The following is a 56,952-nucleotide window of genomic DNA, read 5'->3' as shown; positions in this document are numbered from 1 at the left end:
TGCCGGACGACCTGCTGGCCCTGGCCCGGGCGGCCAAGGGCTTCATGCCCGACGGCGAGGGTCTCGAGCTCTTCCACATGGGCGTGAGCGCCGCGGGTTCCGGGCTTGGCCCCCTGCTGGAGGTCGGTGCCTACTGCGGTAAGTCGAGCATCTATCTGGGCGCCGCCGCCCGCCAAGGGGCGAGCGTGCTGTTCAGCCTCGACCACCACCGCGGCTCGGAGGAGAACCAGGCCGGTTGGGAGCATCACGATCCCACGCTGGTCGACCCCGTTACGGGGCGCATGGACACCCTCCCGACCTGGCGCAGGACACTGGCGGAGGCCGCCCTCGAGCATGAGGTCGTCGCCCTGGTCGGGGACTCCCCGACGATCGCGGCCCACTGGCGCACCCCGCTCTCGCTCGTCTTCATCGACGGCGGCCACGGCGAGGAACCGGCATGGGCCGACTACCGAGGCTGGGTCCCCCACGTGGCCAAAGGCGGCCTGCTCGCCATCCACGACGTGTTCCCGGACCCAGCCGACGGGGGCCGTCCGCCGTTCGAGCTGTGGTCTCGGGCTCTGGCGTCCGGCGCCTTCGCCCAGGAGAGCGAGTGCGGCAGCCTACGGGTTGCGCGTCGGGTCGCCGACGGGATCTGAGAGGTCCAAGCCGGCGGGCAGTCCCTCCCCCCGGAACAGCCCGGCCGTAGAACCCGTCCCCGCCAGCGTGTCGGCCGCCAGCACCACGGCCGCCGACGTGTAGGTGCTGCGCTCCCCGCCCGGAAAGTGCACGTCCTCCGGATAGACGCAGCCAGTCCAGTAGGAGCCGTCGTCGTGGCGGAAGGCCTGCACACAGTCGAACAACCGCAGGGCGTCGTCCCGCAGACCCGATGCATCGAGGGCCATGACGCACTCGGCCGTCTCGGCGGCTGTGACCCAGGGCCGGTCAGAGACACAGCGAACTCCGCGTCCGTCCATCACGAACTGCGCCCACCGCTCGGCCATGCGGGCCCGGGCAGGCCCGCCCACCAGGGCGCCGGAGAGGACCGGGTAGTACCAGTCCATCGCCCAGCGGTCCTTGGGCTCGAAGGCCTCGGGGCAGAAGGCCACGGCGTGCGCGAGTCGCCCGGCCGCCAGCTCCCAGTCCGGCCGCTCCAGACCGAGCTGCTCGGCGGCAGCGACGGCGCACCGAAGGCTGAAGTACACCGATGACGAGCCGGTCAGGAGGGCGTACCGCCCCCGCGTGCCGTCGGGCTCCACCGACCACAGGACCTCCCCGCCCGGCTGCTGGAAACCCAGCACGAACTCGAGGGCGCGCGTCACCACGGGCCAGAGGGACTCGAGGAACCCCCGGTCGCCGGTCTGAAGGAAGTGGTGCCAGGCGCCGACGGCGAGGTAGCTGCAGACGTTGGTATCGCGCCGGGGCTGCTCCACGCCCGCCTCGAGGTAGTACATGCACCACGAGCCGTCGGGATGCTGGGTATCCATCAGCCACTGATAGGCGCGCTCGGCCTCGGCCGTCAGTCCGCCGATCGACAGGGCCATCGCCGCCTCGACGTGGTTCCAGGGGTCGGCGTGGCCGCCGGGAAACCACGGGATCATGCCGTTGGCGAGCTGGACGGCCGCGATGGACTCCGCCGTGGCCACCACGTCTGGCGCGCTCAGGACCCCTGGGACCTCTGGAACCGAGACCGCCCTCATGCCGGGCGGTCCAGGTAGAGGACCAGGCTCTTGCCGAGGAAGGGGTTGAGGAGACGGTCGGCGGCCCTGGTGAGAACGGGCGCCTGCACGATGTCCCACACGAGCAGGCGGTGGTAGGCGCGCACCAGCGGGTGCTGGTCGCGGTCGACACCGACAGCGCACCGGAGCCACCAGTAGGGCGAGTGCAGAGCGTGGGCGTGGTGGGAAGCGCGGAGCTTGAGCCCGACCCGGCGCAGGCGACTGAGCAGGGACGAGCGACGGTAGATGCGCACGTGGCCGCCCTCGACCGAGTGGTACGCCTCCGACAGGACCCAGTTCACGGCCTCGGGGCCGAACCTCGGGACGGTCACAGCGAGCGAACCGCCGGGACGCAGTACCCGGGCGAGCTCGGTCATGGCGACCTGGTCGGCGGGGACGTGCTCGAGCACCTCGGCGGCGATCACGCGGTCGAAGCTGCCGTCGCGAAACGGAATCGCCAGACCGTCGGCACACACCACGGCGCCGCTGCCGTCCGTTCCCACGTCGCCCTGGCCGGTCATCTCGCTCACAAAGGAGGACACGTCCTTCAGCTCGGCCTCGCTGGCGTCGAGCGCCGTGACCCGCGCCCCCCGTCGCATCGCCTCGTAGGCATGGCGGCCGCCGCCGCAGCCGAGGTCGAGCAGCCGCTCGCCCGCGCGCAGGCCCAGCCGGTCGTAGTCGACGGAGAGCACTCAGATGCCGCCGATGCCGTCTCGGGCCGGCCCGGGAGGCCGGCCGGAGAGATCATCCGCAGGCGCGTTCGCGCCCAGGACGGCCCGATACTGCTCGACCGTCGCCCGGGCGGCGGCGGCCCAGGTGAAGCGCTCGAGCACGCGGGCCCGGCCGGCGGCACCGATCCGGGCCCGCAGCCCGGGTTGGTCCAGCGCGGTGCCGATAGCCATGGCCAGCGCGCCGGGATCGCCCGGCGGCACCAGCAGGCCGGTGACACCGTCAGCACCTACCACCTCGGGCAGCGCCCCGCCGGTCGTGGCCACGACCGGCACACCGCACGCCATGGCCTCGATGGCGGGCAGCGAGAAGCCCTCGTAGAGCGAGGGCACGACGGCCACCTCGGCTTCGGCGTACAGCTGCACGAGGCGCTCGTCGCTCACCTTGCTCACGAAGCGCACCGCGTCCTCGAGCCCGAGGCGCTTGATCGTGGCGCCGACCCTGCTGGCGGAGCGGGGCTCGCCGATGACGACCAGATCGGCAGACCGCTCGGTGCGGACCTTGGCCAGGGCCTCGAGCAGGGGGACGAGGCCCTTCAGGGGTACGTCGGCGCTGGCGGTGGTCATCAGGCGGCCGGGCACCCGGGCGACGCCGGGCAGGGGGCGGAAGAGCTCGTCGTCCACGCCGACCGGCACCACGGACACCCGGGACGGCTCGGCACCCATGTGCTCGACGATGTCGGACTTCGACGACGCCGAGACGGTGACGACCCGGGGAAGCTGGCGGGTGACCTCGAGCTGCATCCCGACGAACCCGTACCAGCGCCTCAGGATCAGCCGGCGGCGGAGGCTGTGGGCATGGGCCAGCTCCAGGTCGCGGTCCACCGTGATCGGGTGGTGCACGGTGGCGACGATGGGCCAGCCGTCCTCGATCATCCCCAGCAGGCCCCGGCCCAGGCACTGGTTGTCGTGGACGATGTCGAAGTCGTCCCGACGCCCGGCCAGGACCTTCCGCGCCCGCAAGCTGAAGGTGAGCGGCTCGGGGAACCCGGCGGTGCACATGAGGGCGAACTCGAGCACGTCGATGCGGCTGCGCACCTCGCGGGGATGGGGGATCCGAAAAGGGTCGGGCTGACGGTACAGGTCGAGGCTGGGCACCTCGACGAGCGGCACGCCGTCGTCGAGGATCGGGTACGGGGGCCCGGCGAGCACCTCGACATGGTGGCCGAGGGCGGTCAATTCCCTGGTGAGATACCGGGTGTACACACCTTGGCCCCCCGAATGCGGGTTGCCCCGATAGGCGAGGAACGCGATCCGAAGCCGTCGGGGAGACTCATGCATGACGGGAGAGCCTCTCCTGAGGTGGGGCAACAGCGCAAACAGGGCCGGCGCGTCTCAGTGTCCGAGGCCGAGCTGGATCGTCTTCACCAGCAGGAGGATGACGGCCAGGGCAAGGTAGACCCAGAGCGCGATCATCGCCGCCCGCCGCCCGCGCGACCACACCGGCCGGCCGAGCAGGGCCAGCGGCGGCATGCGCCACGTCTCCCGCCTGGGCGCCTCGGCCGCGGGGGGCGCCGGGCGGCTGGCGCGAGTCCAGAGCGCCGCCAGCCCGCCGGCAGCCAGGCCGACCACCAGCACGGCGCCGAGCACCAGCACCAGCAGGGGCACGTCGATGCCCGGGAAGACCGTGGTCGTCATCAGGGTCAGCGACAGCATCAGGAGCACCGACACGATGACAGTGGCGACGGCGTTGAGCCAAGGGCGATTGACCCACGGCCCCAGGACGTCGCGGTCGTTGCAGAGCAGCAGCAGAAAGACGGTGGCCGACGGAAGCAGCACCCCGGCCAGGGCCTGGACCGACGTGGTGATGAGCCCCAGCGGAGCACCGGGGATGAGCACGATGCTGGCCGCCAACACCACGATGAGGGCGAAGCTGGCGTAGAAGGACTTGGCCTCACGGATGCCGCGGTGGAGCGAGTGGCGCGTGCCGAAGGCGTCGCCGAAGGCGTAGGACGTCGACAGCGTGACCGCCGCCGCGCCGATGATCGAGGCGTTGAGAAGGATGATGGCGAACAGGTCGCCGGCGGTGCGACCGAGCTGTCGGGCCAGGCCGTCGGCCACCCCCAAGGCGTCGCTGAAATGACCAGCGAGAGACGTGTGCTGGAAGGCGAAGGCCGTGGTCACCACCAGGGCCCCGGCGCCGATCACCGTCACGAACGAGCCGATGACCGTGTCGGCCCGCTCGTAGTTGATCCACCGCGGAGTGATGCGCTTGTCGATGATGTTGGACTGCTGGAAGAACAGCTGCCAGGGGGCCACCGTCGTGCCCACGATGGCGATGATGAGCAGCACGGCTCCCGAGCTGATGCCGCCCTGGATCCCCGGGACGAAGGTATCCCGGACAATGGGTCCCGCCTGCGGATGGCTCATCACCAGCAGCGGGATGACGAGGAAGTTCACGAGGACGAACAGCAGCATGAACCGCTCCCAGCGCCGGAAGCTGCCGCTGGCGGTGATGGCGATGAGTGCGACGGCGGCGACAGGCACGGCCGCGTACTTGCTCACCCCGAAGTAGCTGAAAGCCAGGCTGACGCCGATGAACTCGGTCGTGATGGTGAGGAAGTTGAGGAGGAAGAGGTCGCCCACGGAGAAGGCGCCCCAGAACCGGCCGAAGCGCTCGATGATGAGCCGGGCGTGGCCGACGCCAGTGACGGCCCCGAGCCGCACCACCATCTCCTGGTTGACGATCAGGACCGGGATCAACAGCAGGAGCGTCCACAGCAGGCTGGTCCCGTAGTTCTGCCCGGCCTGGGAGTAGGTGGCCACGCCGCCGGCGTCGTTGTCGCCCACCATGACGATGAGGCCGGGTCCGACGATCGCAGCCAGGGTCAGCAGTCGCGCCCGCAGCGACCGGCGTGGCGCGAGGTCCTGCTCTCCGATGGTGCCGAGGGCGCCACGGATCTGACCGGTGTGGGCCTCGTCGAGGACCGGCGAGGCCGTGTGCACCCTTGGGGCGCGGATCTCCTCAGCCATGGCGCAGGTGACCTCCTCCGTCAGGACACGTCGGGCGAACCTCGACGCGCCCACCCTCAGGCCACCCGGCTACGTAGCCGAGCCCTCGCGACCTACGTCAGGTAGCGCGCGCCAAGGCGGTTCGTAACCAACTGTCGGCGTACAGCGCTTGCTCCTCGTCCGGCCCACGACCCAGCGCACCCCACAGGAGTGACGTCCGGTGGGCGCCGGACTCGCCGCGGCCCGAGAGGCCCCGGTGCACCCCTACTCGTCAGAGCTTTGGCACTGCCCAGCGTAAGCCCCAGAAGGGCCAGCCACTTTGGGTCACCCCTTGAGCCGGAGTGACCTGGTCTGACCCGGAGTGTCTCTCGACAGGTGGGGTCAGTGGCCTGTGTCTGAGCAGCCACCTCACCGAACGAGGCGCGACTGGCTTGCTCGTCGAGGATAGCAGCCGCTGCCGCCGAGTCGGCAGGCTCAGTCCGCCGCCGAGAGCCCGAAATCGCCCTTCCAGCCGCTGGGTTGGAGCAGCTCGAGGACGTCGTCCACGGTGATCTGTCCGATCATGTGGCACGAATCGTCGACGACCGGCAACACGCTGAGGTTGTAGTCGGTCATCTTGCGCACGACCTCGTGGACGTCGGCGTCGGGCCGGATCATGACCGGCTCGTGCTCGGCCAGGGCGTCGAGAGGGAGGGACGGGTCCGCTCTCACCAGAGCCGCCAGCGGCGCCAGACCGCAGAGGCACCCCTCGTCGTCGGTGACGTAGACCACCTCGAGAGCGTCGGGTGGGATGTCGGTGGTGCGAACACGATCGAGGGCGACGCCGACCGGTGTCGCGTGGGACACGGCGAGGAAGTCGGGGCTCATGAGGCCGCCGGCGGTCTCGGGGTTGTAGCTGAGCAGTGAGCGCACCTTGCGCTGCAGGTCGGACGGCAGGAGCTCGAGGACCGGCAATCGGCGCTCCTGGTCGAGATTGGTGATGAAGTCGGCGACGTCGTCAGGCGCCATCTTGGCCAGGAGCTCGGCAACCTCGGCGTTCGAGCGGGCCTTCACGAACTCCTGCTGGTGCTCGGGGTCGAGCTCCTCGAAGACGTCCGCCTCCAGCTCCCGGTCCTGCCCGACGGCCTCGATGATCTCCTCGCCCTCGTCGTGAGAGGCCGCCTCGACCAGGTCGGCGATCTGCGCGGGATGAAGGCGGGCCAGCTTGCGATGGGTCAGCCGCAGACGAGCCGTCGGCACGTGACTCACGAAGGGCTCGATGCTGGACCAGTCGAGGATTGGACCGGGCTCGACCCGGCGGCGAAGTGGACGAGGCAGCAGTCGCCTCAGCACGGGTCGGGCGCTGGTGTCGACGCCGACGACGGCCCACCTGCCGTCGATGCAGGCCAGCTCGATCTCGTTGGCCCTGACCAGCCGAGCGCCCACCACGTTGATGAGGTGGCGAGCGGCGAGGTCACGGTTCAGCAGCACCTCACCTGGCCGCCGCTCGAAACGCCGCAGGCTCAGCCGGTCTCCCTGGAGCTGGACCCGGCCCGACTCGATCCCGGCGATCTGGTCGATGGGCACGAACAGCTCCCGGCCACCGATCCTGGCCAGCGCCCCGGTGATCGGTGGGTATCCTCCGTCCTCGCCGAGACGCACGATGAGGTCCTCGATCCGGCCCAGCTTCTCGCCGGCCCGATCCAGTAGTGGGCTCTTCACCACCGTCGACAGGTGGAGAACCTGCGTGGCCACTACGGGCAGCGTACTACCGGGGCACTACATTCGGACCATGGAGCTGACCTACCCGCCCGAGGCCGAGGAGTTCCGCGCCGAGATCCGCGCCTGGCTCCAGTCGAACCTTCCGGCCGGCTGGGGCGACCCCGACTTCGCCATGTCCAGCGAGGAGCGCCGGGCGTTCAACGAGCAGTGGCCCGACAAGCTCCGCCAGGGCGGTTGGATCTGCGCCTCCTGGCCGGAGGAGTACGGCGGCAAGGGCCTGACGACGATGCAGCAGGTCGTGCTGAACGAGGAGTTCGACCGTGCTGGAGCCCCGATGCGGGCCGATTTCTTCGGGGACACGCTGGTGGGTCCCACCATCCTGCAGTGGGGAACCGACGAGCTGCGCAAGGAGTTCCTCCCCAAGATCCTGTCCGGGGAGATCTCCTGGTGCCAGGGGTTCTCCGAGCCGGATGCGGGGTCGGACCTGGCCTCGCTCAAGACCAGAGCCGAGCTGGACGGCGACGAGTGGGTCGTGAACGGCCAGAAGGTGTGGACCACCCAGGCCCAGTACGCCGACTACATCTTCCTGCTGGCACGCACCGATCCCGACGTGGACAAGCACGCCGGGATCTCGTACCTGCTCGTGCCCATGCGCCAAGAAGGCGTCGAGGTCCGACCCATCAAGCAGATCGACGGGTCGGCCGAGTTCAACGAGGTGTTCTTCTCCAACGCGCGAGCACCGCGCGACAACGTGGTGGGCGGGGTGAACAACGGCTGGAAGGTGGCGATGACCACGCTCGGGTTCGAGCGGGGCACGTCCGCCACGACCAGCCACCGCCGGTTCCAGAAGGAGCTCGAGCACATCGTCGGCCTGGCCCAGGAGAACGGGCGGGCCGCCGATCCCCTGGTGCGCCAGGACCTGGCCCGGGCGTGGAGCAAGGTCAAGATCATGCAGATCAACGGCCTGCGGACGCTGACGTCGGTTCTCAAGGGCGACAGCTCCACCGCGGCCTTGGGCGCGACCAACAAGATGTTCTGGTCCGAGTACCACCAGGAGGCGATGCAGCTGGCCATCGACATCCTGGGCATGCACGGGCAGATCCTCACCGGGTCGACCGACGACGAGTTCGTCCCGGGCGTCGGCCGGCGCCGAGGCACCCCGGGCTATCCCGTCAGCCCGCTCCAGGCCTCATTCTTCTTCTCCCGTTCGGAGAGCATCTGGGGCGGCTCGGCCGAGATCCAGCGCAACATCGTGGGCGAGCGGGTGCTCGGTCTGCCCAAGGAGCCGAAGGCGACCGGGGCCAGCAGAGAGCCGAAGGCGACCGGGGCCGGCAGAGAGCCGAAGGCTCCCACGGGGCCCGGCGGAGCGTCGAAGGCGACGGCAGGGTCCGGCACGGGCGCCGCGTGACCAGCGCAGTCCTCCTCGTGCTGGCCGTGGCCGCGGCCAGCGCCGTCGAGATGGTCGAGGCCCTGACGATCGTGCTGGCTGCGGGGGTGAGCCGCGGGTGGCGATCGGCGCTCGAGGGTGCGGGCGCAGCCCTCCTGGCGTTGGCCGTGGTCGTGGCCGCCTTCGGGCCCGCCCTCGTGCGCTACGTGCCGCTCGACGTGCTGCGCGTCGTCGTCGGCGGGCTGCTGCTGATGCTGGGCCTTCAGTGGTTGCGCAAGGCGATCCTGCGGGCCAGCGGTCTCAAGGCCCTCCACGACGAGGACGCCATCTACCGCCGGCAGGTCGAGGAGCTGTCCGGGATCCCCAGGGCGACGGGCCGGCGGCGCGACGCCACCGCGTTCACGGTCGCCTTCAAGGGGGTCCTCCTCGAAGGACTCGAGGTGGTCATGATCGTGCTCACGCTGGGAACGACGTCCGGGCGCCTGGGCCTGGCGGCAGCCGGTGCCGCGGCGGCGGCCCTGGCGGTGGGACTGGCGGGCCTGGTGCTGGCCCGCCGGCTGGTCGAGGTGCCCGAGAACACCCTGAAGATGGTGGTGGGGATCATGCTCGTCAGCTTCGGGACCTTCTGGACCGGGGAGGGGATGGGTGTGGACTGGCCGGGGACCGACCTCTCGATCCTCGCACTCATAGCCCTCTACGGCGCCGTCACGTTCGGTCTCGTGGCGTGGCTGCGCCGATCCCGGCTGGCGACGGGCCCGGAAGCCCGGCTCGGAGCAACGGCCGAGGTGCGGTCACCGTGACCGCTGGTCGCGCCCTCCAGGCCTTCGGCCGGTTCTGGTGGGACTTCCTCGTCGGCGACACTCCCGAGCTGGCGGTCGGGGCTCTGGTCGTCATCGGCCTGGCTGCCGCCCTCGCCGGCCTCGGAGTCGCGGCCGCGGTGCTCCTGCCACTGGCCGTGGTCGCCGTGCTCGCCGCGAGCGTCCGCCGCGGCGCGCGACACGACCGCCCGTAGTGGGCGACCGGCGGTGACCAGCGCCGCCGCCAGGGCTGCGACACCGCCGATGGCGATAGCGGCCCGCGGCCCCCAGGCCTGCGCCACGGCGCCGACCACGGGGGCGCCGATAGGAGTGCTCCCCAGGAACGCGACGGCGAACAGAGCCATCACGCGGCCGCGCATGGCCGGGTCGGCGCGCAGCTGCAGCGTGGAGTTCGACATGGCGATGAACGCGATGCTGGCCCCGCCCATGAGGACGAGGACCACGACCTCGACGGCGAGGGTGGGCGCGGCGGCGACGCCGAGGATCAGCAGGCCGAAGGCCAGCGCCGCCCTCGTCAGGCCCATCGACGTGGGACGCTCCCGGCTGGCCACGGCCAGCCCCCCGACCACGGCTCCGGCGGCCATGCACGAGGTCATCAGCCCATAGGCGCCGGCACCACCGTGGAAGGTGAACTTCGCCAGCAGCGGCAGCGTGACCTGGAACTCGTAGGCCAGCGTGCCGATGACCACCATCAGGAGCAACGGGTTCCGCAGCTCGGGCGTGGACCAGGCGTAGTGGAGGCCCGCCCGCAGCTGCCCCTTGGCTCTGGCGACGGTGCCCGTGCCGAGGAGGTCTTCGCGACGCATCAAGGCGAGCCCGACGATGACCGCGACGTATGAGGCGGCGTTGATGAGGAAGCAGGGGGCGATGCCCACGGTGACGATCAAGACGGCCGCCAGGGCGGGACCGATGACCCGCGCCGCGTTCATCAGCACGCTGTTGAGACTCACCGCGTTGGGCAGGTCGGCCCGACCGACGAGCTCGTGCACGAAGGCCTGGCGGCTCGGGTTGTCCACGGCATTGACGCAACCGAGGGCGGCGGCCAGCACGTACACCATCCAGAGCTGGATGTCGCCGCTCAGGGTGAGCAGGCCCAGGACCAGCGCCAGCAGTCCCGCCGTCGCCTGGGTCCCGAACAGCACTCGGCGCTTGTCGAAGCGGTCGGCGATGACCACACCCCACGCGCCACCGAGCAACACGGGAAGGAACTGCAGCGCCGTGACCGTCCCCAGAGCGACCCCGCTGTTGGTGAGCCGCAGCACCAACCAGGCCTGCGCCACCTGCTGCATCCAGGTGCCGCTCACGGACACGACCTGCCCGGCGAAGTACAGCCGGTAGTTGCGCACGCCCAGCGAGCGGAAGGTCCGAACCGTCGTCTCCTTGACGCTCATCATTCGCCGCGCTCCAGGATCCGCTCGAGGACGGCGACAGCCTCCCCCATCAGGGCCCGATCGGCGGCGTCGAGGGTCTGCAGCCGGCGGGCCAGGTAAGCGTCCTTGCGCGTCCGGCTGCGCTGGAGCAGCTGCCGGCCGGCCGCGGTCACCCGCACCCGGGCGACTCGACGATCCTGCTCGGATGCCTGGCGGTCGACGAGGCCGCCCCCCTCGAGGCGGGACACGATCCTCGTCATGCTCGGGGGCCGGACCTGCTCGACGGCGGCGAGGTCCCCCAGGGTCATCGGTCCCGACCGGTCGACGGTGGCCAGGGCGGACAGCTGTGAGGGGCTGATGCCGGTCTCCCCCTGGTGGCGCAGGCGCCGCGCCAGCCTGTTGACGGCGAGACGCAGGCGCGCCGCCAGCTCGGCATCGCCATCGACCGTCGTGACCGGGTGCGCTGTCTTCATCACCAGCCAGTTTAATTAGCAAAGCAAACTATCCCGGTCCCCTTCTTCCAGCCGGGTGCCCTATGTCCGAAAAGGGGCTCTCGGCAGGGGAGCCGCTCGTCACCGGCGTAGTTCACAGTCGGTGAACGGTGCCGACGCACGGCGGGTGGTGCCCCGAGGAGGACCGCTCCGGCGGATGCTCCCGCTGCTGGCCGGCCTGGCCGTGCTGCAAGCCGCTGCCGCCTCGGGATGGATCTACCTGCATTCGGGCTCCGAGCCGGTGGCTCGAGCTGGGGTGCGGAGCCGGGCCATCACCGCCCTCGGGGCCGCCGCGGTGCCGGGCGTGGCCGCCCCCGCCACCACTACGCCCCTGCCCCCGCCGCCGACGCCGGCCGCGATCCGTTTGCAGAGCCAGCTGGCGGCGGCCCTCGGAGGGACACCGGGCTGCGCCGTCGCCAGCGACGGCGCCACCCGAGTGGCCGACCTCCAGGGCGCCACCCCGTTCGCGCCGGCCTCAACCCAGAAGCTTCTCGTGGCCGCAGCGGCGCTCGCCGTGCTCGGTCCCGACTACCGCTTCCAGACCACGGCGCTCGGCCCTGGGCCCCCGAGCGACGGCGCCGTGAGCCAGCTCTGGTTGGTCGGGTCGGGCGACCCGGTTCTGGCCACCGCGGACTACGCCGCCACGTGGACAAAGGATCGCCGCTACGCGGGCCAGCCCACGACCCCATTCGAGTCCCTCGCCGACCAGCTGGCGGCGGCGGGCGTGCGCAGCGTGCCGGGAGGCATCCACGGCGACGACTCACGCCTGTCGGGTGTGCGACTGCTTCCACAGTGGACCCCGGCCGATGTGGCCGACGGCAACGCCAGCCCCCTGAGCGCGCTCGACCTGAACCAGGGCTGGCAGGGCTTCACGACCAGGTACGTCCCCGCGGCCGACCCACCCGCCGTTGCCGCTGGCGAGCTGACCCACCTCCTCGCCCTGAGGGGCGTCGCCGCTCCACCGGTGCCGGCGCCTGACGCCGTCGCCCCACAGGGATCGGTGCTGGCCAGCGTCCAGTCGCCACCCCTGGGCCAGATCGTGGCGGCCATGCTCCGAGCGAGCGACAACCACACCGCCGAGATGCTGACCCTGGAGCTCGGTCGCCGGCTCGAGGGTGACGGAAGCACGGCGGCCGGGCTGCGGGCCGTGACCCAGGTCGATCGGGGCCTCGGCATCCCCACCGTGGGCACGAGCCTGGTCGACGGGTCGGGACTCAGCCACGACAACCGGGCCACCTGCGACGCCCTCCTGGCGTCCATCGACCGGGGCACGTCGCCGCCGGCCGCGGAGGCCGGCCCGAGCACGGGGCCGCAGCTGAACGCCATCGCCCTCGGTCTGCCCGTCGCCGGGCTGTCGGGCACGCTCGTCAACCGGTGGGCCGGCACGCCGCTCCAGGGCCACCTCGCAGCCAAGACCGGCTCCATAGCTGGCGTGGCGGCCATGGCCGGGGTGCTCGACCTGGGCCACCCGATCCATTTCGCCCTGATCCTCAACGGGCCCGGCAACCTGGCCGACGTGGAGCAGCGCGTCGTGGCCGCCCTCGCCGCCTTTCCCGGCGGCTGACTCGCACGGCGGCGCCCGCCGGTTTCGCCGGCCCGGCCCGGCCCGGATTGGGACCGGATGCCCCCGGGTATTTCTATCGATGCTGCGGTCGATGACGTAGACCAGGAGGGCCACGCCGCCGACCCTGGAGGTGACGATGTCGGACCCGAGTCGTGACGTCACCAGCACCATCGAAGCGCTGCTGAGCGAGCGACGCGAGTTTCCTCCACCCGAGGAGTTCGTCCGCCGTGCGCTGGTCTCTTCTCCTTCCATCTACGAGGAAGCGGAGAGGTTCGAGGACTTCTGGGCCCGCCAGGCAGAGCAGTTCGCGTGGCGCCGGCCGCATCGTCAGGTGTTGGACTGGTCCAACCCCCCCTTCGCCCGCTGGTTCGTCGACGCCAAGCTCAACATCACCGAGAGCTGCCTCGATCGCCATCTCGAGTCGGCCGGGGACAAGGTCGCCTACTACTGGGAGGGTGAGCCCGGCGACCGAAGGGTCATCACCTACGCCGAGCTCCACGCCGAGGTGTGCCGGCTCGCCAACGCGTTGGCCGACCGGGGCGTGACCAAGGGCGACCGGGTCGCCATCTACATGGGCATGGTCCCCGAGCTGCCGGTGGCCCTGCTCGCCTGCGCTCGGCTGGGCGCGCCGCACTCGGTCGTGTTCGGCGGCTTCAGCTCCGAGGCCCTCAGGGACCGCATCCAGGACGCCGAGTGCAAGGCGCTCGTCACGTGCGACGGCTCGTGGCGCAACGGCGCGACCTTCCCGCTCAAGGAGTACGCCGACGCCGCCGTGGCGGACTGCCCGTCGATCGAGACGGTGGTCGTGCTGCGTCGCACCGGTCAGGACGTGGTCATGACCGAGGGTCGCGACGTCTGGTGGCACGACGTCGTCGCCGGACAGCCGGACAGCCGCGAAGCCACCGAGGTGGATAGCGAGGACATGCTGTACATCCTCTACACCTCGGGCACCACGGCCAGGCCCAAGGGCATCGTGCACACCACGGCCGGCTACCTGGTCGGCGCGGCGACGACGCACCGCCTTGTCTTCGACATCCACCCTGACACCGACGTCTACTGGTGCGCGGCCGATGTCGGATGGGTGACGGGGCACAGCTACATCGTCTACGGGCCCCTGGCCAACGGGTGCACGAGCGTGATGTACGAGGGCGTGCCGAACTACCCCGACAAGGACCGGTTCTGGGACATCGTCGAGCGCTACAAGGTGACGATCCTCTACACGGCGCCGACGACCATCCGCACCATGATCAGGTGGGGACCCGAGTACCCCGAGAAGCACGATCTGTCCAGCCTGCGCCTGCTGGGAACGGTGGGCGAGCCCATCAACCCTGAGGCCTGGATCTGGTACCACACCGTCATCGGCCGGGAGCGGTGCCCCATCGTCGACACCTGGTGGCAGACCGAGACGGGCATGATCATGATCACTCCGCTCCCGGGCGTGACCACCACCCGCCCCGGATCGGCGACCTTCCCCTTCCCGGGCGTCGGTGCCGACGTGGTGGACGATCAGGGAGCCAGCGTGCCGCTCGGCGGCGGTGGCTATTTGGTTCTCACCAGGCCGTGGCCGGCGATGCTGCGCACCCTCTACAAGGACCCCGACCGCTTCGTCGAGACCTACTGGAGCCGCTTCAGCGATCCGAAGGCCAACCGGTGGGTGTACTTCGCGGGCGACGGCGCCAAGCGGGACGAAGACGGCTACTTCTGGCTGCTCGGGCGGGTCGACGACGTCATGAACATCTCCGGGCACCGGATCTCCACCCTGGAGGTGGAGTCTGCCCTCGTCGACCACCCGATGGTCGCCGAGGCGGCGGTGATCGGCCGCATGGACGAGCGGACCGGGCAGGCCATCGCCGCATTCGTGAGCCTCAAGGGCGACGTCGAGGGTGACGAGCCGCTCATCGCCACCCTGCGGGAGCACGTGGCCACCAAGATCGGCAAGATCGCCCGCCCGGCCTCGATCGTGTTCACCCCGGAGCTGCCCAAGACCCGCTCGGGCAAGATCATGCGTCGCCTGCTCAAGGACGTGTCCGAGAGCCGTCATCTGGGCGACGTCACCACGCTCGCCAACGCGGCCGTCATCGACGACATCTCCCGACGGGCCACCGGCGCCAGCAAGGAGGACTGACCCGACCCGGAACCGAGTCCCATAGACAACCGAAAGAGGTGACGACCAATGGCGTACGTCTCGAGGAGACCCGACGAGGTCGGGCCCGAAACGCGTGAGGAGGAGCCGGCCGGACCCCGGCTGCTCTCCCATCGAGAGATAGCCGACCCCGCTCCACTCGGGCTGGCCGCCTTCGCCATGAGCACCGTGGTGCTCAGCGTGGTGAACGCCGATCTCATCCCCGCCGCGCTGGCTGCCGTGGTGCTTCCTTTGGCCCTCTTCTACGGCGGGCTGGCTCAGCTGCTCGCCGGCATGTGGGAGTTCGTGAGGAACAACACGTTCGGAGCAGTGGCGTTCACCTCGTTCGGAGCGTTCTGGCTCGCCTACGCGGGCTATGCCAGGTTCGTCGTTCCGGGCCTGCCGAAGTCCACGGCCTTTCAGGCCACGGGGCTCTTCCTGGCTGTCTGGGGCTTCTTCACCTTGTACATGCTGGTCGCCTCGCTCAGGACGACCGCCGCGGTGGCGCTCGTCTTCCTCACCCTGTTCGTCACCTTCGCCATCCTGGCCAGCGGTGAGCTCGCCCAGAGCACCCAGATCGTGAAGATCGGAGGCTACGTCGGGATCCTCACCGGCGCCGTCGCCTGGTACGCGTCCTTCGCCGGGGTCACGAACGCGACCTGGAAGCGCACCGTGCTCCCAACGCGGCCGCTCGAGTTCAGCCACAACGGGACGGGGCGCAGAGGGAACGGCTCGACAGGCGAGGGCCTCGGCCTCGGCGAGACCCGCGGCGAGACCACCGCCCAAGGTCGGTAGAACCCTCAGGGCCGCCGACGTCGACCCCCCTTGCTTCGCGCCCCCGGGGTGGGATCGCTACCCGCCCGCGGAGCGGGGGCCAAGCCCAGGGCGGCGGAGCCGCTAGGAACCCAGCGTAGGCTCGCCGGGCGTGAACGCCGATGGTTGCGACGCCCTGCTGGTTGTGTCGTTCGGCGGGCCGGAGGGTCCCGATGACGTCCTCCCCTTCCTCGAGAGAGTGACCGCCGGGCGCGGCGTGCCCCGGCCGCGCCTGCTCGAGGTAGCCGAGCACTACCACCGCTTCGGCGGGGTGAGCCCGATCAACGCCCAGAACCGGGCCCTCGTGGCCGCCCTCGAAGCCGAGCTCGCGGCGCGGGGATGGCGGCTCCCGGTCTACTGGGGGAACCGCAACTGGCATCCGCTCCTCGCCGACACGCTCGGCCAAATGGCCCAAGACGGCATCGGCCGGGCGGTGGCCTTCGTCACCTCTGCCTTCAGCTCCTACCCCGGGTGCCGGCAGTACCTCGACGACATCGAGCGAGCCCGAGCCGAGGTGGGAGATCGTGCCCCGGAGGTGGGCAAGCTCCGGGCGTTCTACAACCATCCTGGTTTCGTCCAACCCATGGCGCGCGGAGTGGAAGCCACGCTCGCCGCCGTGCCCGAGGAACGACGGCGAAGTGCCCACCTGGTCTTCACCGCCCACAGCATCCCGGTGGCCATGGCCCGGTCGAGCGACTACGAGGCACAGCTGCAGGAGGCCTGCCGGCTGGTCTGTGGGCTGCTCGGCGAGCCCTATCGGTGGGACCTCGTCTACCAGAGCCGCAGCGGCCCGCCGGTCCAGCGGTGGCTGGAGCCCGATGTCGGCGACCACCTCGAGACGCTGGCCGCGGCGGGGGTCGACGACGTTGTCATCGTCCCCATCGGGTTCGTGTCGGACCACATGGAGGTCCGATTCGACCTGGACGTCGAGGCGGCGGCGAAGGCCGACGAGCTGGGCCTGCGGGCCCACCGGGCACCGACGGTCGGCACCGATCCCGAGCTCGTCGCCATGATCGTCGACCTCGTCGCCGAGCGAGGTCGACCGGAGCGCGAGCGGCGACGCTTGGGACGCGATCGGCCCCGACCGGACTCCTGCCCGGTCGGGTGTTGCCCACGGCCAGCGCAGCCAGCACAGCAAGCGCAGCTAGCGCAGGGCCGCCCGCACCCGTGAGGTGGCGTCCTCGACGCTCGCAGCCAGGTCCACGACCCGGTCGAAGGCGCTCACGACCAGCACCCTTCGCACCGGCGACTCCTCCGGGACCACGACGGCCAGGTGCTGGCGACGGCGCTGGAGCCGCTCGCTGACCTTGGACAACAGGCCGATCCCGGCGCTGTCGATGTAGTCCACGCCCGACAGGTCGACGACGAGCCCGGCGGCGGAGTTGGGCACCGCCTTGGCCACCTGGGCCCCGAGCCGGTCGGCGTTCGACAGGTCGATCTCCTCCTCGATGCGCACCACCACGACCTCGGCGCTGGAGGCGAGCCCCTCGGCGGGGTCGACGCCGGGCGCCGAGAACGACGGGTCCCGAGGTTGGGGCTGGGCACCGAGCCGGCGCCGGAGGTGCACCACCGTCCCATGAGGGCCGGGGATGACTTCCACCTCGTCGGTGAGCGAGCTCATCAGGTGAAAGCCCCGTCCTCCCGGGCGTTCGGCGCGAGGACGCCAGTGTCCCGAGTCGGTGACGGTGATCGTGACCTCGCCGCCATGCTCGACCGCCTCGATCCGCAGCATGCCGTCCTCGCCGGGCCCGTAGGCGTGCTCGAGGGCGTTGGCGGCAGCCTCGCCGCACGCGAGCACCAGATCCTCGACCTCTCCCCGTTCGGCGCCGGCTTGCGAGAGCCATTGCCGGAGGGCCCGACGGGCAGGAGCGAGCAGCCGGGGCTGGCCGGGGATGGTCAGCTCGAACCGCTCCCGCTCGGGTGGCGTGAGGCGCAGCGCCAGCAGGGCGACGTCATCCGGCGACCCCTCGGCGCCGAGGGTCTCGACCAGACGATCGCACAGCGACTCGATGTCCCCGTTCGATCCGGTGGCCGCTCGCAGCAGGTTCCCCAGGCCGTCGTCGATCGTCGCCCCCCGCCGCTCGACGAGCCCGTCGGTGTAGAGGATGACCGTCGAGCCGGGGAGCAGCACCTCGACCGTCTCCCGGGCGGTTCCCGGCTCGATGCCCAGCGGGGCGACAGGATGCAGGGAGAGGAAGCGTGCCGTGCCGTCGGGCTCCACGACGAGCGGTGGGGGATGGCCGGCGCTCGTCAGGCTCAGGGTCGCGCTGTCGGGCTCGACCACGCCGAAGATGAGCGTCGCCATCTGGGGCACGTCGAGGTTCTGGATCAGGTTGTTGACCCGGTTCACGACCGTCGCCGGCGACCCGCCCTCGAGGGCGCAGGCCCGCACCGCCAGCTGCAGCTGGCCCATGATGGCGGCGGCGGGTACGCCCCGCCCGACCACGTCGCCGATGACGACCCCGAGACGACCCGCTCCCAACGGGAAGACGTCGTACCAGTCCCCTCCGACGTCGAGGCCGGCGCCCCCGGGCAGGTAGCGGGCGCCGAGGACGAGGCCCGGCAGCTCGGGTAGGGCCTTGGGCAGGAGACTGTGCTGGAGGGTGACGGCGATGCGCCGCATCTCCTCGTAGACCTGGGCGTTGTGCAGCGCCTCGGAGGCCATCTGAGCGAACTGGGCGAGGATGGCCTCGTCCAGCGGGCCCAGGCCGTCACGACTCCCCCACACCGCGATGGCGCCAGGGGTGCTGGCGCGGGGACCGGTGATGGGTACAACGAGCCCGCTGGCGACGGTGCTGGGTCGGGCCTGGCCGCTGTCGACCACCTCGGCCATCGCCGCCGCCACGGCCGGCGGCACCTCCGACGTCGAGGACTGCAGGACGCCGTCCTCGGCGTGGAACAGGATCGCCGCCTCTCCACCTCCGGCGACCACCAGGGCCTGCTTGGCGATCTCCGGGAACCGGTCGGCGAGCGACGGACAGGCGATGACCGCGACCGACGCCTCGGCCAGAGTCTGGAGGCGAGCCACGTGGCCCTGCTCGACCCGGGTGCGCTCCTGGGCTTCCCAGAATCCCCGCTGGGCCATATCGAACGCGGCCATCCCCTGGAGCAGGAACTGGGTGCCGGCTTCGGCCCTGGCCTCGGAGTCCCCCGCGGCAGCGCCACCCCCCGGCGGGCCACCCGGTGAGCGGCCGGCGGCCGCCAGGTGGATGCTGGCGATCTCGAGCAGGCTGATCCCCTCGGACAATGCCCGCCGGCCCAGCTCGTAGGCGACGCTCAGCCCCGCCTCGCTCCGGGAGGCGAGATGCTCGCCCAGCGCCGCCTCGTAGTCGTGACGAAAGCGGTCGATGGCCGCGCTCACGACCGCTCCGTCCCGTAGCGGGCGACGAGCACCAGGGCGTCGTCGTTCGGCCGGGCCAGGTTCTCCAGGATGCGATCGGCGAGGCGGGTGGGTCCCGCCGCCACGTTCGCTTCCTCGGCGAACGTCCTGGCGATGCCGTCAGTCGCCATCAGAAGCATGTCGCCGGGCTGGAGGTCGACGACTCCTGGGCGCAGCGTCGGGAGCTGATGGCCGACGATGCCGCCGAGGAGCAGTGCCCACTCGGTGGACGAGCGGGGCGGGTTGCCGGACGGGACGCCCCGGAGCAGCACCGCCTCGACGTTGCCCACGCCCAACCAGCTCATCGACCCTTTGGTGGTGCTGATGCTGGCCACCGTGACCGCAGCGCCGCGCGTGCGGGCCAGCGCCGTGTGGCACAGCAGGAGGAGGACCTCCACGGGCTCGGCCGGGTTCTCCCGCAGCACGTCGACCGCCCGCTCAGCGGCGGCGGCTGCCTCTGGGCCGTGACCGAGCCCGTCGATCACCGCAAGGAGCGCCTCGGTGTCGGTGACCCGCACCACACAATGGTCTCCCGACACCGACTCGCCCGGGATGGGCCGGGCGGCAACGGCCCACTCGAGGAGCCCGGCGGCGCCGCACTCAGCCACGATTCGGCGCCCACTTGCACATGATCACCGTCGTCCCCAGGCCGGCCTCGGACCGCACCTCGAACTCATCCATGAGCCGACGGGCTCCGGGCAAGCCGAGACCCATTCCCTCAGCGGTGGAATAGCCGTCCTCGAGCGCCCGCTGCAAGTCGCCGATGCCGGGGCCCTCGTCGCGCGCCTCCATGCTGATGCCCAGTCGGCCGTCGCCGTTCACGATCCGGAAGAGGATCTCGCCTCGGCCCGCGTAGCTGGTGATGTTGCGCGCCACCTCGGAGATGGCGGTGGCGATGAAGGTCAGGTCGATGCGGGAGAATCCGAGCGGCTCGGCGAGCTCGCGCCCCTTCTGGCGAGCGACCACGATGTCGGTGTCGGTTGTGATCGGTATGACGAGATCATCCGCCACGGCCGTCGCCGCCCCAGTTCCGGGTCCGCTGGTCCAAGAAGGCGAGGCCCTCCTCGAGGTCCAGGGCCGTGTGGACGTCCTCGAGGCTCATCCCGAGCTGGACCATGGCGAACGCCACCTCGGCCTGGATCCCGACGATGACGGTGACCGCACCACGAAGGTCGGTCATGTGGGCGATCGTCCGCAGCGAGCGGGCGGCGAAGGAGTCCATCACGTCGAGCGCCGTGACGTCGACGATGATGCCCCTGGACCGGTACCGGCTGACCTGGTCCATGAGGTCGTCCTGCAACGAGAGCGCCTCGCTGTCGGTCATGGCCGACTGGATCGAGGCGATCAGGTACGTCCCTTGCTTGAGAATGGGGACGGACACCGGCGATGGTCCGATCCGCAGACCTAACGCATCTCGGCTACGGGCTCGGCGCTGCGGGTGACCTCGTAGCCGAGGAGCCGCTCGGCCTCCTCGATGCCGCCCTGGAGGTCGCCGACGGCGTTCATCTTGGAAAGGTCGACACCGATGGTCACCAGGGTGAGCGCGATCTCCGAGGACAGGCCGGTGATGATCACGCTCGCACCCATGAGCCGTGACGCCTCGACCGTCTGCACGAGGTGGTTGGCCACGGTCGAGTCGATCGCCGGCACACCAGTGATATCGATCACGACGACCTTGGCCCTATTTGTACGAATTCCCCGCAGCAATTGCTCGGTGACCTGGCGGGCACGCTGGCTGTCCAGCACGCCGATGATAGGCAGAATGAGCAGCCGTTCCCGGACCTGCAATACCGGGGTGGACAGCTCGCGGATCGCCTCTTGCTGCTGGCGGATGATCCGCTCCCGCTCCTGGACGAAGCTCACACCGACGGTGTTGGCGATGCGGTTGGCCGCCGGCTCGTAGGCGTCGAGCACGCGGTTCAGCAGCTCGAAGTCGCTCTGGTACTTCTCGAACAACGAGCGGGCCAGGACGTCGCGCAGCAGCAGGACGATCCCGAGGACCTCCTCGGTCTCGACTCCCCGGGGGATGATGCGCTCCGACAGGTTGCGGGCGTAGTCCTGCAGCGCTTCCACGCTCCCGGTCTCGAGCACCTCGACGTAGTTGTCGTAGACCGAGGTCGCCTCCGAGAAGAGCTCCTCCGGTGTCATCGCCGTGAGCAGGTTGGCGTTGGTGATCCGCCGAGCCCACTCCTCCCGCAACGGGGTGCGGTTCTCGCGAAGGTGGGCCACGAGCTCCGGCAGCAGCGCGTCGCTGGTGAGGGTCGCCTCCGTCGGCCGGTAAGAGTTGACCTCTTGAGCCATCGCGTCTCCTCCAATGAGAGCGGGAGCTGTGGCGGTCTGGGCGAAGGCGAGCAACGATGCTCCTCGACTGCTTGGGAACCATAGAGCCCACCTGCGTGGTGCGCAATCAGGGTGAAAAGCGCTCCCCCGTCACGGGGAGGAAGACGGCGAGGTGACGACGCGGGCTAGCCTCCCAGCCACGGATGTCGTCGAGCAGTTCCTCGATCGCATGGTTGCCCACGACTGGGCGGGCATCACCGACTGTCTGGCGCCCGACGTCGTGCGTATCGGGCCGTTCGGAGACACCTATTCACCGAGGGAACGGTACGTGGCCTTCCTCGCCGACCTCATGCCCCAGCTGCCCAACTACTCGATGAAGGTAGCCCGGGTGACCTACGGCGACGCGCGTGCCGTGGCGGAGCTGAGCGAGACCATGGACGTGGACGGCGCTCCCCTCGAGACGCCCGAGGCGCTGGTCTTCGACCTCGACGCCAGGGGCCAGATCGCCCGGATCGCGGTGTATATCCAGCGCGGGGACTAGGCGTCGACCTGCACGGAGCGGCCCGCCTGCCACCGGCGCAGGACCAGGTAGCTCCCCTTGAGCGCGGCGTGGTCCCAGGCGCCGAAGCCCATGACGGTGCCATCGAGGCCGCTCGCCGCGGGGAGGCGCTTCACCCGCTCCAGGCCGTCTTTCACGCCCGCCCTCGTCAGATTCGCCGATCGGGCCACGCCCTCGGCCACCAGGCGGCCCAGGTCGTAGGCGGCGAGGCCGATCGGACCGGCCGCGGCGCGCCTCGAACGCTCGCGCAGGGAGGCTCGAACCTGGTTGCCATCGGCCACGTTGTCGACGTAGACCCAGCCCTCCCACGCCTCGCGCCACTCGGGCCGGGCGTAGCCGAACATCAGCGAGGAGTTGGCCACGACCGGGACCTCCCAGCCCTGTTCGGCGCGCGCCAGTGCGACCGCCCGGGCTGCGACCCCGAGTCCGAGGTACACGAGGACCTCGGGGTCGCTCACGCGAAGACGGGCGACGGTCGAGCCGGCGTCCTCGCTCAAGGCTGAGATGGCGGCGGTGGCGGCGATCTCCACGTCCAGGCGGGCGCAGCTCTCGGCGAAGAACTCGGCGTAGCGCCGTCCGACCGGCGAGTGGTCGTGGACGACCGCTGCCGACCGGAGCGATCGATGCACGAGGTGCTCGGCGAGAACGGCGGGCTCCTCCTCGAGCGACCCCACCTGATAGTGGTAGACGAGCTCACTGCGCGTGATCTCCCCGCCCGTGTAGTTGATGCACGGCAGGCCGAAGGCGTCCGCCAGCGGCCGCACCACGAGGCCGTTGTCGCTGATGGACGGCCCGAGGGTGGCGAGCACGCCGGTGGACTCCAGCTCCCGGAACACCGCCTCCACCCCGTGCGCGGTCCCGGCGGGGAGCCCGGGAGCGTGTCGGGCCACGAGCTCCACCGGTCGGTCGAGCCGCCCGCCGGCGGCCACCTCGTCGATGCCGATCCGCGCCGCCTCCTCGAACCCCGCTCCCCCGTCGGCCTGGGGGAAGTCGTAGAGGATGCCGATCAGCACGGGGGCTGCCACGGCGGCGCAGCTTAGGGCGGACCCCGGGCGCCCGCCCCGGCTAGGGTGACGCCAGCGTCAGGTGGTGTGACCACGTGGGAGGGCACGGCCCATGCAGACCGAAGACCTGATCCTCGTGAGCGTCGACGATCACGTGGTGGAGCCGCCGACCATGTTCGAGGGCCGGCTCCCGGGGCGGCTGGCCGAGCTCGCGCCCCGGGTCGTGCGCAAGGACGATGGCGCCAATGCCTGGGTCTACGACGGCAAGGAAGCCACCAACATCGGGCTGAACGCGGTGGCAGGGCGGCCGCCCGAGGAGTACGGGGTCGAGCCCACGGCGTTCGAGGAGATCCGGCCCGGCTGCTACGACATCCACCGTCGGGTCCGCGACATGGACGCCAACGGGGTGCTCGGGTCGATGTGCTTTCCGTCCTTTCCCAACCTGTGCGGCCAGCTGTTCGCCCGGGCGAGCGATACCGACGTCTCCCTCGCTGTCCTGCGCGCCTACAACGACTGGCACATCGAGGAGTGGTGCGGCACGTACCCCGGCCGGTTCATCCCGCTCGCCATACCGCCGATCTGGGACCCCGAGGCCATGGCCGACGAGGTGCGTCGGGTCGACGCCATGGGCTGTCACGCCGTCTCCTTCTCCGAGAACCCGGCCAAGCTCAAGCTCCCCAGCCTGCACAGCGACCACTGGGACCCCTTCTGGTCGGCCTGCGCGGACGTGGGCACGATCGTGTGCCTGCACATCGGGTCCTCGTCGTCGCTGGTCATCACGGCGCCGGACGCCCCCATCGATGTGTTGATCAGCCTCCAGCCGATCAACATCGTGCAGGGCGCGGCCGACCTGCTGTGGTCGCCGGTCCTCCGAAAGTTCCCGTCCCTGCGCTTCGCCCTCTCCGAGGGCGGCATCGGCTGGATCCCGTACTTCCTCGAGCGCATGGACTGGATCTACCAGCGCCACCACGCCTGGACCGGTCAGGACTTCGGCGACCAGCTGCCGAGCCAGGTCTTCCGTGAGCGGGTCGTCACCTGCTTCATCGACGACCCGGCCGGCGTGGAGGCCAGGCACCGCGTCGGGGTCGACACCATCACCTGGGAGTGCGACTACCCGCACTCCGACTCGACCTGGCCCCAGTCGCCCGAGACGCTCATGAAGTCGCTGGCCGGTGTCGAGGACGACGACATCGACCGCATCACCTACCGCAACGCCATGCGACACTTTCGCTTCGACCCCTTCGCCCACCGACGCCGGGAGGAGTCCACTGTCGGAGCCCTCCGAGCCGGTGCGGCCGACGTGGACGTCACACCGAGGAGCACGGGGCAGGTGCGAGCGAACCGTATGACCAAGGCGACCGATCTGACCCGCCGCCGCTCCTAGTCGCTGGGCCGGCCTAGGCCGGGACGCCCTCGAACAGGTCGCGCTCGACCGTGCCGTCGGGGGTCGTGCCCCGCAGGATGAACCACTCCTGGCCGAAGGCGGCTGCGAAGGCATCAGCCGGCAGCGAGAGGAACCACGACGACTCCGGGATCTGGCTGGCGTGCACGGCCATGGCCTCGCGCTTCTTGTCCAGGTAGGCGGTCACGTCGACGACGGTGGTGATCTCTTCCTCCGGGACGCCCAGGTCAATGGCGTCGACGTCGGGCATGTCCTCCTCGGCGACGTCGGGCGGCCGCAGGGCCCCCAGCCGGCGCACGTGGTCACGGCTGATCGTGGCCTCGTAGACCTTGGGTACCCCGGCCATCTCCGCGGCCCGCACGCCGACCCGGTGCACCTGGATGTGGTCGGGATGGCCGTAGGTGCCGTGCTCGTCGTAGACGGTGAGCACGTCGGGCCGCTCCTCGGCCAGGATGGCAGCGAGCCTTCCAGCCGCCTCCTCGAGATCAGCCCGCCAGAAGGACCCCGGGTGATCGTTCTCCGGCGTGCCCATCATGCCCGAGTCGACGTAGCCCAGCACCTCGCAGCGGGCCGCGCCCAGCACGGCGGCGGCCTGCTCGAGCTCGACGGCGCGGCGATCGGCGAGTCGCTCACCCTCCCGGAGCACGCCCTCGACGACCTCGCCGTGCTCGCCCTTCGTCGCCGCCACGAGCACCACTCGGTGGCCTTCGGCCGCCGCCTTGGCCATGACCCCCGCGGTGGCGATGGCCTCGTCGTCGGGGTGGGCGTGGAAGGTGACCAGGGTGGACATGCAGGCATCCTCGCGCGACGGCGACGACGAGCCGCCGAACCCCCACAAAACGGTCGGAATCGGAAGGGCATCACGGGGCGCCCGTCGAACCAATCCGGGTCAAGTTCCTGACGCGTCGTCAGCCACGTCCGGCGGCGTGCGGGAGCCAGCCCGGTGCTCCGCCCTCCGACCTTCTCAAATCGGGCAAATGGTATCGTCGGTCGGATCGGGGGCTTGCCCCGGGAGGCGGGGAGCGGATGAGGATCACGAGGCCGTCGGGGCGGTCGAGCCGGGTGGCCGCCTGCCTCACCGCCGCCGCTGCGCTGCTGCTGACCAGCTGCGGCGCCCGGCTGAGCCCCCGCCAGCTGGCCGAGGCCATCGGGACGAACGGGGGGACGGGACTGAACGCGGGGGGCCAGGGGTCTGCCGGCGCAGGCGGCGTGGGTGGGGGCGCCGGCACCGCGTCCACCGGCGGTGGCCCGCTCGCCGGTGGGGTGGCGGGCGCGACCGGGGCCGGTGGCGCCGGCGGGGCCGGTGGCGCCGCGGGGGGCGCCGGCCTCAACACGTTGCCCCCCGGGGGGAACGGGGGCGCCACCGACATCGGCGTGACACCCAACTCGATCACGGTGGGCAACATCTCGACCCTCACCGGCCCGGTGCCGGGCCTCTTCGCCGGAGCGGTCAACGGCACCGATGCCTTCTTCGCCTACCAGAACAGCCAGGGTGGTGTCTTTGGGCGCCAGCTCAAGGTCAACGCCGGCGACGACCAGTTCGATTGCGGCCAGAACAAGGCCGTGACCCAGTCCGACGTCCCGAAGGCCTTCGCCTTCGTCGGCTCCTTCTCGCTCTACGACAACTGCGGCGCCCAGGTCATCGGCCAGAACCCGGGCATGTCCGACGTCCACGTCGCCCTCTCGAAGGACGCCCAGGTCGAGGCCAACGGCTTCTCGGCTTCGCCGCTCAAGTCGGGCGCCGCCACGGGACCCTTCCAATACGTCAAGGGGGCGCACCCGGGCTCTATCGGCTCGGTGGGATCTCTCGTCGGCGACGTGCAGTCAGCCAAGGACGCCTGGGTCGGCGAGAAGGCAACGATGCAGTCGCTCGGATACAACTTCACCTACGAGCGAAAGTACGAGCCGACCGAGACCGATTTCACGGCCGACATCGTCCAGATGAAGTCCAAGAACGTGAAGACGGTGGTGCTGATCGCCGCCGACGTGAAGGGCATCGCCCGCATCCAGCAGGCGGCCCAACAACAAGGGTGGCACCCCGACGTGTGGCTGCTCGGCGCGTCGGCCTACGACTCCACCTATATGCCCCTGGTCGGCAGCGCCGGCGAGGGCAGCCTGGTCTATCTGCCCACCGCCATGTACCTGGGCGAAGACTCGGGTGGGATCCCCGAGGTCGGCCTGTTCCAGACCTGGATGCGCCGCACCCACCCCGACGCCAATGCCGACCTGTTCGCGGCCTACGGCTGGTCGTCGGCCCGGCTCTTCGTGCAGGCCCTCCAGGCCGCCGGTCCCCGCGCCACGCGTCCATCGCTGCAGGCCGCCCTCAAGAGCATCCACCAGTTCAACGCCAACGGGTTCCTCGCCGCCGGCGACCCGGCCGGCAAGGGGCCGCCGACCTGCTACCTGATGGTCAAGGTCTCAGGTGGGCACTTCTCCCGGGTCGACGACCCGCCCAACGGCTACCGGTGTGATGGTTCGTACTTCGGCGGCTGAGCGCCCGTGACCACCTTCCTCTCCTTCACCATCGTCGGCATCGTGGTGGGCTGCATCTACGCCCTCACCTCCACGGGACTGGTCGTCACCTACATCAGCTCGGGAATCTTCAACTTCGCCCATGCCGGCATCGGGATGCTTGCCGCCTTCACCTACTGGGAGCTCACGGTCAAGGACGGCTGGCCCGTCCCGCTGGCCCTGCTGTTCGTCCTGTTCGTGCTCGCCCCCTTGACCGGCGTCCTCATCGACCGGCTGCTGATGCGCAACCTGCACGGCAAGCCGGAGGTGATCACGCTGGTCATCACGCTCGGCCTCATGCTGCTCCTGCTCGGCCTGGCGAACACGCGGTGGGATCCCGGGTTCCCCCGGACGATCCCCAAGTTCTTCGCCGGCCACCAGGTGAGCCTCTTCGGCGTGGTCGTGAGCTACCACCAGATCATCGTTGTGATAGTCGCCGCGGCCGTCGCTCTGGGCCTCCGGCTCTTTCTGTTCCGCACGCGCTCGGGCATCGCGCTCCGGGCGGTCGTCGACGACCCCGGGCTTGCTGCCCTCAACGGCGCCCCGCCCGCTCGGGTGCGGTCCATGGGGTGGGCCATCGGCGCCATGCTGGCATCGTTGGCTGGGATCCTCCTCGCCCCTCTGGTGACGCTCGACATCCTGCTGCTGACATTCCTCGTCATCAACGGCTTCGCCGCGGCGATCGTCGGCCGCCTTCGGAGCCTCCCCCTCACCTTCGGCGGGGGCCTGCTCCTCGGGCTGTTCGAGTCCTACGCCGTGGGCTACGTGCCCGGGAGCTTTCTCAGCCAGCTCCGCCCGACGTTGCCGATCATCTTCCTGTTCGTGATCCTGCTGCTCCAACCCCAGGACCGCCTGCGGGTGGGACGGGCGGCGGGTCGGCACAGGACGCGAGTGCCGACGCTGCGAACGACCCTGGTGGCGGCGGCGGTCTTCGCCGTGGCCGCCTGGATCGTGTCGGGGCAGCTGTCCCTGACGAACCTGATCACCGGCGGAGAGGGCCTGGTGCTGGCCCTGGTCCTGCTGTCGCTGTTGATGCTCACCGGCTACGGGGGACAGATCTCGGCCTGCCAGCTCACCTTCGTGGGCTTCGGGGCCTTCGCCATGGGCAAGCTTGGCCACGGGGGCTCGCTGCTCGGTGTGGTTGCCGCGGTGGGCCTGTCGGCCGCCGTCGGTGCGCTCGTGGCGCTGCCTGCCCTGCGACTGAAGGGCCTCTACCTGGCTCTGGCCACCTTCGCCTTCGCCCAAGCCATGGTCTATGTCTTCTTCGACAACAACAACGTGTTCGGCCAGGGCGGGGCCCTGCCCGTGGACCGCCTCCACCTGCCCGGGCTCTCGCTCCAGAGCGACCGGGCATTCTTCATGGCCTGCGCCGTCGTCTTCGCCGCCGCAGCCGTCGGGGTCCTGGCCGTGCGGCGGGCGTCGTTCGGCCGCCGGCTGGCGGCCATGTCCGACAGCCCCGCCGCATCGGCAACCCTCGGCATGAACATCACCTGGATGAAGCTGGCGGTGTTCACCATGTCGGCCGGGCTGGCGGGGCTCGCCGGCGTGCTCTACGGCGGCCTGCGCGGGTCGGTGGGCAGCAACGACTTCCAGACGCTCGCCAGCCTCTCCCTACTGTTGCTGCTGGCGATCTGGGGCCTCGACTCGGTGACAGGTGTGCTCCTCGCCGGGATCACCTATGCCCTGTTCCCGGTCATCCAGGCCCACGTCACGAGCATCCACAGCCTGCAGTTCCTTGCCGTCGGTCTCGGCGCCCTGAGCCTTGCCTGGAACCCCGACGGCACCATGAGCAAGCTGGCGCCCGCAGGCGCCGCGCTGCGGAGGTGGTGGTCGGCTCGCAGCGCGACACCGCTGCCGGCGGCTGACAAGGAAGATGCCGATCCGGAAGGCCAGCCCACCGAAGAGGAGGGGAGCCTTGCCGGCGTTGCAGGCTGAACGGGTCAGCGTGCGCTTCGGCGGGGTCGTCGCCGTGGACAGCGTCGACCTGTCGATCGAGGCCGCAGCCATCACCGGCCTGATCGGTCCCAACGGGGCGGGGAAGACGACGATCTTCAACGTCCTCGGCGGGCTCCAACAGCCGACGGAGGGCAAGGTCCTGCTCGACGGCAAGGACATCACCCGACTGAAGGCCCACGCCCGAGCCCGGCGGGGCATGGCGCGGACCTTCCAGCGCCTCGAGACATTCGGCTCGCTCAGCGTGCGGGACAACATCCAGGTGGCCGCCGAGATACGAAAGGGATGGGCTCGCGATCGCTCGAACCCGTCCGCCGTGGCCGACGAGCTCATCGGCCGCATCGGCCTGACCGGTGTGGCCGACGCCCGCGTCGACGCCCTACCGACCGGCACCGCCCGCCTGGTCGAGCTGGCGCGGGCGCTCGCCACCCGGCCGACGCTGCTCCTGCTCGACGAACCCGGCTCGGGCCTCGACCACCAGGAGACGGGTGTGCTCGGCAACCTGCTGCTCGACCTGGCCGCTGAGGGAATGGCCGTGCTGCTCGTGGAGCACGACGTGGAGCTCGTCATGCGGGTGTGCGACCGGGTGAACGTGCTCGACTTCGGCCGGCTCATCGCCGAAGGCACTCCGGCCGAGGTGCAGCGGGATCCTGCCGTCCAGGCGGCGTACCTCGGTGCAGGCGACGAGGCCACGGGCGAGCTCGACGACGTCGAGGAGGAGGTGGGAGCCAGATGACGGCCCCCGCCCTCGAGCTGCGCGATATCCGAGCCGCCTACGGCCGCATCGAGGTCGTGCACGGCGTGGACGTCGTGGTCCCTCGCTCGTCGGTGTTCGCCCTCCTCGGGCCCAACGGCGCAGGCAAGACCACCCTCCTCAAGGTGGCGGGCTGCCAGATGGAGCCCACCGCGGGCTGCGTGCACATCGCCGGGGTGCACGTGAACGGGGCGTCGCCGGAGGCCCTCGCCCGCCATGGCGTGTGCACCATCCCCGAGGGCCGCGGCGTGTTCGCCAACCTCACCGTGACCGAGAACCTGCGGATGATGACGTTCCGCAACGACCTGCGGCCCAAGGACGTCGAGGAGCGGGCCTTCTCACGCTTTCCCCGCCTCGGGGAACGCCGTCACCAGCTGGCAGGCACGCTGTCGGGAGGTGAGCAGCAGATGCTGGCCATGGCCCGGGCGGTCACGACCGACCCCGCACTCCTGCTGCTGGACGAGATCTCGATGGGCCTGGCGCCGCGCATCGTGGCCGAGCTGTACGACCTGGTCGGTCAGCTGGCGGCCGACGGGATCGCCATCCTGCTGGTCGAGCAGTTCGCCCGTACCGCCATGGCGGTGGCCGACTTCGCCGCCGTGATGGCCCAGGGGCGGATCACCCGTGTCGGGGAGCCGGCGGATGTGACCGACGCCGTCTCCGGCGCCTACTTCGGGGAGGTGGCATGAGGAGAGGCGGCATGAGCGGCGTGAGCGTGAAGGGGGCCCTCAGACGGCGGCGGGGGCGGTCGATGCTCGCAGCCGGTCTCGTCCTCGTCGCCACCGGCGGGGTGGGCCTGGCCACCACGCTCACGGCCCACGCCGACCAGTCGGGAACGTCCGCGTTCGGCGGGTACTCGATCACGGCCACGGCGCCGGGTGTCGAGGTCACCGAGGACGAGCCCAGCGCCCAGGCCCATCCGGAGGCCCAGGGGGCGGTCCCCGAGACCTCGTCGCTCCTGTCGTCGGGGCCGGTGGGCTACGCCTTGTCCACCGTGGCCTGGCCCGGCGCCACCGGCGCCAACGGAGGCCAGCTCGTGTCGCTGCTGTTCCCCGGTCCCGCGGGCGCCGTGGTCCCGGTGCCCGACGCCGTGACGGGGCTGGTCAAGGGCGAGGCCTCGCTCCTCGACTATCCGATCCGGGCCGAGGCCCGCACAGGCACGAGCCCCGACGCCAGCTACAACCAGGTGCCGGCGGCCGATCTCACGGCCCACGCCGACGCCAACCGGGTCGAGGGTCTGGCCCAGCTGAAGGGGGCGGACCAGCCCGGCGGAGCCACCTACGGCACCATGCGCTCCGACAGCGCCAGCACGCTGACCAACAACCAGGCCAAGGCCGTCGCCAGCAGCACGGTCGACAACATCGTTCTGGCCGGCGGGGCGGTGAAGATCGCCTCGGTCTCCAGCACGGCCCAGGCCGTCAGCGACGGCAGCAAGTCGACGACGAGCGGCGGCACGACGGTGGCGGACATGACCATCGGCGGCCAGCGGGCCTACTTCGACCAGACCGGCGTGCACGCCGGCGCGGCCGGCCAGCCGGCCAACGCGGCGGCCGACCAGATCCTCAACCAGGCGCTCGCCGGCTTCGGCATGAAGACCTTCGTCGGCGCGCCCCAGAGCCAGACAGGTGGGGCCACCGCGAGCTACACGGCGGGCTCGCTGGTGTTCACCTGGATCCCACCCAGCAATCCCAACCAGAACGTCTTCACCGTGACCCTCGGGGGCGCTCGGGTAGCGGTCAACGCCACGCCGACCTTCCAGAGCGGCGCCACGACCGACGCCGGCACGGCAGGGACCGACACCGGCGCAGGGACCGGAGCGGCGGCGGCGACAGGCAGCGACACCGGCGGAGCGGGCTCGTCGGACCTGGCCGGCTCCACCCCGCTCGCCGGCGCCGCGCCCGCGGCGGGCCCATCGGGCGGCAACGGCGGACAGACCCAGCCGACCGGGACCGTCGGCACCTCGCCGGTGGCGTTCTTCGGGGGCATCGGCAGCGCGTGGATCGTGCTGACCGTGGCCGGCGCGGCCTTGGTTGCACTGGGCGCGCGGCGCCTCGCTGACGACCTTCTCACCGGGCGCACCGCGACCAGCTGCCCTCTCGACGACTAGCAGGAGCCAGCCATGGCGACGACCATTCCTTCACCCTCGGCCCATCAGAGTGGGCGCGGCGCCCCCGAGCCCCGGACACCGGGCCCCGACCCCGCTCCATCCGGCCCTGCTGACCGGATCGACGGCCAGCAGGCCCGCCTGGCCGACAGCCTGGCCCGGCTGCGCCGGCGGACCAAGTTGGTGGCGACCGAGCGCTGGCTGCTCGTCGCCGGCAGCGTCATGGTTCCCCTAGGCGGCATCCTGGTCATCCTGGGATGGTTCGGCGCCTCCCACACGGGCCGGCTGTTCGAGCAGATCCCCTACATGATCTCGGGCGGGCTCTTCGGTCTGGTGCTCGTGGTCGCAGGGGGGTTCTCCTACTTCGGCTACTGGCTCGCCCGCCTGGTGTCCGACGAACGCCACCAGAGCCATCAGCTCCTCGAGGCGCTCGAGCGGATCGAGGGCCATCTCGCCAACGGCTCGACGGCACCGGCGCGGGCCACAGCGTCCGCCCCGGCTCGGGCGCCGCTGTCCTCGACGCGGCCGGAGTTCGTCGCCACCACCAGCGGCTCCCTCTACCACCGGCGGGACTGCCTGGTGGTCGCCGACCGCCCCGCACAGGAGCTTCGGTCCGTGCGGGCCGGTGCCAGGGGCCGTTCCCCGTGCCGGATCTGCCTGCCGTTCGAAGAGGGTGAGCCCGAGGCTCGAGAGCTGGCGTCCGACCCGGCCCCGCGTGATTGACTGTCCTCCGACGCCGCGCGACGGGAGCTGCAGATGATATTCGTCGATGCCGATGCCCACGTGGCCGAGGGCACCTCGCTGGGTCGAGCGGTGCTCGAGCGGTGGCCCGATCACCTGGCGGTGCGCACCGACGGCCGTCGGGCGCTCACCATCGAGGGGCGCAACTATCCCGAGCCGGAGGGTCCCGGCGCGGGATGCCCGCCTGAGCACGGGCTGAGCCGGGCACCGGGCATCAACCCCCACACCGTCGACGGGGTGCTGGCCGACGCCGACCGCGACGGCATCGACACCATGGTCCTGTTCCCGAGCTTCGGGCTGTGCGCGCCAAGTCTCGAGGACCCGGGCTTCGCCGCCGGCTTCGCCAGCTTCTACAACGAGTGGCTGGCCGGGTGGTGCGCCGAGGGCGGCGGGCGGCTGCACGGTGTGGCCGTGGCCCCGATCGAGTGGCCCGAGACCGCTGTCGAGGTGATGACCGCGGCCAAGGACGCCGGCCTGGTGGCCACGATGATCCCTCCCGCCCTCAAGACCCGAAACCTCGACCATCCCGATCTCGACCCCTTCTACGCGGCGGCGGAGGATCTCGGCATGCCGCTGGCAGTGCACGGGGCACCTGGGATCCACTTGCCCAAGATCGGAGTCGACCGGTTCGACAACTACATCCAGGTCCACTGCATCAGCTTCCCGTTCGACCAGATGACGGCCATGACCGCGCTCGTGAGCGGGGGCGTCTTCGACCGCCACCCCGGCCTGCGGGTGGCCTTCCTCGAAGCCGGTGTGGGATGGGTGCCCTACTTCCTGGACCGGATGCACGAGCACTACGAAAAGCGCGGGGACTGGATCCCCGGAGGCTGGACGCGCGATCCCAACGAGTACCTGCGCGCGGGCAATGTCTTCGTCACCTGCGAACCGGACGAGCCGATCCTCCCGGGAGTGATCGACGTCCTCGGCGCCGACTTCGTGATGTTCGCCAGCGACTATCCCCACTGGGACGGTGACTGGCCCGAGAGCACCAAGCATCTCCGCAGCCGAGGCGACATCAGCGACGAGGACCGGGCCAAGATCGCGGGAGCGAACGCCCAGCGCTTCTACGGCCTCGCCTAGTCACGTTGATCAGAGGCCTACGGGTCGTCGACCTGTCCACCGAGATCGCCGGACCGTACTGCTCCAAGCTGCTGGCCGACGCCGGCGCCGACGTGGTGAAGGTCGAGACGGGCGACGGTGATCCGATGCGCTCCTGGACGGCATCGGGAGCCAAGCTCGGGGACGACGACGGGGCACTGTTCCGCTTTCTCAACACCTCCAAGCGCTCGGTCATCGGCGCGCTCGGGGACAGCGCCGTCGACGAGCTGGTCGGCGCGGCCGACCTCGTGGTCGAGAGCGCGGCGCCTGGCGCCGTCGACGTCGAGGCGCTGCACGACGCGAATCCCGGCCTCACCGTGCTGTCCATCTCCCCCTTCGGCCGCCGGGGCCCCTGGTCGGAGCGGCCCGCCACGGAGTTCACTCTGCAGGCGTGGTGCGGCTCGACCGGCGGCCGGGGCGTCCCCGACGGGCCTCCCCTGTACGCCGGGGGACGCCTGGGCGAGTGGGTGGGTGGCGCCTACGCGGCCGTCGCCGCCATGGCGGGTGTCGCCCGCGGCCGCCGGCGCGGACGGGGCGAGCACGTCGACCTCTCGCTGCTCGAGTGCATGTGCATGTCGATGAACACCTACGCGCCCCTGTTCGCCAGCTTCACGGGCTGGAAGCCGGCGGCGGGTCCGGCCCGGACGGTCGAGCTCCCGTCCATCGAGCCGACGGCGGACGGCTACGTCGGATTCTGCACGATCACCGGTCAGCAGTTCCGTGACTTCCTCATCCTCATCGAGCGTCCCGACCTCCTGGACGACCGGGACCTGGCGTCTGCTCCGGGGCGCACCCGGCGCATGCGGGAGTTCCTGGACGCCGTGCACCCCTGGACCCGGGGCCGCACCACCGAGGAGATCATCGAGCTCGCCACCCTTCTGCGGATACCAGTGGCGCCGATCGGCACGGGCGACACGGTCACCGGCTTCGAGCACTTCAGGGAGCGGGGCGCGTTCGTGAACAACCCGGGCGCCGATTTCGTCCAGCCGAGGGTTCCCTACCGGATCGGCGACACACCTCGGGTTGCTTTCGGCCCCGCACCGACGCTCGGCGAGCACACGGGACAGGTGGCGTGGGGCCCGCGGAGCGGCGAGGAGCCGGGCCTCGAATCCACGCCCGACCCGCTCCCGTTGGAGGGCGTGCGGGTGCTCGACTTCACCGCGTTCTGGGCGGGGCCGGCGGCCACCCACATGCTGGCCGCCCTCGGCGCCGACGTGATCAAGGTGGAGTCGATCCAGCGACCGGACGGCATGCGCTTCACGACGACGGCGCGCCCCACGACCGACCGCTGGTGGGAGTGGGGGCCGGTGTTCAACGGCGCCAACGCGGGCAAGCGCGGCGTTACCCTGGACATGACCCGGCCCGAAGGCCTCCAGTTGGCCAAGGGCCTGGTCGCCTGGGCCGACGCCGTGGTGGAGAACTTCTCGCCGCGGGTCATGGAGGGCTTCGGCCTGGACTGGGAGGCCGTGGCGGCCGCCAACCCGCGAGCGATCCTGGTGCGGATGCCCGCCTTCGGGCTCAGCGGCCCCTGGCGGGACCGCACCGGCTTCGCCCAGACCATGGAACAGGTCAGCGGCATGGCCTGGGTGACCGGGCTCGCCGACGGACCACCGCTCATCCCACGAGGGACCTGCGACCCCATGGCGGGCATGCACGCGGTGCTGGCCCTGCTGGTCGCCCTGGACGAGCGCCAGCGGACCGGCAACGGCACGATGGTCGAGATGACCATGGTCGAGGCGGCCCTCAACGCTGCCGCCGAGCAGGTGGTCGAGCGATCCGCGTACGGAGCGGTGCTGCATCGGGACGGCAACCGCGGCCCGGTAGCCGCCCCGCAGGGCGTCTACGCGTGTCGCGGCGACGAGCAGTGGGTCGCCCTGGCCGCGGCCACCGACGAGCAGTGGCTGGGCCTGCGCCGTTCGCTCGGTGATCCCGACTGGGCGGCCGATCCGGCCCTGGCCCGGGCGGCGGGCCGGCGGGGCGCTCACGACCGGCTCGATGAGGCGCTGGCCCGATGGTGCGCCGACCGGGACCGGGATCCCCTCATCGAGCTCCTGGCCGACCACGGGGTTCCGGCGGCGCCGGTTGTGGCCCCACGCGACATTGCGCACAATCCGCAGATGCGGGCGCGGGGCTTCTTCGAGACCGTCGACCACCCAGTGGTGGGCACCCACGATCTGCCGGGACTTCCCTTTCGTCTGAGCGATCGAGAAGGCGCCTGGCTGCGATCGCCACCGCCCACGCTCGGGCAGCACAACGAGGAGGTGCTGCGCGTCGTGCTCGGCCTGGGCGACGACGAGATCGAGGCGCTGCGGTCCGACGGGATCATCGGCGACCGCCCGGTCGGGGTGTGACCGTGCCGCACCCTGCCCCGGACTGGGGCCACGCCACCACCTACGAGGACGTCAGCGGCGAGATCGCGGTCGTCGGCGTAGGCGAGTCCGACCACACCCGGGCGTCGGGCCGGACCAGCGGACAGATCGCGGCCCAGGCCGTCGAACGGGCGCTCGATGACGCAGGTCTGCTTCCTTCCGACATCGACGGCATCATGTACGCCCCGTTCGCGGGCGACCAGCTCGACGAGGACGCCTTCCACCGCCACTTCGGGACCTCGCAGGAGATGTGGGTGTCGAAGCGAGGTGGCGGCATGGTGTGGGCGGCGACGGCGGCCCACGAGGCCGCACTCGCCATTCGCGAGGGCCGCGCCCGCCACGTGCTGAACACCTTCGCCGTGGCCTGGGCGACCCGCCGGTCGGAGATGGTCGGCGGACCGGGCGAGTCCCACGCCCAGGAGCTGTTCAAGCAGAGCCTGGAGGTGCCGTTCGGGTGGTTTCCACAGCCGGTCTACTTCGCCACTATCGCCCAGCGTCACATGCACGAGTTCGGCACCACCCAGGAGCAGCTGGGCGCGGTGGCCGTGGCCTGCCGGCGCCACGCCAACCTCACGCCCAGCGCCGTCATGCACGGACGTCCGCTCACTCTCGAGGCCTACCTGGCGTCGCCGACGATCGTGGACCCGTTCCGCAAAGAGGACTGCTGTCTCATCTCCGACGGCGGCGGCGCCTACATCATGTCCGCGTCCGATCGGGCCAGGGACCTCCGCCAACCCCTGGTCGAGGTGGCGGGCGTCGGGCTGGGCAACTCCGATACCGGTGTCCACTGGGCCGAGCAGCGGGCGTTCACGTCGACGCCGCAGGTGTTCGCCGCCCCCGGAGCGTTCTCGATGGCGGGAGTGGCTCCCGCCGACGTCGACGTGCTGACCCTCTACGACCCCTTCACCATCCACGCCATAATGCAGATCGAGGACATGGGCTTCTGTGCCAAGGGCGAGGGCGGGCCCTTCGTGGAAGGAAAGGCCCTCGATCACGACGGCGGCGGGCTGCCCTACAACACCCATGGCGGTCTCCTGTCACACGCCTACGTGCTCGGTATCGCCCACGTGGTAGAGGTCGTCCGCCAGCTTCGGGGCCAGGCGGCGGCCCAGGTGCCCGATGCCGCGGTGGGCGTTTACGGCGGCTACACCGGTCCCCAGGCGTCCACCGTCGTGCTCCGGCGGGCATGACACGCTGATGCGCCCGGACTTCCCTCTCCCCGACACCGAGTGGGAGCCGACACGCGAGTACTGGGCGGCGGCCGCCCGGGGGGAGCTCGCCGTCCCCCGCTGCCGCGCCTGCGGCGCCTACGCGTGGTACCCGGCGCAGTCGTGCCCGGCCTGTGGGCACTCTTCGTTTACGTGGACGACGATGAGCGGGCGGGGCCAGCTGTTCGCATGGACCGTCGTGCGCCACGCCTTCCTGCCGCAGTTCTCGGCCGAGGTGCCCTACGTGCCCGCGCTGGTTGCCCTCGACGAGGACCCGGCGGTGCGCATCGTCACCAGGATCGTCGACTGCGATCCGACGCATCTCAGCGTCGACCTGCCGGTGAGGGTCGTGTTCCGGCCGCTGTCGTTCCCCGGCATCGATCGCGAGGTGATCGCGCCCTACTTCACGCCCGAGCAGGGCTAGTGGTGATGATGCCCTGGACCCTCACGGGGTCCCGGAGCCCCCTGTCAACACCCGGGCTGGCCGGGGTGCCCGCAGCACTGCGAGTGGGTGCGCAGCTTCGTGAGGTTGTTGGTCAGTGCCATCCGCAGCTTGGTCCCGACCGGAGCGTCGTACTCGACGAAGTTGCGGAGGGAGGTTCGGATGCTCGGCCGGTCCATGGCCACGAGGGTACCGGGGAACACCTGGGCCGTCCTTGCGTGTTGTAGGGGGGACAATGTCGCTGCCCTCTCTCCGTGAGCTGTTCTCCTTTCCCAACCCGGTCAACGAGGTCTCGGCCCGCCTCGTGGCGGCCGGGGTTGTCGTCATGACCGTCGTCGCAATCGCAGCCGACCAGCCTTGGCTCCTCGCCCTCATCGCCTACGGCTTCGTGGCCAGGGCCCTCACCGGGCCGAGCCTGAGCCCGCTCGGCCAACTGGTGACGCGGGCGATCACGCCTCGCCTCCCCGTGCCGGGCCGCCCTGTCCCTGGACCGCCGAAGCGCTTCGCCCAGGCCGTGGGCGTTGCCTTCAGCGTCAGCGCCGCCGTGCTCGCCCTCGGCTTCGGGCTGCGGGGAGCGGCGTACGCCGTCATGGGCGGGCTGCTGGTGGCGGCGAGCCTCGAGGCCTTCCTCGGCTACTGCCTGGGCTGCAAGATCTTCGCCCTGCTGATGCGGGCCGGTGTCATACCCGAGAGCGTGTGCGAGGAGTGCAACGACATCTGGGGGCGCCCGGCCGCCGAGCGTCAGGCTGCCTGAGCAGCTTTGAGCAGCTCGGCCAGGGCATCGCGGAGGTGGTCCGCCAGGTCCCAGATGTCGGGCATGGTCTCCCGGCATGCGACCAGGCCGAACCCCAAGCGGTCGACATAGCTCCACACCGTGATGTTGAGCCCGATCCCCTCGAGGATGGGGCCCATCGAGTACAGGTCGAGCAGGCGCCCTCCGGCGATGTGGAGAGGCTGGCGGGGCCCCGGCACGTTGGAGACAACCAGGTTGATCGGCGGGCGATGTCGATCGGCAAGCCGCAGCCGCGAGTACAGGCGCATCCAGGCCGCGAAGATGCGCGGCGGGGTGATCTCGCTCCAGTCGATGAGCAGCTCGCTGCCCAACGCGTCCTGCACCTCCTTGGCCGCCTGGGTGACGTCGTGGATGGCCCGCAGGCGCTCGACCGGGTCGGCGATATCGGTCCGCAGCGACGTGAACAGGTTGGAGACCTTGTTGCCTCCCAAGCGCTGCTCCTGGTCGGCGGTACCGGCCGAGACGGGCACGCCGGCGAGCAGGGGGCGATCGGGTAGCTCGCCGCGGTCGTCGAGGTAACGCCGGAGGGCACCGGCGCACAACGCCAGGACCACGTCGTTCACCGTGGCATCGAAGGCCCGGCGAACCGCCTTGACCTCATCGAGTGGGAGCGACGTCATGGCGAACCACCGGTTCGGGGTCAGCGCCCGGTTGAACGAGGTCCGCGGCGTGCTGAACGGCAGGGGTGGCGACAGGGCTCCGGAGCGCCTCCGGCGGATGACCGCGGCGAGTCCCGAGACCGTCCTGCGCAGCAGGCCGGGCAGGCTGGCGAGGTTGCGGAGAAGGTCCCGGAGGCCGTCGACCAGGCGCTCGGTGGGCGGCGGGATGGCCTCGGACCGCCACGGGGCCGAAGGCGGAGCGACCGGCCTGGGGTCGGCCTCGGCCTCGAGGACGTTGGCGAGCATGGCCGCTGCGGCCACCCCGTCGGCAACGGCGTGGTGGATCTTGGCGACGAAGCCGATGTGGTCGTGCTCGATACCCTCGACGACCCACAGCTCCCAGAGCGGGTAGCGCCGGTCGAGCTGGCGGCTGGCGATGTCGGAGATCAGCTCGCCCAGCTGGCGGGGGCCGCCGGGAGCGGCGATCTGGGCCCGGTGGAGGTGGTGGGCAAGGTCGAACTCCGGGTCCTCGACCCAAAGGGGATGGTGCAGACCCCCGGGGACCTCGACCAGGCGGCGCCGAAAGGGTGGAACCAGGTGGAGCCGTTCCCCCAGGACCTCGCCGACCCGCGCGAACGAGTACCCGCCGGGGACCGTCGTGGGGTCGACGATCGAGATCTTCAGGGTGTGCATGTGCAGCGTCGGGGTCTCCATGTACAAGAACCCGGCGTCGATGCCGGTGAGCCGCTCCACGACGTCCTATGCCGTGGCGGAGACGGCTGGCCTGTCGGCCAGCCCCGACGAGACGAGGGCGCTGTCGACGAAGTCGCCGAGCTCGCGTGCCCAGTAGAAGCCGACGTGGTTGCCCGGGTACCAGTGGATGGTGGGTCGGTCCCAGTGGAGCCACAGCCGCTGGGCCTGTCCGGGGGTGGCCAGGCGGTCGGCGAGCCCGGCGTAGATGAACCGACCCGAGTGCGGCACGCGGGATCTGAGGACCAGCGGCGAGATCACCCTGTGGATCCGGCTCGCCTCCTCGCCGAGGAGGTGGTGCTCGGCGGCCCGGCGCCGAACCTGGGGCGGAGAGTGATGGAAGAACAGGTGCGGCAGGTCGGCCGCCGGGATGCCGGCGATGGCACAGCCCAGACCGTCCTCCAGCCCGGCCAGGAGGGCGGTCATGTAGCCGCCGAGGGAGATGCCGTAGAGGCCGATCGCCGGCGCTCCCTCGCTCCTGACCCAGCCCAGCAGCCGACGTATGTCCCAGACGCCCTGGGCGATCCCGTGGATGCTGTTGAGGATGTCGAACGACAGCAGGCTGTCCGAGCCCAGCCGGCTGATCTTTCGAGGGCCGTGGCAGGGCAGGACCGGCAGGAGGAGGTTCAGCCCGAGGTCGCGATGAAGGCGCAGGGCACGGAAGGCCGGGAGGTCGAGCATGGCGCTCCCGGTCCCGAAGCCGTGCAGGCACACGAGCCAGGGCCGGGGCGGGCCGGGATGGCGGAGGACCCACGCGTGGGCCGTCCGGTTTGGCGTCATGTCCAGCCATCGCCGCCGGCCCGGCTCCCCCTCGTGCGGCTCGTAGCCGCTTTCGAACCACAGGTGCTCGTACGAGATCCCCCGCGTCCAGGCCAGGTCGAGCGGCCTGCAGGCCTCGATGGTGGGCGACGACAGGGCCGGCGGGTCAGGGTGGTAGGAGGTGGTATCGGTCAGCCATCCCCGGCTCTCGAACAGGTCGGCCGCCTCGAGGACCTCTCGCCCGACGCGCTCGTAGTCGGCGCGGTGCGGGTAGCGCTTCGGGCTCTTCATGACGGCCAGGAGCAGCTCGTCCATCGCCACCTGGGCCGCCAGCCCGGCGCTCGGTTGCGGCGAGGGCGGATAGGCGGGGATGGGTGGCCGCCGGCTGCGGGCCCAGGAGCGGGCCACGAACGCAGCTGTACGCGGCGCGGTCATGGCGATGCGGACGGGGGGTTCGGCAGCGCGAACCAGCAGCCGGTACACCTCGGCCGGCAGCGGCCTCCCAGCTGACCCCCTCTGCGACCCAGCTGACCCCGTCTGCGACCCCGCCTCACCCTCACGGCCACCAACTAGCATGCTCCTGATGGTACGTCAGGATGCTGGGGATCCGACACGACCATCTCGGACGTTCAACCTCTGTGACCTGTTCGAGCTGGTGGCCGACGCCATTCCCGACCGCGAGGCGCTCGTCGCGGGTGAGAGTCGGCTGACGTACGCCGGGCTCGACCGGCGGGCCAACCGTCTCGCCCATCACCTGCAGTCAGCCGGGGTCCGAGCCGGCGACCACGTGGGGCTCCAGCTGCTAAACGGCGCCGAGTACGTCGAAGCCATGCTGGCCGCATTCAAGATCAGGGCCGTACCCATCAACGTCAACTACCGCTACGTCGACGCCGAGCTGGCTCAGCTCTTCGATGACGCGGACCTCGTGACCGTCGTCCTCCACCGGCAGTTCTCCCCCCGTGTCGCCGCGGTGGCCCCAGACCTTCCGCTGCTGCACAGCCTGGTGGTAGTGGACGACGGGACCGACGAGCGGTGTCCCGCCGGTGCGGTCGGCTACGAGGAGGCGGTGGCTGCCGGGCGGCCGGACCGGGACTTCCAACCTCGTTCGAGCGACGATATCTACTGCGCCTACACGGGCGGCACCACCGGGATGCCCAAGGGCGTGCTCTGGCGTCACGAGGACATCTTCTTCGCCGCCATGGGCGGAGGCGACCCTCTCCAGTCGGGCGACTTCATCAGCCGGCCCGAGGAGCTGGTCGAGCGGCTCCCCGACACCGGGCTGGTCACGCTGGCCACGCCGCCGTTGATGCACGTGAGCGCCCATTGGCTGGCGTTCACGTCGCTCTTCGGCGGTGGCAGGCTCGTGGTCACGCCCCACGGCCGCTTCGATCCCGAGACGATCTGGACCCTGATCGGGCGCGAGGGGGTCAACGTCCTCGTGATCGTGGGTGATGCCATGGCCCGCCCCCTCGCCGACGCCCTGGCCGGGGCGGGCGAGCCGTACGACACGTCGACGCTGATCGTGATCGGGTCCGGCGGCGCGATCCTGTCTCCTTCCACCAAGCAGGCGCTGTCATCGCACCTGCCGAACGCATTGATCGTGGACGGCTTCGGGGCGTCAGAGACGGGCACCGTCGGGAGCCGGTCGAGCCTGCCCGGCTCGTCGGCCGGCGACGACCTGCCCCGGTTCACCCTCAACGAGCAGACCACGGTGCTCGACGACCAGCTCCGGCCCGTTGTCCCCGGTTCGGCGGTGACCGGCCGCCTGGCCCGCCGGGGGCACATCCCGCTCGGCTACTACAAGGACGAAGCCAAGACGGCGAGCACCTTCGTCGAGGTCGACGGCGTGCGCTGGGTGCTGCCCGGCGACATGGCCACGGTCGAAGAGGACGGTACGGTCGTGCTGCTCGGTCGGGGCTCGGGGAGCATCAACACCGGCGGTGAGAAGGTCTACCCCGAAGAGGTCGAGGCGGTCCTCAAGAGTCACCCGGCGATCTTCGACACCGTCGTCGTCGGTGTGCCCGACGAGCGTTGGGGGGAGCGGGTGGTCGCCGTGGTCGAGCCCCGCACCGGTAAGCACCTGGAGCTGGACGACATCCGGTCCTGGTCTCGGGAGCGGATGGCGGGATACAAGGTCCCGCGCCAGCTGCTGGTGGTGGACAAGATCCTTCGATCGCCCAGCGGCAAGGCCGACTACCGCTGGGCTCGCGACCGCGCCATCGAGCCGGTCGCCTCGCCAAAGGGGGCATAGATGAGACGACTTTCCGGTCTCGACTCCATCTTCCTGTACGCCGAGACACCGTCGATGCACATGCACGTGACGGGGGTGATCCTCCTCGACCCGTCGACGATGCCGGGCGGCTACTCGATCGACACCGTCAAGCAGATGCTGACCAGCCGCATGCACCTCCTGCCGCCATTTCGCGAGCGGGTCATGACCGTGCCCTTCCAGCTGGCCCACCCCCTTCTCATCGAGGACCCGGCCTTCGACATCGACAACCATCTCTTCCGGATCGGCGTACCCGCGCCGGGGACGCTTCAGGACCTCGCCGAGCTCGTCGGCAACATCGCCAGCCGCCCCCTCGACCGGAGCAAGCCCCTGTGGGAGATGTGGGTGGCCGAGGGGCTGGAGCACGGTTATGTGGCACTCATCGCCAAGATGCACCATTGCGTCATCGACGGAGTGTCGGGTGCCGACCTCATGGTGCACCTGTTCGACCTCGAGCCCGACACCAAGGTGGAACCGCCCGAGCAGGAGTGGCAACCCGAGCACAAGCCCTCGGATGTCGAGCTCGTCACCCACTCGGTCGCGTCCCGCATCCGTCACTGGCCGCAGGTGTTCCCGACAATGGCCCGGACCGGTCGGTCGGCCCTGGAGCTGCTCCGCGTGGTCCGGCGCAACGAGGGCCCGGCGGCCACACTGCCCTTCACCGCTCCCCGCACGAGCTTCAGCGGCGCAGTCACCCCGCACCGGGCGGTCGCTTTCGGCAAGGCCTCCCTCGACGACTTCAAGCTGGTGAAGAAGGTCTACGGCACGACGGTCAACGACGTCGTGCTGGCTGCCTGCGCCGGCACCATGCGCAAGTGGCTGATCGCGCACGACGACCTGCCCGAGAAGTCCCTCGTGGCGTCCGTGCCGGTCTCGGTCCGCTCGGATGACAAGCAGGACCAGCCCGGCAACCAGCTCTCGGCCATGTTCGTCGGGCTGCCGGTGCACATCGAGGACCCGATCGAGCGGCTGTTGCACATCCGGAGCGACACCAAGTCGGCCAAGGACGTCCACGGTGCGATCGGCGCCGATGCCCTCCAGAACTGGGCCGAGTTCGCGGCACCGGCCGTCTTCGCCCGGGCCGCCCGCTTCTACTCGGCCAGCAAGCTGGCCGACCGCCATCCGGTCGTGCACAACCTGGTCATCTCCAACGTCCCCGGACCGCCTGTCCCCCTGTACAGCGCCGGCGCCCGCGTCCTGGCCGTCTATCCGTTCGGGCCGATCATCGAAGGAGCAGGGCTCAACCTCACCGTGCTGTCCAACATGGGTTCGGTCGACTTCGGCGCGATCGCCTGCCGGGAGATGGTCCCCGACCTGTGGGACATCGCCACCGGTTTCACCGAGGCCGTCGAGGAGCTGCGCAAGCTGGCGGAGGAACGCCAGGGCACCCGATCAGGCGGGTGAGGCCCCGATAACCCTCGGCGCCTGGGCGCTCTCGACGAGGTCGCGGACCACGGGGCCGAGCTTGGCCGGGTCCCAGCGGTCCTCCTGGTCGATGGACGGGCCCCGTCGCCACCCCTCGGCCACCGCGATCAGCCCGCCGAAGATCTCGAAGACCCGCCCGGTGACGTCCTTGGACTCGGCACTCCCGAGCCAGGTCACCAGGGGAGCCACGTTCTCGGCCGCCATCTTGTCGAAGCCTTCCTCGGGCTTGGCCATGATCTCGGGGAACAACGACTCGGTCATCCGTGTGCGGGCCATGGGAGCAATGGCGTTCGCGGTCACGCCGTAGCGGCCGAGCTCGGCCGAGGCCACGACGGTGAAGGCGGCGATGCCGGCCTTGGCCGTGGAGTAGTTGGTCTGCCCCACGTTGCCGTAGAGCCCGGCGGCCGAGCTGGTGTTGATGATCCTGGCGTCGGCCGGCTCGCCCCCCTTGGCCAGCTCCCGCCAGTGGACGGCGGCGTGGTGGCTGACGCAGAAGGTGCCCTTCAAGTGCACGCGCATGACCAGATCCCAGTCGTCCTCGGTCATGCTCACCAGCATCCGGTCCCGAAGGATGCCCGCGTTGTTGACCACCACGTCAAGGCGTCCCCAGGTCTCGAGGGCGGTCGAGATCAGGTGCTGTGCGCCCTGCCAGTCGGCCACGTCGTCCCCGTTGGCCACCGCCTCCCCACCGCCAGCGCGGATCGCGTCGACGACCTCGCCGACGACCCCCGACGACCCACCCGTCCCGTCCACCTCGGCGCCAAGGTCGTTGACCACGACCTTGGCGCCCTGGCGGGCGAACTCGAGCGCGTGGCCCCGGCCGATGCCGCGACCCGCGCCCGTCACGATGACCACCCGACCGTCACAGATGCCACTCATGGCCCGAGTAGAACACATGCCAGTTTTCCCGACAAGTTCGGCCACTCGCTGTCTCCCTGGGGGTGCGGGGCAGGAATCGTGGTGATTTTCACCTTTCGTGAAGTCCCTTTTGCATGTCTCTGCACACTGGCATTTCGATCACCGGCGGCTCGCAGAGCAACGTCGTCAACGGCAACTTCGTAGGGACCACAGCGAACGGGGATGGGGCGATCGGCAACGGTCTTGACGGAGTATCTGTCAGCGGGTCCGACAACAACCAGTTGATCGGTTGTCAGTTCGTGAACAACCCGTTCGTCTATTACGCAACCACCAGAACGGCATCGAGGTCCGCGACACGGTCAACGGGTTCATCACCTTCAACACCTTCGGTGGTCTGCTGGCCTTCAAGGGAGCCGCCGCGAACGGCAACGACGGCCTGCTCATCACGTCCGCCGGAGGCAACAACGAGGTTCGGACGAACGTCTTCTCGGGGAACGACGACAACGGCATCGAGCTGGCGGGCAATGCCTCGGGGGTGAAGGTCGATCCCGACATCGTCGGGCTGACGACGAACGGCAAGACTCCCGCAACCTCCTGACCAGCAACTTCATCGGGGTGAACCGATTGCGCCAGCCCCTCCCCGACGGTGGCCTGGCGGTCGCCAACACCGGCACCCTGAACTTGCTCTTCGGCAACTCGATCTTCCCCTGATCTCCCGCCCACGCTCGAGCTGACATAGAATCAGATCCAGGCTCCCGCGCCGAGGAGGACTGCCCGTGGAGATCTCTGACGTGGACCTGGCCGACAAGGACGTCTTCGTCCGCGGCGTGCCCCACGACATGCTGACGACCCTGCGATCCAAGGCGCCGATCTGCTGGCAGGACGAGCCCGACGGCTCGGGCTTCTGGGCCGTCACCCGCTACGAGGACGTGGTGGCCATCAACCGCGACTGGGAGACCTACTCTTCCAACCGGGGCAGCGCGCTGCTCATGGACCAGGACGAGGAGATGCTGGCCCAGCAGCGCATGATGATGCTCAACATGGACCCGCCCATGCACACCCGCTACCGGCTCCTCGTGAACAAGGGGTTCACCCCGAGGATGGTTGGCCGCCTCGAGGATCGGGTCCGGGTGCTGGCGGGGGAGATCGTCGACGCCGTGGCTGCCAAGGGCGAGTGCGACTTCGTCACCGACATCGCAGCCGAGCTGCCCCTCCAGGTGATCGCCGAGATCATGGGCGTCCCCCAGGAGGACCGCCACCTCGTGTTCGACTGGAGCAACCGGATGATCGGCTCCGAGGACCCGGAGTACCAGACCACCGAGGAAGGCGCGATGGAGGCGTCGACCGAGCTCTACGCCTACGCCCACGAGCTGGCGGCCCAGAAGCGGTCCTCGCCGAGGGACGACATCATCAGCGTCCTGCTCGGGTCCGAGGTGAACGGGGAGAAGCTCAGCGAGCTCGAGTTCGACCTCTTCTTCCTGCTCTTGGCGGTGGCCGGCAACGAGACCACCCGCAACCTCATCGCCCACGGGATGCTCGCCCTCATCGAGCATCCCGACGAGCGGGCACGCCTGCTGAAGGATCCGTCCCTCCTGCCGAGTGCCATCGAGGAGATGCTGCGGTGGGGGACGCCGGTCATGCATTTCCGCCGGACGGCCCAGCGCGACATCGAGATCCTCGGCCAGCCCGTCGCCGAGGGCCAGAAGGTCGTGATCTGGTACATCTCTGCCAACCGGGACGACACCGTGTTCCCCGACCCGTTCCGCTTCGACGTCGGGCGCTCCCCCAACGAGCACATCTCCTTCGGAGGCGGGGGTCCCCACTTCTGCCTCGGCGCCAACCTCGCCCGGCTCGAGATCCGGGTCATCTTCGACGAGGTGCTCCGTCGCCTGCCCGACATGGAGCTGGCGGGACCGGTCGGGCGCCTGCGCTCGAACTTCATCAACGGGATCAAGCACATGCCCGTCGCCTTCTCGGCAAGCCCCGCCTCGGTCGGCTGAAACGAATGGCTCGCATCGACATTCCCGAGGGTGAGGGCGGCGACGCCGTCCAGGTCTGGTCGCTGCGACCGGAGATGGGCGGGGCTGTGGCCCGGTTGAGCGATGCCGCCTACAACAAGAGCATTCTGCCGGTCCGCGTCCGGGAGGCGGCGCGGATGCGCATCGCCCAGCTCAACGACTGTCCCATCTGACTGAGCTTTCGGGCTGCGTCGGTGACGCAGCAGGGACTCACCGAGGAATTCTACCGTCACGTCGCCGAGTACCGCACGGCCGACTACTCGGAACAGGAGCGGCTGGCTATCGAGTACGCCGAGCGGTTCGTGCTCGACCACACCCGGATCGATGATGACTTCTTCATCCGGCTGCGGGAGAGCTTCACCGACGCCGAGATCCTCGACCTCACGATCTGTGTGGCCACCTTTCTCGGGCTCGGCCGTCTGCTGCGCGTCCTCGGCATCGACGAGACGTGCCAGGTCGACGTCTCCCCTACGACGCGGCCGGTACCTCCTGGGCCGGCGTCGTAAAGCGGTAGCCCTCGGCCCTCAGCGTGTCGATGAGCTGGGCGAGCATGCCAACGGTGTTGCCCCGGAACCCCCCGCCGTCGTGGAGCAGGATCACGGCGCCGGGGCGCACCTGGGAGAGGATGCGCGACAGCAGGACATCAGGCGGCGGTACCAGGTAGTCGCTCGGATCGATCGACCAGGTGAGCACGCGCAGCCCTCGAGCGTGGGCGGTCGCGATCACGTCGGGCGAGAGGACGCCGGCCGGCGGCCGATAGAAGCGGGGTCGCACGCCGGCGGCGGCCTCGATCAGGTCCGCTCCCCGTCCGACCTCAAACGCCACTCGGGCGTGGGACGCGTAGTTGAGTGTGGTGTCGTGGTCGACCGTGTGGTCGCAGACGGTCTCCCCCTGCGCCACCTCGGCTCGGACGAGCTCCGGATGGGCCCAGGCCCAGCGGCCGATGTCGCAGAACGTGGCCGGGACGCGCTCGGCGCCCAGGATACGGAGCACCTCTGGCGTCCAGGTCGGGTCCGGCCCATCGTCGAACGTGAGAGCCACGACGCGATCGGCCTCGGGCTGGACGGGCGAGGCGGAGGCCACCGGTGACGTGGCAACGACCTCGCCGCTGAGCTCGCCTACCCGCTCGGCCAGCGACGCCGCCGAGCCCGGGTGCCATAGCGTGCGCTCAACGTCGGGCAACCCGGCGCGGACGTCGCCCATCGGCGCAGTGGCGACGAGGCCGGGCTGGCCCGTGCCGGAGCTGCCGGCAGCGCCGGCGGCTCCGGGGGAGCTCGCCGCACCTGGATCGAGCTTCACCAGGCGGACCACCGTCGGCTCGACGGCCGACCCCTGCCGGAGCTCGATCCGGTCGCCCGGTCGTACGGGGACGGAGGCGACGGCCCTGTGCCCGTCGACCAGGATCACTGGGGCCACCGTGTGGTCTCGATCGGTGATGAGGCGGTGGCTCACCACGGCGTAGCGCCGCCCGGGAGGAAGCTCCAGCCCAGCCGAGCGAAGGACCGAGGCGACGGTGGCGCGGGCCCCTGGGAGCAGGAGGCGCCGACCGTTGACGGTGGCGGTCGCGGGGGCCAAGGCGGTGGCTGCGGGTTGCTGCCTCGCTGACCCCCACATGGCGACGATGCAGCCCACCGCCACGACAACACCGACGACCCTCAACCTCACCCGCGTCTCCCGAACAACGCCGGCGGCCGAACCTAACCGGCCCGGATGTCCGGGTAGCAGACGGGGCGGGAACGGCCGCTGAACTCCTGCCGAGGCTCACCCCCCTATTCAGCTTGTGCTCAGCCCACCGACGCTGCCGCCGAGCACGAACGTCGCCGGCCGCCCAGCTGTGCAGATCGAGCGCAGCGAGGGCCTCCCCGGCTCGAGCGCGAACAGGTCAGAGACGTACGGAGGTCGTCGTGGCCGGGACCAATGGCAGGTCCCGGCCACGGCCGGCGCGGGCCCCTACTCCGCTGCGTGCGCTCGCTGTCGAAGAACCGCCCGAGCGTCCTTCTCGACGAGGACGGGCACGAAGTCGCGGATGCGGGCGTCGGCATAGGCGCTGATCGCCTCGTTCATCTGCGCTTCGACCTCATTGGCCGGTATCGGCCGGCTGGTCCCGTCGAACCGCCGGATCAGCTCGTCGGTCACCGCCCGGAGGCGCGACTGCTCGTCGCCGCCACCAAGGAGGTCTCCGCCGCTCACCACTGCGCGAGTCATACAACGTCGCCGCCCCCTGTGCAAGCACGTCTGTGCGCGGCGCAGATCCGGCCCAGCCGGTTGATGTTGGGCGCAATCGGGTCGCCCGTGCGGGCGCATCTGCCGCTACAGCTACAGCTCGGCCGGAGGGACCGCGGCAGCTGTGGCCGCCGTCACGCACTCCTCGTCGACGCCCTCGAGCGACGAGAGGTGGGACACGAGCACCTCCGAGATCTGGCCCAGTTGGCGGAGCTGGTCCCGCGACAGCTGGTCGAACAGGTGGGCCCGCACGCTCACCAGGTGCTTGGGAGCGGCCGTCTCCAGCGTGGCCAGGCCCTCGTCGGTGAGCTTCGCGTACCAGCCCCGCCGGTCCTTGGGGCAACTCTCACGACGCACCCAGCCTGCCTTCTCCAGGCGGCCGATGGCGTGCGACATGCGGCTCGGTGAGGACTGGGTGGCGGCGGCCAGGTCGCTCATGCGCAGCGCCCGCTCGGGAGCCTCCGACAGCAGCACCAGGATGGCGTAGTAGCTGTTGGGCATGCCCGCCTCGGCCTGGAGCTCCCGGTCCAGCTGGGCCCAGAGGAGCCGGGTGGCCGACAGGAAGGCGCGCCAGGTCCGCTGCTCATCGTCATCCAGCCAGCGGATCTCACTCACAGGCCCCAGTCTACCGGACCCGGGCCCATTCCCTTGAGCGCTGAAATAACTAGGTCTAGTCTCGCGTTCAACGGTTCAGAGCTTGAGAACCTCACCTCGAGGGCCTCACCCGACAAAAGGAGCCCACCATGTCTGATGTTGCTACCCAGCTCCCCACCGGTTACGTGGCCGGCACGTGGGATATCGATCCCGTCCACTCTGAGGTGTCCTTCTCCGTACGTCACATGATGGTGAGCAAGGTCCGCGGCCGCTTCGGGTCGTTCCAGGGCCAGATCAGCACCGGCGACGACCACCTGGCCTCGTCGGTGAGCGCCACCATCGACCTGGCGTCGGTGGACACCAACGACGAGACCCGCGACAACCACCTACGCTCCCCCGACTTCCTGGACGTCGAGAACCACAAGACGATGAGCTTCACCTCCACTTCGGTACAGCCCAAGGGCGACGGCTATGTCGTCGAAGGTGAGCTCTCGCTCCATGGCGTCACCCGGCCGGTGACGCTCGACCTCGAGCCCAACGGCTTCGGCCCCGACCCCTTCGGAGGCACCAGGGCGGGCTTCTCGGCCCAGACGGAGATCAGCCGGAAGGACTTCGGGATCACCTTGGACATGCCGCTCGAGGGCGGGGGCGTCGTCGTGGGCGACAAGATCCAGATCACCCTGGAGATCGAGGCGGTCCTGCAGAAGCAGGCCGCCTGATGCAGGGCAACGGGTCGGGCCCCGACCGGACCGCCTTCGTCCTCACCGGCGGGGGCAGCCTGGGGGCGGTCCAGGTGGGCATGCTGTACGCCCTCCTGGAGGCGGGCGTGCACCCGGACCTGGTGGTTGGCAGCTCGGTAGGCGCCTTGAACGGCGCCTACCTGGCTAGCCATCCCACCGTCGAGGGCATCGAGGACCTCGCCGGCCTGTGGGAATCGATCAAACGCACCGAGATCTTCCCGATCAGCCCGCGCCGGATGGTGGCGGGGGCGCTCGGCTGGCGCGACCACCTCTTTGACCCGTTGGGCCTTCGGACCCTGATCTTGAGGGCCAATCTCGGCTTCACCCGACTCGAGGACGCACCGATCGAGCTCCACGTGATGGGGACCGACGTGCGTGCCGGCGCACCGGTCATGCTCTCTCGTGGCGACGCCGTCGACGCGCTCATGGCCAGCGCCGCCATGCCCGGGGCCTTCCCCCCGGTGGAGTTGGACGGCCGGCTTCTCATCGACGGGAGCGTGACCGCCGACACCCCGCTCGAGCAGGCCGAGGCGCTGGGCGCCACCACGATCTACCTGCTGCCGACGGCGGCCCAGGACGACGCGTCGCCTCGCGGGGCGCTGGACATGGTGCAGCACGCCATCGCCCTCGCCCTCCGCCAGAGCGAGTCCAGGCGGCAGGTCGAGGTGTCATCGCGGGTACCGCTCCACGTGCTACCTACCCCGCCGAGGGCAGGGCACTCGGTGTTCGATTTCAGTCACACGATCGAGCTCATCGACTCGGCCTACCTCGAGACGGCCGCCTGGCTGGCCAGCCAGTCGTCGCAGCTGGTGGCGTGATCGCGCTTCGGCTGCCGCGGCTAGCTTCATGACATGAAGCTCGGGCTGCACGTGGGGTATTGGGGCGCAGGTCCGCCTGCCGACGCGACCGCGGCCGTCGCCGAGGCGGAGCGATTGGGTTTCGATTCGGTCTGGACGGCCGAGGCGTACGGCTCGGACGCCCTCACGCCGCTCGCCTGGTGGGGGTCGACGACCAGCCGGGTCAGGCTCGGCACCGACATCGTCCAGATGTCGGCCCGGACGCCGACGGCCACCGCCATGGCCGCCATCACCCTCGACCATCTCAGTGGAGGACGGTTCGTGCTCGGGCTCGGTGTGTCGGGCCCCCAGGTGGTGGAGGGGTGGTACGGGCAACCCTTCCCGAAGCCCCTCGCCCGCACCCGCGAGTACGTCTCGATCATCCGCCAGGTGCTCGCCCGCCAGGAGCCGGTGACCGCATCAGGCGAGCACTACCCGCTGCCCTATCCGGGGGGAACGGGACTCGGCAAGCCGCTCAAGTCCATCGTCCACCCGTTGCGCGCGGACATCCCGATCATCCTGGGCGCCGAGGGCCCGAAGAACGTCGCCCTCGCCGCCGAGATCGCCGACGGCTGGTTCCCCATCTACTACTCGCCCCGTCGGGAGGAGGTCTACCGCGACGCGCTGGCGGAGGGCTTCGCCCGACCGCAGGCGAGGCGCCGCTCGACCGAGTTCGAGATCCTGGCCATGGTGCCCGTCATCATGGACGACGACGTCGAGAAGGCGGCCGACCTCATGCGGCCGACCCTCGCCCTCTACATCGGCGGGATGGGGGCCCGGGAGATGAACTTCCACTACGACGTGTTCGTGCGCATGGGCTACGGGGAGGCAGCGGACAAGATCCAGCAGCTCTACCTCGACGGCCACAAGGACGAAGCGGCGGCGGTCGTGCCGACCGAGCTGATCGAGGAGGTGGCCCTCATCGGTCCGCGAGCCAAGATCAAGGACGACCTCGAGGCCTGGACCTCCTCCCGGGTCACGACGATCCTGCTGGGCGGGACCTCGGTCCCGATGATGCGGACGATGGCCGAGCTGCTCTTGTGAGGTCGTGCGTGCGGGCGCCGAGGGCAGTCAGCGCCTGCTTGTCGACCTTGAGCATCGAGGTGAGCGGGAGCTCGGTCAGCAGCTCGAGCCGATCGGGTGCCTTGTAGTCGGCCAGCCGCTGTCGGCACCACGTCCGGAGGTCGTCGAGCTGCGGTGCTGCGCCGCTCGCGGGCACGACGTAGGCGGCCCCGATCTGACCGAGAACGGGGTCGGGCAGGCCGACGACCGCCACCTTGTCGACGCCGGGGTGCTCGCCCAGGACACCCTCCACCTCGGCCGGGTAGACGTTGTAGCCGCCGCGGATGTACATCTCGCTCCTCCGCCCGACGAGGACCAGGTTGCCGGCGGCGTCGACGCGCCCCAGGTCGCCGGTGGTGAGCCATCCTTCACGTAGCACCTCGGCCGTGCGGACAGGATCGTCCCAGTAGCCGCGCATGACAGCAGCCGAGCGGCAGCGAACCCGGCCGACCTCGCCGCCGCCGGCCGGGTGGCCCTCGGCGTCGACCACCTCGATCGCGACCCCCTCGCTGGCCCTGCCGACCGTGCCCGAGACGACCTCATCGGCGTCGCCGACGCGCGACCGGGTGGTGATGGCCGCCTCGGTGCTCGTGTAGGCCACCACGACGGCGCACCCGAGGCGCCGTCGCATCTCCCGCACCAGCTCGGGCGGCACCGTCGACGCGCCCGTGCCCGCAACCCGCAGACTCGACACGTCCGTGTCGTCGAAGTGCGGATCGGCCAGCATCAGCGACCACTGGGTGGGGACCCCCTGGGCCACCGTGACTGCCTCCTCCTCGATGAGGCGCAGCGCCTGCCCGGCCTTCCAGGGGCTGGGGACGATGACGGTGGTGATGACGTTGACCAGCTCGTCCCAGGGCTTGGTCATGTAGCCGACGTGGGCGAACGGCAACGGCGACAGTCGCCGGTCCCCCGGGCGGCTGAGGTCACCGGCCCCCACCGCGCACGCCTCCAGGTTGGCGTGGCCGAAGACCGCTCCTTTCGGCTCGCCCGTGGTGCCACTGGTCCACACGATGGCCACCGCTTCCGAGCCGTCGATGCGGGGCCGGGGCCTGATCGGGTCCCGGCGGCAGGCCTCGTCGAGCTCGTCCCGGCCGATGAGCCGACCCGCGCCGGGGTGTAGCGCGTGCACGCCCGCGACTCGATCGACGACCGTGAGCCTCGGACGGGTCCGGGAGATGATGCTGGCCACCTCGGCCGGACCCAGGCGGGGGTTGATGCCCGAGGTGACCGCCCCCAGGCGCATGGCGGCCTGGTAGCACACGGCGTAGTCGGACGAGGACGGCAGCATGAGACACACCACGTCGCCCCGCCCGACACCCGCCTCGGCCAGCGTGGCCGCCAGCCCGTCGGCCGCTCGGTCCCAGCCGGCGAACGTGAGCCGGCGCCCTCCGTCGACGAACGCCTCCCGCTCCGGATGGGCCTCGGCCGTGGCCCGCATGAGGTCCACCACGGACCGGAATGACCCCCGCATCGCCTCGATCACGCAGAGGATCGTACGATGCAGAGCCGTGACACTCCTCCCGGTGATCGACGAGGACTCGGGGCCCTTCTGGGAGGGGGCCCGTCGGGGCGAGCTGGTGATGCAGCGGTGCGGCGGCTGCGGCCGCCTCCGCTTCCCGCCCCGCCCCATGTGCCCGCAGTGCCAGTCCACCGAAGTCACCTGGGTGCGGATGTCGGGCCGGGGCACGGTCTGGTCGTTCGTGGTCCCCCACCCGCCGCTGCTTCCCGCCTACGCCGAGCTGGCGCCCTACAACGTCGTGGTGGTGGCCCTCGACGAGGACCCGACCCTACGACTGGTGGGCAACCTGGTGACCTCGGCCGACGGCCCGATCAACGAGCTCCTCGACATCGAGATCGGCACCCCCGTGCGCGTCGTGTTCGCCCCGGTGTCCGACGACGTGTCCCTCCCCCGCTGGGTCCCCGCCTAGCCGCGGCGCGCCCGCGGTTCGTCGTCGGGCCCAGCCTCCCGGGCCGGACGTGGCCGGGGCGCAGACGCGGTTCGTCGTCGGGCCCGGCCCCGCCGGGCGGGGCCTAGCTCTACAGGGCCGCCTGCGCGGCGGCCATCAGGATGGTCGGGCCCCGGAGGTCGCCGATGAGGCCTCCTTCCATGCGGTTCATCACGTAGCAGACAGTGAGGCGCGCGTCCTGGTCGATCACGATCATCGATCCCCCGTAACCACCCCAGAAGCACGTCCGCGGGCCCATGGGCATGAGCTCGCCGCTCAAGCCATAGCCCATCCCCATGCGCATGGGCACCCGGAGCACGAGGTCGGTGCCGTTGGACTGCTCCTCGAAGATGACGTCGCACCCCTTCTCCGACAGCAGGCGCACGCCTGCGGTCTCGCCGCCGCCGGCGATCACGTCCTGGATCGCCGCCACCGAGCGAGCGTTGCCGTGGCCGTTGGCTGCCGGGATCTCGGCCCGGCGCCACCACTCGGTGTTCGCCATCGAGCCGTCGACGTTTGGGTTCATGAGCGTACGTACCGGGATGCTGGTCGGGTCCAGTGTCGAGGCGTCCATCGGCTCGGGCGGGACGACGGGCGATACCCGTTCATCCTCGGATGGAGGAAGCCCGATGTGGAAGTCCGCAGCGAGCGGCCCAGCCACCTCCGACGCGAACCACGTCCCGATGGACACCCCGGTGATACGGCGCACGACCTCGCCGATGAGATACCCCTGCGTGACGGCGTGGTAGCCCGCGGCAGTCCCGGGCTCCCACCACGGCTCCTGGGCTGCGAGGGTCGAGGTGCACTTCTCCCAGTCGGCGAGATCCTCTGGCTGCAACGGCTCGCTGAAGCCGGCGAGGCCGGCCGTGTGGCTCATGATGTGGCGCACTTCGACCGCCTCCTTGCCGCCGGCCGCGAACTCGGGCCAGTAGGTGCGCACCGGGGCAGAGAAGTCGAGCTCGCCGCGATCGGCCAGCATCAGGGCACACAAGAAAGTCATCGTCTTGGTGGTCGACCACACGTTGGTGATGGTGTCCCGTTCCCACGGGGTCGTGCGGGCCTCGTCCGCATGCCCACCCCACACGTCCACCACGGGTCGGCCGTCCACTCGCACGGCGACCGATGCACCGAGATCCGTGCCGGCATCGAGGCTGTCCGCCAACGTCTCGCGGACCGCCTCGAACGGAGCCTCGCAGCTCCCGTGTACCTCAGCCATGTCGTCGATCCCTCCTGTCGCAGCGGAGTCTGTCACCCGCCACCCGGGACCGCCTCTCTCGTGCTGAGTGGCGGCCGTAGGATTCGCAGCATGGATCCGGACGTCGTGCCCTATTACCGTGGCGACCTCGCCCTGGTCCACCACATGGGATTCGGCTTCCACGCCGACGCCTGCGCCCCCGGGATCCTCGCGCTGTTGCAGCCGGTAAGAGATCGGCGCGGCCTCGTGGTCGAGCTCGGGTGCGGGAGCGGGCTGCTCACGCGCCACCTCCTCGACGCCGGCCACCGCGTCGTGGCGACCGACGCCTCGGCCGCCATGCTCGCGCTCGCCCGCGACCACGCTGCGGAGGCAGAGAGCATCCAACAGCTCGTCCTGCCCGACGACGCCGTGCCACCCGCAGACGCCATCGTGTCGACCGGGCACGCCCTGAACTACCTGTCGAACGAGGCCGCCCTCGACCGAGCGCTGGTTGCGGCCGCTCAGGCCCTTCGCCCTGGTGGCGTCCTCGCCATCGACCTCTGCGACCTCGAATGGGGCGTGGCCCGGCGCGGCGAGCCTCCGCTGGTCCAAGTCAACGACGACTGGGTGCTTGCGACCCGCTTCTCGTCGCCGTCGCCCGATCGCTACGTCCGTGAGATGACGGTATTCGTCCGCCACCGGGATGGCTCCTGGCACCGCGACGACGAGCGCCACGACAACGTCCTTATCGACACCTCCCGCGTCCCTTCGCTCCTGGCTGACCACGGCGTCGATGCGAGGATCGCGCCGTCCTTCAGCACCGAGGAGCTGCCCCCGGGTCTGGTCGCCGTCATCGGCCATCGACCCGCGTAACCGTCGCCTCGCCCGGGTCGCGGTCATCAGATGATCTCCCGCACCTCGTCCGCCGGGTCGTAGTTCGGTGCCGGTGTCTCGGTCATGTTGCCTTCCCTCGTTTCGAGAAGAGGACCGCGCTGATCACGGCGCGCGTGCCCATTTGCTGTCATTGCTGGTGCCCGGCTGCGTTCGCGTCAGGATCCGCTGCCAATCACGGCGGCTCCCTGCCGCCTCCGCCACCGCCCAGTAGTCCCGCCTGGCGGTCCTGCTCGGTCTTGCGCTGGTGGCACTCGTAGCAACGGCCGGCCATGTTGTCGCGACTGGTGGGTCCCCCGTTGGCGACCGGATCGACGTGGTCGCGCTCGATGCCGTGGCGCTTGCCGCAGTCCACACAGCCCAGGCCGTCGAAGCCGGGAGGATCGACGAGCTCGAGGGCCGTGCGCAGCTCGGCGGGGATGTGGCGCCCGATGTGTCTGACGGTCTCGATGCGCACCCCGTCGTGGATCACCCCCTTCACGAAGGCCTCCTCGGCTCGCTGGCGGGCCACCGACACGGGGACCGGGCCCCCGCCCACGAGGTGACAGGTCCCCTCCCCGCCGTC

The 56,952-nt window shown here is 70.4% G+C and carries 55 protein-coding genes and 1 riboswitch (1 of these 56 only partly in view); of the genes, 31 read left to right on the top strand and 24 right to left on the bottom strand.

The window, feature by feature from the left end:
- On the top strand, nt 1–635 hold the 3' portion of the coding sequence (locus tag VH112_06160) for a class I SAM-dependent methyltransferase (GenBank protein HEX4539814.1). Its footprint begins 13 nt before the window's first position; only the last 635 of its 648 coding nucleotides appear in the window; its start codon lies beyond the left edge, outside the window; its stop codon occupies nt 633–635.
- Here the strand turns inward: VH112_06160 and VH112_06155 are convergent.
- The 5 genes from VH112_06155 to VH112_06135 all read right to left on the bottom strand — a co-directional run bounded on the left by VH112_06155 (nt 600) and on the right by VH112_06135 (nt 7,108).
- On the bottom strand, nt 600–1,676 hold the full coding sequence (locus VH112_06155; GenBank protein ID HEX4539813.1) for a hypothetical protein: 1,077 nt from the start codon (nt 1,674–1,676) through the stop codon (nt 600–602). The two genes, VH112_06160 and VH112_06155, sit on opposite strands and share 36 nt — an antisense overlap.
- Nucleotides 1,673–2,386 (bottom strand): class I SAM-dependent methyltransferase, encoded by a 714-nt coding sequence (locus tag VH112_06150; protein ID HEX4539812.1) that lies wholly within the window; start codon nt 2,384–2,386, stop codon nt 1,673–1,675. Before VH112_06150 ends, VH112_06155 begins: the two co-directional genes overlap by 4 nt.
- Nucleotides 2,387–3,703 carry a glycosyltransferase family 4 protein gene (locus VH112_06145; protein HEX4539811.1) on the bottom strand — a complete coding sequence of 439 codons (1,317 nt, stop codon included), beginning with the start codon at nt 3,701–3,703 and terminating at the stop codon, nt 2,387–2,389.
- Between the two features lie 54 nt (nt 3,704–3,757).
- Nucleotides 3,758–5,395 (bottom strand): Nramp family divalent metal transporter, encoded by a 1,638-nt coding sequence (locus VH112_06140; protein ID HEX4539810.1) that lies wholly within the window; start codon nt 5,393–5,395, stop codon nt 3,758–3,760.
- Between the two features lie 234 nt (nt 5,396–5,629).
- A riboswitch (M-box (ykoK) riboswitch) is annotated at nt 5,630–5,801 on the bottom strand.
- A gap of 47 nt (nt 5,802–5,848) precedes the next feature.
- Nucleotides 5,849–7,108: a CBS domain-containing protein gene (locus VH112_06135; protein HEX4539809.1), complete on the bottom strand. Its 1,260-nt coding sequence runs from the start codon at nt 7,106–7,108 to the stop codon at nt 5,849–5,851.
- Nucleotides 7,109–7,145: 37 nt separating this feature from the next.
- Between VH112_06135 and VH112_06130 the strand changes: the two genes are divergently transcribed.
- A complete protein-coding gene (locus VH112_06130) occupies nt 7,146–8,483 on the top strand; it encodes an acyl-CoA dehydrogenase family protein (protein ID HEX4539808.1) in 1,338 nt (445 codons plus the stop codon).
- The gene (locus tag VH112_06125) at nt 8,480–9,262 is read left to right on the top strand and encodes a hypothetical protein (GenBank protein HEX4539807.1); all 783 of its coding nucleotides are present in this window, start codon (nt 8,480–8,482) and stop codon (nt 9,260–9,262) included. The genes VH112_06130 and VH112_06125 overlap by 4 nt, the downstream gene beginning before the upstream one ends.
- Here the strand turns inward: VH112_06125 and VH112_06120 are convergent.
- Both VH112_06120 and VH112_06115 read right to left on the bottom strand, forming a co-directional pair.
- Nucleotides 9,157–10,671, bottom strand: coding sequence for an MFS transporter (locus VH112_06120; GenBank protein ID HEX4539806.1), 1,515 nt, complete (start codon nt 10,669–10,671; stop codon nt 9,157–9,159). The two genes, VH112_06125 and VH112_06120, sit on opposite strands and share 106 nt — an antisense overlap.
- Nucleotides 10,671–11,123: a MarR family transcriptional regulator gene (locus VH112_06115; protein HEX4539805.1), complete on the bottom strand. Its 453-nt coding sequence runs from the start codon at nt 11,121–11,123 to the stop codon at nt 10,671–10,673. Before VH112_06115 ends, VH112_06120 begins: the two co-directional genes overlap by 1 nt.
- A 121-nt stretch (nt 11,124–11,244) precedes the next feature.
- On the opposite strand from VH112_06115, the gene VH112_06110 reads away from it, so the two are divergent.
- The 4 genes from VH112_06110 to VH112_06095 all read left to right on the top strand — a co-directional run bounded on the left by VH112_06110 (nt 11,245) and on the right by VH112_06095 (nt 16,811).
- Nucleotides 11,245–12,705, top strand: a complete 1,461-nt coding sequence (locus tag VH112_06110) for a D-alanyl-D-alanine carboxypeptidase (protein HEX4539804.1) — start codon at nt 11,245–11,247, stop codon at nt 12,703–12,705.
- A gap of 136 nt (nt 12,706–12,841) precedes the next feature.
- Nucleotides 12,842–14,830, top strand: coding sequence for an acetate--CoA ligase (acs, locus tag VH112_06105; GenBank protein HEX4539803.1), 1,989 nt, complete (start codon nt 12,842–12,844; stop codon nt 14,828–14,830).
- 48 nt (nt 14,831–14,878) lie between these two features.
- Complete coding sequence (locus tag VH112_06100; protein ID HEX4539802.1) at nt 14,879–15,622, top strand: acetate uptake transporter; 744 nt, start codon at nt 14,879–14,881, stop codon at nt 15,620–15,622.
- A gap of 130 nt (nt 15,623–15,752) precedes the next feature.
- On the top strand, nt 15,753–16,811 hold the full coding sequence (locus tag VH112_06095) for a ferrochelatase (GenBank protein HEX4539801.1): 1,059 nt from the start codon (nt 15,753–15,755) through the stop codon (nt 16,809–16,811).
- On the opposite strand, the gene VH112_06090 is transcribed toward VH112_06095, so the two are convergent.
- The 5 genes from VH112_06090 to VH112_06070 are packed head-to-tail and all read right to left on the bottom strand — an operon-like array spanning nt 16,785 to nt 21,320.
- Complete coding sequence (locus tag VH112_06090; protein ID HEX4539800.1) at nt 16,785–19,001, bottom strand: anti-sigma factor antagonist; 2,217 nt, start codon at nt 18,999–19,001, stop codon at nt 16,785–16,787. The two genes, VH112_06095 and VH112_06090, sit on opposite strands and share 27 nt — an antisense overlap.
- Nucleotides 18,998–19,627 (bottom strand): SpoIIE family protein phosphatase, encoded by a 630-nt coding sequence (locus VH112_06085; GenBank protein ID HEX4539799.1) that lies wholly within the window; start codon nt 19,625–19,627, stop codon nt 18,998–19,000. The genes VH112_06090 and VH112_06085 overlap by 4 nt, the downstream gene beginning before the upstream one ends.
- Nucleotides 19,620–20,030: an anti-sigma regulatory factor gene (locus VH112_06080; GenBank protein ID HEX4539798.1), complete on the bottom strand. Its 411-nt coding sequence runs from the start codon at nt 20,028–20,030 to the stop codon at nt 19,620–19,622. The genes VH112_06085 and VH112_06080 overlap by 8 nt, the downstream gene beginning before the upstream one ends.
- Entirely contained in the window at nt 20,020–20,400 is a 381-nt protein-coding gene (locus VH112_06075) for an STAS domain-containing protein (protein ID HEX4539797.1), read from the bottom strand. Before VH112_06075 ends, VH112_06080 begins: the two co-directional genes overlap by 11 nt.
- Before the next feature lie 23 nt (nt 20,401–20,423).
- On the bottom strand, nt 20,424–21,320 hold the full coding sequence (locus VH112_06070) for an STAS domain-containing protein (GenBank protein ID HEX4539796.1): 897 nt from the start codon (nt 21,318–21,320) through the stop codon (nt 20,424–20,426).
- 151 nt (nt 21,321–21,471) lie between these two features.
- Between VH112_06070 and VH112_06065 the strand changes: the two genes are divergently transcribed.
- The gene (locus tag VH112_06065; GenBank protein HEX4539795.1) at nt 21,472–21,840 is read left to right on the top strand and encodes a nuclear transport factor 2 family protein; all 369 of its coding nucleotides are present in this window, start codon (nt 21,472–21,474) and stop codon (nt 21,838–21,840) included.
- Here the strand turns inward: VH112_06065 and VH112_06060 are convergent.
- Nucleotides 21,837–22,883, bottom strand: coding sequence for an ABC transporter substrate-binding protein (locus VH112_06060; protein HEX4539794.1), 1,047 nt, complete (start codon nt 22,881–22,883; stop codon nt 21,837–21,839). The two genes, VH112_06065 and VH112_06060, sit on opposite strands and share 4 nt — an antisense overlap.
- Nucleotides 22,884–22,974: 91 nt before the next feature.
- Between VH112_06060 and VH112_06055 the strand changes: the two genes are divergently transcribed.
- Nucleotides 22,975–24,246 carry an amidohydrolase family protein gene (locus tag VH112_06055; protein HEX4539793.1) on the top strand — a complete coding sequence of 424 codons (1,272 nt, stop codon included), beginning with the start codon at nt 22,975–22,977 and terminating at the stop codon, nt 24,244–24,246.
- A 13-nt stretch (nt 24,247–24,259) separates the two neighbouring features.
- Here the strand turns inward: VH112_06055 and VH112_06050 are convergent, their stop codons facing one another.
- The gene (locus tag VH112_06050; GenBank protein ID HEX4539792.1) at nt 24,260–25,054 is read right to left on the bottom strand and encodes a PIG-L family deacetylase; all 795 of its coding nucleotides are present in this window, start codon (nt 25,052–25,054) and stop codon (nt 24,260–24,262) included.
- Nucleotides 25,055–25,290: 236 nt separating this feature from the next.
- On the opposite strand from VH112_06050, the gene VH112_06045 reads away from it, so the two are divergent.
- From VH112_06045 to VH112_06000, 10 genes are read left to right on the top strand one after another with little or no spacing between them, the layout of a single operon-like run.
- Nucleotides 25,291–26,757: an ABC transporter substrate-binding protein gene (locus VH112_06045; GenBank protein HEX4539791.1), complete on the top strand. Its 1,467-nt coding sequence runs from the start codon at nt 25,291–25,293 to the stop codon at nt 26,755–26,757.
- Nucleotides 26,758–26,763: 6 nt separating this feature from the next.
- Nucleotides 26,764–28,710 carry an ABC transporter permease gene (locus VH112_06040; GenBank protein ID HEX4539790.1) on the top strand — a complete coding sequence of 649 codons (1,947 nt, stop codon included), beginning with the start codon at nt 26,764–26,766 and terminating at the stop codon, nt 28,708–28,710.
- Complete coding sequence (locus VH112_06035) at nt 28,691–29,464, top strand: ABC transporter ATP-binding protein (protein ID HEX4539789.1); 774 nt, start codon at nt 28,691–28,693, stop codon at nt 29,462–29,464. Before VH112_06040 ends, VH112_06035 begins: the two co-directional genes overlap by 20 nt.
- Complete coding sequence (locus VH112_06030) at nt 29,461–30,171, top strand: ABC transporter ATP-binding protein (protein HEX4539788.1); 711 nt, start codon at nt 29,461–29,463, stop codon at nt 30,169–30,171. The genes VH112_06035 and VH112_06030 overlap by 4 nt, the downstream gene beginning before the upstream one ends.
- 11 nt (nt 30,172–30,182) lie before the next feature.
- The gene (locus VH112_06025) at nt 30,183–31,589 is read left to right on the top strand and encodes a choice-of-anchor P family protein (protein ID HEX4539787.1); all 1,407 of its coding nucleotides are present in this window, start codon (nt 30,183–30,185) and stop codon (nt 31,587–31,589) included.
- A gap of 12 nt (nt 31,590–31,601) precedes the next feature.
- Nucleotides 31,602–32,309, top strand: a complete 708-nt coding sequence (locus VH112_06020) for a hypothetical protein (protein HEX4539786.1) — start codon at nt 31,602–31,604, stop codon at nt 32,307–32,309.
- 33 nt (nt 32,310–32,342) lie between these two features.
- Nucleotides 32,343–33,410: an amidohydrolase family protein gene (locus VH112_06015; protein HEX4539785.1), complete on the top strand. Its 1,068-nt coding sequence runs from the start codon at nt 32,343–32,345 to the stop codon at nt 33,408–33,410.
- Nucleotides 33,411–33,415: 5 nt separating this feature from the next.
- Nucleotides 33,416–35,779: a CoA transferase gene (locus VH112_06010; protein HEX4539784.1), complete on the top strand. Its 2,364-nt coding sequence runs from the start codon at nt 33,416–33,418 to the stop codon at nt 35,777–35,779.
- Nucleotides 35,780–35,781: 2 nt separating this feature from the next.
- Complete coding sequence (locus tag VH112_06005) at nt 35,782–36,987, top strand: thiolase family protein (protein HEX4539783.1); 1,206 nt, start codon at nt 35,782–35,784, stop codon at nt 36,985–36,987.
- Nucleotides 36,988–36,994: 7 nt separating this feature from the next.
- Nucleotides 36,995–37,429 (top strand): OB-fold domain-containing protein, encoded by a 435-nt coding sequence (locus tag VH112_06000; GenBank protein ID HEX4539782.1) that lies wholly within the window; start codon nt 36,995–36,997, stop codon nt 37,427–37,429.
- A gap of 44 nt (nt 37,430–37,473) precedes the next feature.
- Here VH112_06000 and VH112_05995 read toward each other — a convergent pair whose 3' ends face one another.
- On the bottom strand, nt 37,474–37,650 hold the full coding sequence (locus tag VH112_05995) for a hypothetical protein (protein HEX4539781.1): 177 nt from the start codon (nt 37,648–37,650) through the stop codon (nt 37,474–37,476).
- Between the two features lie 32 nt (nt 37,651–37,682).
- Here VH112_05995 and VH112_05990 point away from each other — a divergent pair, with 32 nt between their 5' ends.
- Entirely contained in the window at nt 37,683–38,201 is a 519-nt protein-coding gene (locus VH112_05990; protein HEX4539780.1) for a DUF4395 domain-containing protein, read from the top strand.
- On the opposite strand, the gene VH112_05985 is transcribed toward VH112_05990, so the two are convergent.
- Nucleotides 38,189–39,592 (bottom strand): wax ester/triacylglycerol synthase family O-acyltransferase, encoded by a 1,404-nt coding sequence (locus VH112_05985; GenBank protein HEX4539779.1) that lies wholly within the window; start codon nt 39,590–39,592, stop codon nt 38,189–38,191. The two genes, VH112_05990 and VH112_05985, sit on opposite strands and share 13 nt — an antisense overlap.
- Nucleotides 39,593–39,598: 6 nt before the next feature.
- Nucleotides 39,599–40,756, bottom strand: a complete 1,158-nt coding sequence (locus tag VH112_05980; protein ID HEX4539778.1) for an alpha/beta hydrolase — start codon at nt 40,754–40,756, stop codon at nt 39,599–39,601.
- 175 nt (nt 40,757–40,931) lie between these two features.
- Here VH112_05980 and VH112_05975 point away from each other — a divergent pair, with 175 nt between their 5' ends.
- Together VH112_05975 and VH112_05970 are read left to right on the top strand one after the other, a co-directional pair.
- Nucleotides 40,932–42,599 (top strand): acyl-CoA synthetase, encoded by a 1,668-nt coding sequence (locus VH112_05975; protein HEX4539777.1) that lies wholly within the window; start codon nt 40,932–40,934, stop codon nt 42,597–42,599.
- A complete protein-coding gene (locus VH112_05970; protein ID HEX4539776.1) occupies nt 42,600–44,021 on the top strand; it encodes a wax ester/triacylglycerol synthase family O-acyltransferase in 1,422 nt (473 codons plus the stop codon).
- Here VH112_05970 and VH112_05965 read toward each other — a convergent pair.
- Nucleotides 44,010–44,921 (bottom strand): SDR family oxidoreductase, encoded by a 912-nt coding sequence (locus tag VH112_05965; GenBank protein ID HEX4539775.1) that lies wholly within the window; start codon nt 44,919–44,921, stop codon nt 44,010–44,012. The two genes, VH112_05970 and VH112_05965, sit on opposite strands and share 12 nt — an antisense overlap.
- A gap of 268 nt (nt 44,922–45,189) precedes the next feature.
- Here VH112_05965 and VH112_05960 point away from each other — a divergent pair, with 268 nt between their 5' ends.
- The 4 genes from VH112_05960 to VH112_05945 all read left to right on the top strand — a co-directional run bounded on the left by VH112_05960 (nt 45,190) and on the right by VH112_05945 (nt 47,424).
- Nucleotides 45,190–45,498 (top strand): right-handed parallel beta-helix repeat-containing protein, encoded by a 309-nt coding sequence (locus VH112_05960; protein ID HEX4539774.1) that lies wholly within the window; start codon nt 45,190–45,192, stop codon nt 45,496–45,498.
- Nucleotides 45,499–45,676: 178 nt separating this feature from the next.
- The gene (locus VH112_05955; protein HEX4539773.1) at nt 45,677–46,900 is read left to right on the top strand and encodes a cytochrome P450; all 1,224 of its coding nucleotides are present in this window, start codon (nt 45,677–45,679) and stop codon (nt 46,898–46,900) included.
- A gap of 5 nt (nt 46,901–46,905) precedes the next feature.
- Nucleotides 46,906–47,091 (top strand): hypothetical protein, encoded by a 186-nt coding sequence (locus tag VH112_05950; protein HEX4539772.1) that lies wholly within the window; start codon nt 46,906–46,908, stop codon nt 47,089–47,091.
- Between the two features lie 21 nt (nt 47,092–47,112).
- Complete coding sequence (locus tag VH112_05945) at nt 47,113–47,424, top strand: hypothetical protein (GenBank protein ID HEX4539771.1); 312 nt, start codon at nt 47,113–47,115, stop codon at nt 47,422–47,424.
- On the opposite strand, the gene VH112_05940 is transcribed toward VH112_05945, so the two are convergent.
- The 3 genes from VH112_05940 to VH112_05930 form a co-directional block, all read right to left on the bottom strand.
- A complete protein-coding gene (locus VH112_05940) occupies nt 47,387–48,583 on the bottom strand; it encodes a polysaccharide deacetylase family protein (protein HEX4539770.1) in 1,197 nt (398 codons plus the stop codon). The genes VH112_05945 and VH112_05940 overlap by 38 nt on opposite strands.
- A 285-nt stretch (nt 48,584–48,868) precedes the next feature.
- Entirely contained in the window at nt 48,869–49,108 is a 240-nt protein-coding gene (locus tag VH112_05935) for a DUF3562 domain-containing protein (protein HEX4539769.1), read from the bottom strand.
- Between the two features lie 126 nt (nt 49,109–49,234).
- Complete coding sequence (locus VH112_05930) at nt 49,235–49,756, bottom strand: MarR family transcriptional regulator (protein HEX4539768.1); 522 nt, start codon at nt 49,754–49,756, stop codon at nt 49,235–49,237.
- Nucleotides 49,757–49,884: 128 nt separating this feature from the next.
- Between VH112_05930 and VH112_05925 the strand changes: the two genes are divergently transcribed.
- The 3 genes from VH112_05925 to VH112_05915 are packed head-to-tail and all read left to right on the top strand — an operon-like array spanning nt 49,885 to nt 52,355.
- The gene (locus tag VH112_05925; GenBank protein HEX4539767.1) at nt 49,885–50,454 is read left to right on the top strand and encodes a YceI family protein; all 570 of its coding nucleotides are present in this window, start codon (nt 49,885–49,887) and stop codon (nt 50,452–50,454) included.
- The gene (locus VH112_05920) at nt 50,454–51,293 is read left to right on the top strand and encodes a patatin-like phospholipase family protein (GenBank protein HEX4539766.1); all 840 of its coding nucleotides are present in this window, start codon (nt 50,454–50,456) and stop codon (nt 51,291–51,293) included. Before VH112_05925 ends, VH112_05920 begins: the two co-directional genes overlap by 1 nt.
- A gap of 33 nt (nt 51,294–51,326) precedes the next feature.
- The gene (locus tag VH112_05915) at nt 51,327–52,355 is read left to right on the top strand and encodes an LLM class F420-dependent oxidoreductase (protein ID HEX4539765.1); all 1,029 of its coding nucleotides are present in this window, start codon (nt 51,327–51,329) and stop codon (nt 52,353–52,355) included.
- Here the strand turns inward: VH112_05915 and VH112_05910 are convergent.
- Nucleotides 52,288–53,859, bottom strand: a complete 1,572-nt coding sequence (locus tag VH112_05910; protein ID HEX4539764.1) for an AMP-binding protein — start codon at nt 53,857–53,859, stop codon at nt 52,288–52,290. The two genes, VH112_05915 and VH112_05910, sit on opposite strands and share 68 nt — an antisense overlap.
- Nucleotides 53,860–53,884: 25 nt before the next feature.
- On the opposite strand from VH112_05910, the gene VH112_05905 reads away from it, so the two are divergent.
- Complete coding sequence (locus VH112_05905) at nt 53,885–54,304, top strand: Zn-ribbon domain-containing OB-fold protein (protein ID HEX4539763.1); 420 nt, start codon at nt 53,885–53,887, stop codon at nt 54,302–54,304.
- A gap of 109 nt (nt 54,305–54,413) precedes the next feature.
- On the opposite strand, the gene VH112_05900 is transcribed toward VH112_05905, so the two are convergent.
- Nucleotides 54,414–55,538 (bottom strand): serine hydrolase domain-containing protein, encoded by a 1,125-nt coding sequence (locus VH112_05900; GenBank protein ID HEX4539762.1) that lies wholly within the window; start codon nt 55,536–55,538, stop codon nt 54,414–54,416.
- 90 nt (nt 55,539–55,628) lie between these two features.
- Between VH112_05900 and VH112_05895 the strand changes: the two genes are divergently transcribed.
- On the top strand, nt 55,629–56,369 hold the full coding sequence (locus VH112_05895; protein ID HEX4539761.1) for a class I SAM-dependent methyltransferase: 741 nt from the start codon (nt 55,629–55,631) through the stop codon (nt 56,367–56,369).
- Nucleotides 56,370–56,562: 193 nt separating this feature from the next.
- On the opposite strand, the gene VH112_05890 is transcribed toward VH112_05895, so the two are convergent.
- Nucleotides 56,563–56,952 (bottom strand): HNH endonuclease signature motif containing protein (locus tag VH112_05890; protein ID HEX4539760.1); only part of this gene is annotated, 390 nt, incomplete at its 5' end.

The organism is Acidimicrobiales bacterium (assembly GCA_036270875.1).
Classification (GTDB): Bacteria; Actinomycetota; Acidimicrobiia; order Acidimicrobiales; family AC-9; genus AC-9.
This window is presented reverse-complemented; position numbering and strand designations above follow the sequence as displayed.

What these genes read in the sequence shown, in the direction of transcription:
- VH112_06155 (HEX4539813.1), bottom strand. Translation starts at nt 1,676, where the DNA reads ATGAGGGCGGTCTCGGTTCCAGAGGTCCCAGGGGTCCTGAGCGCGCCA.
- VH112_06145 (HEX4539811.1), bottom strand. Translation starts at nt 3,703, where the DNA reads ATGCATGAGTCTCCCCGACGGCTTCGGATCGCGTTCCTCGCCTATCGG.
- VH112_06140 (HEX4539810.1), bottom strand. Translation starts at nt 5,395, where the DNA reads ATGGCTGAGGAGATCCGCGCCCCAAGGGTGCACACGGCCTCGCCGGTC.
- VH112_06130 (HEX4539808.1), top strand. Translation starts at nt 7,146, where the DNA reads ATGGAGCTGACCTACCCGCCCGAGGCCGAGGAGTTCCGCGCCGAGATC.
- VH112_06120 (HEX4539806.1), bottom strand. Translation starts at nt 10,671, where the DNA reads ATGAGCGTCAAGGAGACGACGGTTCGGACCTTCCGCTCGCTGGGCGTG.
- VH112_06115 (HEX4539805.1), bottom strand. Translation starts at nt 11,123, where the DNA reads ATGAAGACAGCGCACCCGGTCACGACGGTCGATGGCGATGCCGAGCTG.
- acs (HEX4539803.1), top strand. Translation starts at nt 12,842, where the DNA reads ATGTCGGACCCGAGTCGTGACGTCACCAGCACCATCGAAGCGCTGCTG.
- VH112_06100 (HEX4539802.1), top strand. Translation starts at nt 14,879, where the DNA reads ATGGCGTACGTCTCGAGGAGACCCGACGAGGTCGGGCCCGAAACGCGT.
- VH112_06070 (HEX4539796.1), bottom strand. Translation starts at nt 21,320, where the DNA reads ATGGCTCAAGAGGTCAACTCTTACCGGCCGACGGAGGCGACCCTCACC.
- VH112_06055 (HEX4539793.1), top strand. Translation starts at nt 22,975, where the DNA reads ATGCAGACCGAAGACCTGATCCTCGTGAGCGTCGACGATCACGTGGTG.
- VH112_06050 (HEX4539792.1), bottom strand. Translation starts at nt 25,054, where the DNA reads ATGTCCACCCTGGTCACCTTCCACGCCCACCCCGACGACGAGGCCATC.
- VH112_06045 (HEX4539791.1), top strand. Translation starts at nt 25,291, where the DNA reads ATGAGGATCACGAGGCCGTCGGGGCGGTCGAGCCGGGTGGCCGCCTGC.
- VH112_06030 (HEX4539788.1), top strand. Translation starts at nt 29,461, where the DNA reads ATGACGGCCCCCGCCCTCGAGCTGCGCGATATCCGAGCCGCCTACGGC.
- VH112_06025 (HEX4539787.1), top strand. Translation starts at nt 30,183, where the DNA reads ATGAGCGGCGTGAGCGTGAAGGGGGCCCTCAGACGGCGGCGGGGGCGG.
- VH112_06020 (HEX4539786.1), top strand. Translation starts at nt 31,602, where the DNA reads ATGGCGACGACCATTCCTTCACCCTCGGCCCATCAGAGTGGGCGCGGC.
- VH112_06015 (HEX4539785.1), top strand. Translation starts at nt 32,343, where the DNA reads ATGATATTCGTCGATGCCGATGCCCACGTGGCCGAGGGCACCTCGCTG.
- VH112_06000 (HEX4539782.1), top strand. Translation starts at nt 36,995, where the DNA reads ATGCGCCCGGACTTCCCTCTCCCCGACACCGAGTGGGAGCCGACACGC.
- VH112_05990 (HEX4539780.1), top strand. Translation starts at nt 37,683, where the DNA reads ATGTCGCTGCCCTCTCTCCGTGAGCTGTTCTCCTTTCCCAACCCGGTC.
- VH112_05975 (HEX4539777.1), top strand. Translation starts at nt 40,932, where the DNA reads ATGGTACGTCAGGATGCTGGGGATCCGACACGACCATCTCGGACGTTC.
- VH112_05970 (HEX4539776.1), top strand. Translation starts at nt 42,600, where the DNA reads ATGAGACGACTTTCCGGTCTCGACTCCATCTTCCTGTACGCCGAGACA.
- VH112_05965 (HEX4539775.1), bottom strand. Translation starts at nt 44,921, where the DNA reads ATGAGTGGCATCTGTGACGGTCGGGTGGTCATCGTGACGGGCGCGGGT.
- VH112_05950 (HEX4539772.1), top strand. Translation starts at nt 46,906, where the DNA reads ATGGCTCGCATCGACATTCCCGAGGGTGAGGGCGGCGACGCCGTCCAG.
- VH112_05925 (HEX4539767.1), top strand. Translation starts at nt 49,885, where the DNA reads ATGTCTGATGTTGCTACCCAGCTCCCCACCGGTTACGTGGCCGGCACG.
- VH112_05920 (HEX4539766.1), top strand. Translation starts at nt 50,454, where the DNA reads ATGCAGGGCAACGGGTCGGGCCCCGACCGGACCGCCTTCGTCCTCACC.
- VH112_05915 (HEX4539765.1), top strand. Translation starts at nt 51,327, where the DNA reads ATGAAGCTCGGGCTGCACGTGGGGTATTGGGGCGCAGGTCCGCCTGCC.
- VH112_05900 (HEX4539762.1), bottom strand. Translation starts at nt 55,538, where the DNA reads ATGGCTGAGGTACACGGGAGCTGCGAGGCTCCGTTCGAGGCGGTCCGC.
- VH112_05895 (HEX4539761.1), top strand. Translation starts at nt 55,629, where the DNA reads ATGGATCCGGACGTCGTGCCCTATTACCGTGGCGACCTCGCCCTGGTC.